Origin of the sequence: Streptomyces sp. NRRL F-5135 (assembly GCF_000719775.1) — a bacterium.
GTDB classification, from domain to species: Bacteria; Actinomycetota; Actinomycetes; order Streptomycetales; family Streptomycetaceae; genus Streptomyces; species Streptomyces hebeiensis.
Genome location: NZ_JOHR01000010.1, coordinates 1 through 55,885, shown reverse-complemented (window position 1 = coordinate 55,885; position 55,885 = coordinate 1). Strand labels below are relative to the sequence as shown.

The following is a 55,885-nucleotide window of genomic DNA, read 5'->3' as shown; positions in this document are numbered from 1 at the left end:
GCGCGGCGGCCAGGACCAGTCCGTAGAGGTTGGTCGCGGCCTGTGACGTGGACAGGCCGCCGTCGGAGAAGGAGATGCCGAGGAACACGACACCGAGGAACACGGTGAGCAGCAGATTGGTGGACCGCTCGCCGACCCGGTCCATCGTGAGCCCGGCCCACGTGCCGACACCGAGAGCGATCAGGGCCACGCCCGCCCAGCCGTAGCGGGCGGCGCCGGTGCTGTGGACCGCGATGACCGCGGCCATCGCCATCACGAAGAACGACAGCGCCAGCCGGGCGAGGCGCCGGTCGAGCTGGCCCTCGGGACGCCGGGACGAGGCGGGCCGCCGCCTGCGCCCGTCCATGGGCCGTACGGAGACGTCGCCGCGGGCGGCCGCGCCGCCCGGGAGATCCGCGCGGGCCAGCCGCAACGCCTCCAGCGGGGCGCCGGAGACCATCGTGCCCGTGTCGTACGCGCCCGTCCGGGCGGCCCAGCGTCCGAGCCGGCGCCTCACACGGGTGACGAGCCGGCCCCTGGCGGGCGAGCCCGGGGGGCGCGCGGTGCGCCGGGGCGCCGAGTGGGCCAGCCACTCCGGCAGCAGGTCGACGTCGCGCTCCAGCCGGTCGGCCCGCCGCACGTACATCTCCAGCTGCGCGGCGCGCGCGGCGCGGCGCACGTGCCAGGCGGCCCCCCGCTCGGCGCGGCGGGCCGAGCCGTACAGCCGTACCTCGACGCGGTAGAGCCGGGCGGCGGGGTCCGGGCGCAGGGCCGCGCCGGGACCGCTCGCGCCGCCGGGCGGGGAGTGGTCGAGGACGAGCCAGCCGTGGGCCTCGAAGACCTGCTCGGCCTCGGCCCAGTCGCGGTCCCCGCCCCGCACCTCGACCAGCGCCAGCACCCGCTGGTCGTAGCGTGCCCGTGCGATACGCCCTGCCATACGCCCCCCCGTTCCCCCGGCTCCTGGTACCTGGCCCCGGTCGTCACCTCTCGTCGCACCCTCGTCGCGGGCGCGTCATCATCTGGCCAGTCGGCCCGGCAACGCCGAAGCCGCCACAATGCCCGCGACCGCCGCCGCCGGCAACGCGCCGTGGTCCAGCAGCAGATGGGACGGCGTGCCGAGCAACAGCCCGCGCAGGGCGTCCACCTGGTAGCTCAGCGGGTTCGCCCTGCTGACCGCCTGGAGCCAGGCCGGCATGATCGCCACCGGATAGAGGGCGTTGGAGGCGAAGAACAGCGGCATGGTGATGGCCTGGCCGATCCCCATCAGCCGGTCGCGGGTGAGCACGATCCCCGCGATGGTCATCGAGAGGCAGGAGAAGGAACGCCGAGCCGAGGACGACGACGACCGCCACGCCGTACCCGCCCGGGCAGGCCCGTCAGCCCAGCAGCGCGAGCAGTCGCCCCAGCGCATCCATGACGGGCCTGCCCACCTCGCCCACGGTCGCCGCGATCTGCGAGACGGACGCCAGGGTCATGCCGCGCTCCCGCAGGGCGGCCCGGTCGGGGGTGAGCGCGGGCAGCGCGTTCTCCACGGTCTGGGCCTGTTCCGGGGTGAGCTCCGGGCGCAAATCCTTGAGGAGGCCCCTGAGGTCCGTCACGGCGGCTTGGAGCTCGGCGTCCTGAGCGGTGCCGTCGTTGTGGACGACGGTGCCGTGGTTGATGCCGATGACCTTTTCGCCGTTGTTCACGTTGACGACGTCGCTGTAGTAGTGCGATATGTCGCTCATAGTGTGATCCCCGTGTTTCCTCTGCCGCCGTTCATGTTGACGACGGAACCGAAGTTGTTCGTGGTGTTGTGCTGCTCGAGGACGGCGGAGAACTCGTATTCCGGGTGGTCGATCGCGTACACGATCTGCCCGGCGATCACCCGCAGTTCGTCCATGGTCGGCAGGGTCAGGACCACCCTGGAACCGCTGTTCATCTCGACGACCAGCACCGGCTTCCTCGACCAGAGCAGGACGATGCAGACAAAGACCAGGATGAACAGGGTCAGGACGCCCGCGGCATAGCCGCCGCCCCCGCCGCCCCCGCCGCCCCCGTCCGTGAAGTCGAGCTGGGCGGAGACCACGGAGGCGAAGACCACCAACAGCAGGAAGTAGGCGCCGGCCTTGCCCCAGGCGGGCTTCAGCCTGAACGCTTCGACCCAGCTGACATTGCGCAACGGAACCGCCGCCGACCCCACCCACAGGATCTGCCGCTGGACCCGGAGTTCCAGCGGCTTTCCCCTGCGGGGAGGCGGCGGCATCGGCGGTATCCGAGGAGGCGGCTGCGGCGGCTCGGGGGGCCGGGGCGGAAGCTGTGACGGAGGCCCGGGAGGAGGTACGGGAGGAGGTACGCCAATGCCGCCTGTGTGATCCATGAGCCCCCCGTACTGCCGTCACAACCATCCGCGCGGCGCGCAATGCGCGGCGCGGGAGCCTCATTAAGCCTGTGTGGGGTCGTGGGACGGCAGACGAGATACGGCCAATTTGCCTGGCTCCCGCACGGGTTGGCTGGGGTTCGTCGTCAAGCACAAGGGACTCGGCGCAAGCAACTTCGGTGCGCGCTGACCGGACGCACGGCCAGGAGCCGCTCGGTGACGTCCAGCTCGTGGATCTTCCGGTCGGTGCCGGCGCCGACGTGTCCGCCCGCGAGGTGGCTGTGCCACCGTCGATGGCACAGCACGCGTCGTGGATGTCCATCCTCCGGTCGACGGCAAGGTTCTCGCGGTGAACCAGGCGCTCGTCGATGACCCGAACCTTTTGACATCCTCCCCTCCCTGAAGGGAGGGGATTCCTGGCTCAGGCTGCCTCCGGGAGCAGCGCCCCCGGAGGTCTTGCGCCCTCGGCACCAGCCGGGTTGAGACCAGCCCGGACCAGCATCACGTGCGCGGAGTTCTTGTCCCGGGGCGAGTCGGCTCCGCACGCGGTGCAGGTGTAGATACGCTCTGAAAGAGGTAGTGCGTGCTTGGTTCTCGCTCCGCACGACGCGCAGTCCATGGTGGTGTGCGCGGGATGCACGAGACGCACATCGCGTCCGTGCTTGCGGCCCATCTCGATCAGGGCCGTCTTGGTGGCGCCGATCGCCGCGTCAGCGGCTTTACGGGCCATGGTCGTCTTCGTCAGGAACTTCGGCCGGAAGTCCTCAACGGCGATGGCGTCGTGGTCGGTCACGACGCGCTTGGCCCACTTGCGGGCGGTGTCCTGGCGTTGCCGGGCCACCTTCTTGTGCAGCTTCGCCGTCTGCGCCTGGGCCTCCCGGTAGCCCTTCGAGGCGGCTTGCCCGCGCGCGGGGCGGCGGCGGGCCGTCATCCGCTGGTAGTGGGCGAGTCGCCGCGCCGCGCGCTTGCCGTGCTCGGCGTGCGGGAGGTCGTGGGCGTCGGATGTGGTGGTGGCGGTCTCCTTGACGCCCCAGTCCACGCCGAGCATACGGCCGGTGGCCGGGAGAGGCTGGGCTTCGGTGGCGACGACGAACGACGCGTACCAGTGCCCCACGGAGTCGCGGTGGACGCGCACCGAGGAGGGAGCGGCAGGCAGTTCGCGCGACCACACCACGGTCAGGACGATGCCGCCCGCCAGGCGCAGGCGTCCGTCCTTCAGCCGGAATCCGCGCCGCGTGTAGTTCAGCGTGGGCAGCGCGTCCCGTTTCCGCTTGATGCGGGGCATTCCGGCGCGCTGCCCGACCGGCAGCTTCGCCTTGATGTCCTTGAGCGCCTTGGCCCGGGACGTGGCGAAGTCCCGGATGGTCTGCTGCTGCGGAACCGAGGCGCCTTCACGCAGCCAGGCCATGGCGTTGCGGGCATCGGTCAGCATCTTGTCGAGCTGCGCCGGACCGCACGTCGCCTTCTCAGCCACGTCGCGGTTCGCGGCGTGGACCTTGCGGGACATGGCCACGCACTCGTTCCACACCCACCGGCAGCGCGCCCACTCCGCGAGGAGGCCCGTGCGGGCGGTCGACGACACGCGGAGCCGGAAGGTGTACCGGGCGTGCCCGGTACACCTTCCGGCATCTGCGGTGTCGTCATGCCACCATTCTACCACTACAGTTGAGGCATGGATCATGAAGTGCGCATCACACTCAGACTGCCCGCCGACCTGCACGAGTGGCTGGTCTCTGAGGCCAAGTCCGCCCGCAGGTCCCTCAACTCCGAAATCCTGCACCGGCTCGAGGCCGGGCGCGGCAACGCCTCGGCAGAAGACCAATCGCCCTGAAGGCGATCCGGCCTGAAGGCCGGGGCATCCTCGGAGGTGTCAGGTGAACGAGGACCCGTATGACGCGCGGTTCCGCAAGATCGAACCCTCCGACGAGTCCCAGTACGACAAGCTCCTCGACGCCGACGCCGACGTCAAGGCGCACATCGGCTGACCGGGAAGCGGGGATCTGCTCCGGCTAGAACCCGGGCGGTTCCGTGTACGTTCCCCACTCGTCGCGCAGCGCGCCGCAGATCTCGCCCAGGGTCGCCTCCGCCCGTACGGCCTCCAGCATCGGCCCGATCATGTTCGAGCCGTCCCGGGCCGCCTTCAGCATGGCGGCGAGTCCCGCCCGCACCCGGGCGTCGTCCCGCGCGCCCCTGCGGGCCGCCAGGACGCCCACCTGCTCGCGCTCGACCTCGTGGCTGACCCGGAGGATCTCCAGGTCGCCGGTGACCGAGCCCTGGTGGACGTTGACGCCGACGACCCGCTTGTCGCCCTTCTCCAGTGAGCGCTGGTACCGGAAGGCCGACTCGGCGATCTCACCGGTGAACCAGCCATCCTCGATCCCGCGCAGGATGCCGGAGGTGACTGGGCCGATCGGGTGCCTGCCGTCGGGGTGGGCCCGCAGGCCGCGCTCCTTGATCCGCTCGAAGATCTTCTCTGCGTCCGCCTCGATCCGGTCCGTCAGCTGCTCCACGTACCAGGAGCCGCCGAGCGGGTCCGCCACATTGGCCACGCCGGTCTCCTCCATGAGCACCTGCTGGGTGCGGAGCGCGATCTCGGCGGCCCGCTCGCTCGGCAGGGCGAGCGTCTCGTCCAGCGCGTTGGTGTGCAGGGAGTTCGTCCCGCCGAGGACCGCGGCCAGCGCCTCGACCGCCGTCCGCACGACGTTGTTGTACGGCTGCTGCGCGGTGAGCGAGACGCCGGCGGTCTGGGTGTGGAAACGCAGCCACTGCGCCTTGTCCGTGCGCGCCCCGTACACCTCCTTCATCCAGCGCGCCCAGATCCGGCGCGCGGCGCGGAACTTCGCGATCTCCTCGAAGAAATCGAGGTGGGCGTCGAAGAAGAAGGACAGGCCGGGCGCGAAGGTGTCCACGTCCAGGCCGCGGCTGAGCCCGAGCTCCACGTAGCCGAAGCCGTCCGCCAGCGTGTACGCCAGCTCCTGCGCGGCCGTCGAGCCGGCCTCGCGGATGTGGTAGCCGGAGACGGAGAGCGGCTTGTATGCGGGGATCTCGCGCGCGCAGTGCTCCATCAGGTCGCCGATCAGGCGCAGATGCGGCTCGGGCTGGAAGAGCCACTCCTTCTGCGCGATGTACTCCTTGAAGATGTCGGTCTGGAGCGTGCCGTTGAGGACGGCCGGGTCGACCCCCTGGCGCTCCGCCGCGACCAGGTACATGCAGAAGACGGGGACCGCGGGACCGCTGATCGTCATGGAGGTCGTGACGTCACCGAGCGGGATGTCCCCGAAGAGGATCTCCATGTCGGCCGCCGAGTCGATGGCGACACCGCAGTGGCCGACCTCGCCGAGCGAGCGCGGATCGTCGGAGTCCCGGCCCATCAGCGTCGGCATGTCGAACGCGACGGACAGGCCGCCACCGCCCGCGGCGAGGATCATCTTGTAGCGCTCGTTCGTCTGCCGGGCGTTGCCGAAGCCCGCGAACTGCCGGATGGTCCAGGAGCGGCCGCGGTAGCCGGTCGGGTGGAGGCCCCGGGTGAAGGGGTACTCACCGGGCCAGCCGATGCGCTCGAATCCCTCGTACGTGTCACCGGGCCGGGGCCCGTAGACGGGCTCGACGGAATCACCCGAAAGTGTGGTGAAATCCGCGTCGCGCTTGCGGGCCTTGTCGTACCGCGCCTGCCAGCGACGGCGCCCCTCTTCGATGGCGTCAGCGTCCATGCGCCAAATTTACTTGGACGTCCTACTATCTGTCGACAGCGGACAGCAGACCGCCCGCACGACTGTGCGGGCGGAGGGGGACGGCCGTCAGGCCTTGGCGGTCTCCGGGTCGGCGTCGGCGTCCGCGATCAGCGCGCGCGTCTCCCGGGTGATCTTCGGTTCGACGAAGAACGAGGCGGCCGGGATACAGCCGGCGGCCAGCACCCAGAGCAGCTTCCCGAACGGCCACTTCGCCTTGGAGCCCAGATCGAAGGCGAAGATCACGTAGATGATGAAGAGCACCCCGTGGATCTGGGAGATCAGCATCGTGTCGCCGGTGTCGAACCCGTACTTCAGGATGATCGCCACGGTGAAGACGAGCAGCCAGACGGCGGTGACGTAGGCCATCACCCGATAACGGGACAGCACGGTTTGTTTCATGGCTACGAGCGTAACCGTCCGGAATTCGCGGCAGGACGCCGGGGAGCGTGCCGTCGGCCGGTCGGGCGGGTGCGGTTGACGGCACGGCGACGCGGAGAAAAGCGCCCCGAGCCACCCGGGACCGGCACCCCGTCCGCCGACCGGTCCAGGGTCCCCTCCAGGCCCCGGGTCCTGGTCCAGGTCCAGGTCCCGGTCGGTCCGCGCTCCCTCAGTCCGCGTCCTCGAAGTCCTGGGCCGCCACCCGCAGGGGCCGCAGCATCGAGAAGATCTCCGCGCACTGGTCCGTGTCGTACACGCCGAGCCCGAAGTCCATCTTCATCAGGTCCTCGGTGGCCGCCTCCACCACTTCACGGCCCTTGGCCGTGATGGAGGCGAGGATGCCCCGGCCGTCGTTGGGGTTGGGCCGCTTGTCGACCAGACCGGAGGTGACGAGCCGGTCGACGGTGTTGGTGACGGACGTGGGGTGGACCATCAGCCGCTCACCGATCTTGGACATCGGCAGCTCGCCCTCCTTGGAGAAGGTGAGCAGCACGAGCGCCTCGTACCGCGCGAAGGTCAGCCCGTACGGTTTGACCACCGCGTCGACCTCGGCGAGCAGGATCTGGTGCGCGCGCATGATCGAGGTGATCGCGCCCATGGACGGTGTGGACCCCCAGCGCCGCGTCCAGAGTTCGTCGGCGCGGGCGATGGGGTCGAAGGGAAGGCTGAGCGGCTTGGACACGGCATCGACCTTACCCACTGGTCACATCGGGGTCAGCACCGTCTCGCACTCCGGTCCGGCTCGCGGCCGGCACCCGGTTCCCAGGCAGTCGGGCCGCCGGGCAATCAGGCAGTCCCCGACCCCGCGCCGGGACACGGCACGGGGTCGGGGACGGACGTGTGACGGTCAGGCCGACAGATGCCGCTCCACCGTCTCGACCTTCGAGGTGAGGCCGTCCGTCACACCCGGCCGGACATCGGCCTTGAGGACGAGCGAGACGCGCGGCGCCCGGGCCTCCACGGCGGCGACGGCCCGCTTGACCACGTCCATCACCTCGTCCCAGTCACCTTCGACGGAGGTGAACATGGCGTCGGTACGGTTCGGCAGCCCGGACTCGCGGACCACGCGGACGGCGTCGGCGACGTACTCGCCGACGTCCTCCCCCACACCGAGGGGAGTCACGGAGAAGGCGACGATCACGCGTTGACCGTCCCCTCACGACGGGCGCGGGCCGCGATGATCTCGGCCTCGGCCTCGCGCTTGAGCTTGCGCTCGGCGAAGAAACCGCCGGCCGGCAGGACGGAGAGGACGAAGTAGAGCGCGGCGGTGCCGAAGGACCACTTCGTGCGGTTCCAGGCGTCCAGCCAGAAGACCACGTAGAGGATGAAGAGCACGCCGTGGATCGCACCCATCACCGGAACCGCGTTGAAGTCCGTCGTGCGCTTGAGCACCGAGCAGACGAGGAGCAGCAGGAACGAGACGGCCTCCGGCGCGGAGACCAGGCGGAGGCGGTGGAGGGAGGAGGCGGTCTTGATGTCCACGAGGCAACACCTTCGTCATCGGGGGGACGCGATCTTGTGAATGCGCGCACAAGCGTTGCCCCATTGTGACAGCCGGACTTTGCCGGACCGTGATCCGGGGTCCTCGATTCGCCGGACGGACGCCCGAGCACCCCGGGCACGACGCCCCGGGCACCCCGGGCACGACGGCCGGGACGGCCGGGACGAACCGGCGGAACGCGGAACGCGGCCCGGTACGGCCGGTACGCGCGCCCGGCCCTGTTCGCTGTCAGTGGTGCCGGTTACCTTCGATCCGTGGCTCAGTTCCGACTGCAAGGCAGCAAGGTGCTCGCCGTCGACATGTCCGGCGACGCCGTCAAGGCGAAGAACGGCTCGATGGTCGCGTACGACGGCCGGATGACCTTCAAGAAGATGTCCGGCGGCGGTGAGGGCCTGCGCGGGATGGTGACCCGCCGCCTCACGGGCGAACAGATGGAGGTCATGGAGGTGAAGGGGGAGGGCACCTGCTATTTCGCCGACCGCGCGAGCGAGATCAACCTGGTCTCGCTGCACGGCGACAAGCTCTGGGTCGAGGCGAGCAATCTGCTCTGCGCGGACGCGGGTCTGCGGACGGGCACGAGCTTCACCGGCCTGCGCGGCGGGGCGAGCGGGAACGGCCTGTTCACGACCACGGTCGAGGGCACCGGCCAGGCCGCCCTCATGTCGGACGGCCCGGCGGTGGTGCTGCGCGTGTCGCCCCAGTACCCGCTGCACGTGGACCCCGGCGCCTACATCGCGCACCAGGGCCAGGTGCGGCAGCACTTCCAGGCGGGGGTGAACTTCCGCACGCTCATGGGCGAGGGCTCGGGCGAGGCGTTCCAGATCCGGTTCGAGGGTGATGGGCTCGTCTACGTACAGCCGAGCGAGCGGAACACGATCGGGGGCGATGTCTGATGCCGTTCCGGGAGATCAACTCGAAGATGGTCGAGGCGACGGTGGCGCCCGGCCAGAAGATGTTCAGCCAGCGGGGAGCGATGCTCGCCTACCGGGGCGACGTCACCTTCACGCCGAACATCCAGGGCGGCCGGGGCGGGCTGATGTCGATGATCGGCCGGCGCGTGGCGAACGAGGCGACGCCGCTGATGACCGTGGAGGGCAGCGGCACGGTGATGTTCGGCCACGGCGGCCACCACATCCAGGTCGTCAACCTCTCCGGGGACACCCTGTACGTGGAGGCGGACCGGCTGCTCGCCTTCGACGGGACGCTCCGGCAGGGGACGATGTTCATGGGCTCGCAGGGCGGGGTGATGGGGATGGTGCGGGGCCAGGCCACCGGCCAGGGCCTGTTCACCACGACGCTGACGGGCCACGGCTCGGTCGCGGTGATGGCGCACGGCGGGGTGATCGAACTGCCGGTCACCCCGGGGCGGGCGGTCCATGTGGACCCGCAGGCGTATGTCGCCCACCACGGTGACGTGCGCAACAAGCTCTCCACGGCGCTGGGCTGGCGCGACATGGTGGGCCGGGGCTCGGGCGAGGCGTTCCAGCTGGAGCTGAGCGGCAGCGGTGCGGTGTACGTCCAGGCGTCGGAGGAGAAGCTTTGAGCACGCCCGTCATTCATGACCCGTTGACGCTGCCGAGCGACGACAACGTCAACCCGTACACCTTCTGCGTGGAGCTGGCGGGGAGCCAGTGGTTCCTCCAGAAGGGGAAGATGATCGCCTATTACGGGCAGATCGAGTTCGACGGGATAGGCCACGGCCGGTTCGAGCGGCTGCTGCGCACCAGCTTCCACTCGCCGCTGCACGCGGCGGACTGGGTGGTGGCGGAGGGCAGCGGCAAGATGCTGCTCGCCGACCGGGCCTTCGACGTCAACTCCTACGACCTTCAGGACGGAAATCTGACGATCCGCTCGGGGAACCTGCTCGCGTACCAGCCTTCCCTGGCGCTCAAGCAGTCGATCGTGCCGGGCTTCCTGACCTTGATCGGTACCGGGAAGTTCGTGGCGGCGTCCAACGGGCCCGTGGTGTTCATGGAACCACCGATCCGGGTGGATCCTCAGGCGCTGGTGGGCTGGGCGGACTGCCCGTCACCCTGCCACCACTACGATCACGGCTATATGACCGGCGTACTGGGCGGCGTCCGTTCGCTGACGGGTCTCGGGGGCACCTCGGGCGAGGAGCATCAGTTCGAGTTCGTGGGGGCCGGGACGGTGCTGTTGCAGTCCACGGAGATGCTCATGGCCGAGCAGCCGACAGGAGCGGTGACACCGGAGCCGGGGGTGCCCGGCGGCGGATCGGCACCGGGGGGCGCGGGGCCGGGCCAGCAGGGGTCGCTGCCCCGGATGCCCGGTCAGTTCGGGGACCTCCAGCGTCGCTTCGGTCTGTGAGCGGTACCCTGCGGAGTGTGACGTCGAACGCTTGCGCCCGCGCGAGCGGCCGGGTGCGGCGGGCTTCACACCCCTACTTCGTCCAGAATTCAACATCTTAGGTAGAATCCATACATGGAGACCGAGACGGCCACGCGCTGGCTGAGCGACGCGGAGCAGTGCGCCTGGCGCACCCACCTGGATGTCAACAAGCTGTTGACGCATCAACTGGAGAAGGACCTCCAGCCGTTCGGGCTGACCATGAACGACTACGAGATCCTGGTGAACCTCTCCGAGTCCGCGGAGCGGCGCATGCGGATGAGCGACCTGGCGGCCACCACGCTCCAGTCCAAGAGCCGTCTCTCCCACCAGATCACGCGGATGGAAACGGCGGGCCTGGTGCGCCGGGAGAACTGCGAGTCCGACCGGCGCGGGCTGTACGCGGTGCTCACGGACCAGGGGATGGAGACGATGCAGAAGGTGGCACCGCACCATGTCGAGTCGGTGCGCAAGCACTTCATCAGCCTCCTCACTCCGCAGGCGCTGGCGGACCTGCGGGCCTCGCTGACCCCGGTGGCGGAGCACCTGCGCGGGCGGCGCGGCAAGGGCTGAGACACCCCGGCCGGGTCACACCCGGCCTGGTGTCGTGGAGCGGATCAGCCCGTGGCCGCGCCCGCCGGCGGCAGGCGCAGTTCGAACAGGGCGCCGCCGGCCGGGGACGTGCCCACCGTCAGCGTGCCGCCGTGCCGTTCGGCCACGTCGCGGGCGATGGCCAGGCCCAGGCCGGCGCCGCCGTCGTCCCGGCTGCGGGCGTCGTCCAGTCGCACGAACCGCGCGAAGATCCGCTCCCGTTCCGCCTCCGGCACCCCGGAGCCGTCGTCCGCGACGCCCAGCACCACCCGGCCGTCCGCCCCACGCGTCACGGACACCCGTACCGACGCGTGGGCATGGCGCTGGGCGTTGTCCAGCAGATTGCCCAGCACACGCGCCAACTGCCCGCGTGAGCCGGCGACTTCGGCTGCCGCGTCCGCCGGGTCCGGCAGCTCCGATGCCACGGGCACCCGGTCCGTGGCCCGCTGGGAGACCTCCTCGCGGACCAGCGCCGCGAGATCCAGCCGGCCGGCCCCGGGGGTCTCCCCCGCGTCCAGCCGGGCCAGCAGCAGCAGATCGGCGGCCAGCCGCTGGAGCCGTACGGTGTCCGCGACCGCGCCCGGGACGTCCAGCAGCTCCGGATGCGCGTCGCCGACCTCGAGCTGGGTGCGCAGGGAGGCGATGGGGCTGCGCAGTTCGTGCGAGGCGTCCGCGACGAACCGGCGCTGGCGCTCGACGGCGGCCTCCAGCGCGGCGAGCGTCTCATTGGTCGTACGGGCCAGCCGGGCCACCTCGTCGTGCGTCGCGGGCTCCGGCACCCGCCGGGACAGGTCGGCCGAGGCGGTGATCGCCGCCATCTCGCTCCGGATCCCCTCCACCGGCCGCAGCGCGCGCCGGGTCACCAGCCAGGTCACCCCGCCGACCACCACCAGCAGCACGGGCAGGCCGGTCAGCATCGCGACGGCGGCCGTGCCGACCGCGTCGTCCCGGGCCGTCAGCGACGCGCCGGCGTGGACGACGACCGTACGGCCCGAGCGGTCGGTCACCTCCAGGGCGGCGAAGCGGTAGTCCCCTGCCGCACCGTCCACCGTCGCGGTACCGGTCGTGTGCCCGAGGACGTCCCCGATCTCCCCGACACCGGGTTCATCGTCGTCCCCGTCACCCCCTTTGTCATCCTCCCCGTCGTCGTCCTCGCGGTCTTCTCCGCCCCGCACGGCACCCGGCCGCCCCGGAGTGACGGCACTCACTCCCGTACCGCTGATGCGCTCCAGCTTCTCGCTGGCCGCGAGGAGCCGCCCGTCCTCGTCGGCCACCTGCACCGGGTGGTCCTCCTCGTCCGGCAGGTCCAGACCGGCATACGCGGCCGGGCCCCGGACCCCGGCGGCGATGTCCAGCGCCACCTCACGCGCGACGGAGTCGGCCTGCCGGTCCGCCTGGTCGGTGAGGTTCGCGCGCAGCGACAGCAGGACGGCGGTCCCGGCGGCCACCAGCGCCACCGCCACCACGGCCGTCGCGCCGAGCGCCGCCTTCGCCCGTACGGACGACAGCCACCGCCTCACGACGCCACCAGCCGGTAGCCCGCGCCCCGCACGGTCTGGATGAGCCCGGCGCCGAGCTTGCGCCGCAGGGTGGAGACGTAGACCTCGATGATGTTGGGGTCGCCGTCGTACGCGAAGTCCCAGACGTGCTCCATGATCTCCAGCTTCCCGACCACCTCGCCCGCGCGCACCGCCAGTTGCTCCAGCACCGCGAACTCCTTCGTGGTCAGGGCCACTTCGGTGCCGTCCCGGAAGACCCGGCGGGCCGCCGTGTCCACGCTGAGCCCGCCCACCCGCAGCACGGGCGAGGCACCGGCGGAACCACGGCGGCGCAGCAGCGCCTTGACGCGCGCGACGAGCACGACGTACGAGAACGGCTTGGTCAGGTAGTCGTCCGCCCCGGTGTCGAGCCCTTCCGCCTCGTCGTACTCGCCGTCCTTGGCGGTGAGCATCAGGATCGGCACCTCGTTGCCGGCGGCGCGCAACGCCGCGCAGACCCGGTAGCCGTTCATGCCGGGGAGCATGATGTCGAGAACGACCAGGTCGTAGACGCCCTCCCCCGCCCGGTGCAGCCCCTCCAGGCCGTCGTGGACGACGTCCACGGCGAAGCCCTCGGCCGTCAGCCCCTTGGCGAGCGACACCGCGAGCCGCTTCTCGTCCTCCACGATCAACAGGCGCATGTCCCCCACCCTCCCAAACGGAACCTGAAAGTCTCTTCAGGTGGCTTCAGGCCGGCTTCAGCTCCCGGCGGCCACAGTGAGGGCGTTGGCAAGGAAGAGGCTCGACCGACTCGGGAGGACCCCACATGAAGCGCAACCTCGTCATCGCGGCCGTCACTTCGGCGGCGCTGATCGGCGGCGGCACGTACACCGCGGTCTCGATGGACCGGGGCTCGGCGGGGAACGGCGTGGCGGCGCCGCCGGTGGCGACCCTGACGGCGACACCCACGCAGACCGCGTCCGCGACCCCGTCCGACGACCCGTCCGACGACTCCGGGGACGACTCCCGGGACCGGAGCACGCCCGGAGAGCGCGGTACGAAGCTCACCGCGAGCGACGCCGCCGCCGCGGCGCTCCGGCAGCACCCGGGTGCCGTGACGTCCGTCGACCTGGACGACGACGATGCCGGGAACGGCCGCTGGGAGGTCGACCTCCTCGGCAAGGACAACCGCTGGTACGAACTGGACGTGAACGCCACCACCGGCTCCGTCCGCACACACTCCGACGACGACGGCGGCGACGACTCCGATGACGACGACCGCGCCGCCCTGCGGTCCGCCACGGTGACCGCCCGGGAAGCGGCGTCCGCGGCCCTGGGCTCCGTACCCGGGACGGTGACGTCCGCGGAACTGGACGACGACGGCGGGAACCGGTGGGAGGTCGACGTACGCGGCAAGGACGGCCGGTCGCACGAGCTGCACGTGGACGCCAGGACGGCGAAGGTGAGCGCGGACCGCGACGACGACGGTGACGACGACTGAGCGGTGCGCGAACGCCCCGCGCCGGCGGGGCCACCGTGGGCCCGTGGGTGACCACCGGCGGGAGCGGGCCGGGGCCGTAGGAGGTGCGTGTCCGGACACGCACCTCCGGAGACCGCGGCCCCCGCACCCCCACCGGCCCAGCGGACCCCACCGCGCAGCGGATTCCGCCTACCCGCCCCGTCGCGAGACGCCCGTCACCCCCGCCACCAGCGAGTCCGCCGCCGCGTACACGTCCAGTTCCCCCGCCACCACCCGCTCCGCCAGCGCCCCAAGCCGCCGGTCCCCGTGCAGGTCCCCGATCCGCTCGCGCAGGGCCGTGACCGCGATCGTCTCGACCTCACGGGCCGCCCGCCGGGTCCGGCGGGCCGTCAGCTCGTCGTGTTCCTCCAGCCAGGCCCTGTGCTTGTCCAGCGCCGCCACGACCTCGTCCACGCCCTCGCCCCGCGCCGCGACCGTCCTGACGATGGGGGGCCGCCAGTCGCCCGGCGCACGGGCCTCGCCCAGGCCCAGCATGTGGTTCAGCTCCCGGGCCGTCGCGTCGGCGCCCTCCCGGTCCGCCTTGTTGACCACGTAGACGTCGCCGATCTCCAGGATCCCCGCCTTCGCCGCCTGGATGCCGTCGCCCATGCCGGGCGCCAGCAGCACCACGCAGGTGTCGGCCTGGGCCGCGATCTCGACCTCCGACTGGCCGACGCCGACCGTCTCCACGAGGACGACGTCGCAGCCCGCCGCGTCCAGCACCCGGATCGCCTGGGGCGCCGCCCAGGCGAGGCCGCCGAGGTGGCCGCGGGAGGCCATCGAACGGATGTAGACGCCCGGGTCGGAGGCGTGTTCGGACATCCGGACGCGGTCGCCCAGCAGCGCGCCGCCCGAGAAGGGGGACGAGGGGTCGACGGCGAGGACGCCGACCCGTTTGCCCGCCTTCCGGTACGCGGTGACCAGCGCCGACGTCGCCGTCGACTTGCCGACGCCGGGCGATCCGGTGAGCCCGACCACGTACGCCCGGCCCGCGAGCGGGGCCAGCGCCGCCATCACCTCGCGCAGTTGCGGGGACGCCCCCTCGACCAGGGAGATCAGCCGGGCCACGGCGCGCGGCCGGCCGGCCCGTGCCTGGGCCACGAGCTGGGGGACGTCCTGCATAGACACTCCTGTAGCCATCCAGTTCACCGGGCGACCCGACCGCCGGGCCACCCCGCCGGCCAGGGAACCCCGTCGGCCGGGCAACCCCGCCGGCCGGGCCACCCGCTCCGACCCGTTACCCCGCCACCCGCAGGATCAGCGCGTCCCCCTGCCCGCCGCCCCCGCACAGCGCCGCCACGCCCGTCCCGCCCCCGCGCCGGCCCAGCTCCAGCGCCAAGTGCAGGACGAGCCGGGCGCCCGACATGCCGATCGGGTGGCCGAGGGCGATGGCCCCGCCGTTCACGTTCACCTTTTCGGGGGTGACCCCGAGGTCCTTCATTGACTGGACGGCGACGGCCGCGAACGCCTCGTTGATCTCGATCAGGTCGAGGTCCTCGACCTCGATCCCCTCCTTCTTCAGCGCGTGCCGGATCGCGTTGGACGGCTGGGACTGGAGCGAGTTGTCCGGGCCCGCCACATTGCCGTGCGCGCCGATCTCCGCGATCCAGGTGAGGCCCAGTTCCTCGGCCTTGGCCCGGCTCATCACGACGACCGCCGCCGCGCCGTCCGAGATCTGCGAGGACGTGCCCGCCGTGATCGTGCCGTCCCGGTCGAAGGCGGGGCGCAGCCGGCTCAGGGACTCGACCGTCGTCTCCGGGCGGATGCCCTCGTCCTGGGCGAAGAGCACGGGGTCGCCCTTGCGCTGCGGGATCTCGACGGGGGTGATCTCGGCCTCGAAGACACCGTTCTTCCGGGCGGCGGCGGCCCGCTGGTGGGAGAGCGCGGCGAACTCGTCCTGCGGCGCACGGGCGATCTTCAGCCGTGTGTTGTGCTTCTCGGTGGACGCGCCCATCGCGATGTGCTCGAAGGAGTCGGTGAGGCCGTCGTACGCCATGGAGTCGAGCATCTCGATCGCGCCGTACTTGTTCCCCTCGCGGGACTTGGGGAGCAGGTGCGGGGCGTTGGTCATCGATTCCTGGCCACCGGCGACGATCACGTCGAACTCGCCCGCGCGGATGAGCTGGTCGGCCAGCGCGATGGCGTCGAGGCCGGAGAGACAGACCTTGTTGACGGTCAGCGCGGGCACGTTCATCGGGACGCCCGCCAGGACCGCGGCCTGGCGCGCCGGGATCTGGCCGGCCCCGGCCTGGAGCACCTGGCCCATGATCACGTACTGCGCCTGTTCCCCGGCGATGCCCGCCCGCTCCAGCGCCGCCTTGATGGCGAAGCCGCCGAGCTCAGCGCCGGAGAAGGACTTGAGCGAGCCGAGGAGCCGTCCCATGGGGGTGCGGGCCCCGGCGACGATGACGGATGTGGTGGTGTTCGGGTCCGGCATGAGACGCGATCCCCTTTGCGAGCGGCGTGCGGAGTGAACGACGGTTTACTTTTCAGCGTACTGAGCAGTATCGCGGGGGTCACCAGGCAGTGCGTGTGACGGCGCGCACGTTGCGTAACCGATCCGGGAGCGCTGCACTGTCCTCATGCTGACGCGAATCGACCACATCGGAATCGCCTGTTTCGACCTCGACGCGACGGTCGAGTTCTACCGGGCCACGTACGGCTTCGAGGTGTTCCACGTCGAGGTCAACGAGGAGCAGGGCGTCCGCGAGGCCATGCTCAAGATCAACGAGACGTCCGACGGCGGTGCTTCGTACCTCCAGCTCCTGGAGCCCGTCCGGGACGACTCACCCGTGGGCAAATGGCTGGCCAGGCACGGTGAGGGCGTCCATCACATCGCTTTCGGGACGCCGGACGTCGACGGTGCCGCGCGGGCGGTACGGGACAAGGGCGTCCGGGTGCTCTACGACGAGCCGCGCACCGGTTCCATGGGGTCCCGCATCACCTTCCTCCACCCGAAGGACTGCCACGGCGTCCTCACGGAACTGGTCACCACCGCCCCCGAGCAGTGACTGAAGGTTTCCGCCCGAAGGATTCCCGGCCCGGTAGAGTGGGGCGCTCCGGGCCGGGGCCGGGCCGGGGCCGCGCCCCCGTCGTCGATCTGTCACCATTCCCCGGGGGGCCGTTCGCCAGGAACGGTGCTCAGTTGGGCAGTTGCGACCAGGGGACGGATGGGACCGCGCAGTGCGGGGCTACGAACGCCAGGAGAGCCACCGAGCTGACGACGACCACCTCTCGCGGTTCGAAGCCGAGATGGACCGGCTGAAGACCGCTCGGGAGAAGGCCGTCCAGCACGCCGAGGACCTCGGTTACCAGGTCGAGGTCTTGCGTGCCAAGCTGCACGAGGCACGCCGCGCCCTGGCCAGCCGGCCGTCGTCGTACGACGCCGGCGATCTCGGATACCAGGCCGAACAGCACCTCCGTAACGCCCAGATGCAGGCCGAGCAGATGCGCGCGGACGCCGAGCGCGAGCTGCGCGAGGCCCGGGCGCAGACGCAGCGCATCCTCCAGGAGCACGCCGAGCACCAGGCCAGGCTCCAGGCGGAGCTGCACGCCGAGGCCGTACAGCGGCGCCAGCGGCTGGACCAGGAGCTGGCGGAGCGCCGGCAGACCGTCGAGTCGCACGTCAACGAGAACGTCGCCTGGGCCGAGCAGCTCAGGGCCCGTACGGAGGCCCAGGCCAGGCGGCTGCTGGACGAGTCGCGCGCCGAGGCGGAACAGGCCCTGGCCGCCGCCCGCGCGGAGGCCGCGCGGGTCGCCGAGGAGGCACGCCGACGGCTCGGCTCGGAGGCGGAGACGGCCCGTTCCGAGGCCGAGGCGATCCTGCTGCGGGCCCGCCGGGACGCCGAGCGCATGCTGAACGCGGCCTCCACGCAGGCCCGCGAGGCCACCGACCACGCCGAACAGCTCCGTACGTCCACGGCCGCCGAGGCCGACCAGTCCCGCCAGCAGGCCGCGGAGCTCGGCCGCGCCGCCGAGCAGCGGATGCAGGAGGCGGACGAGCGGCTGCGCGAGGCGCGCGCCGAGGCCGAGAAGGTCGTCACCGAGGCCAAGGAGACCGCCGCCAAGCGGCTGGCCGGGGTGGAGTCGCAGACCGAACAGCGCACGCGGACCGCCAAGTCGGAGATCGCCCGGCTGGTGGGCGAGGCGACCAAGGAGGCGGAGGCCGCCAAGGCCGAGGCCGAGCAGGTGCTGGCGGACGCCCGCGCGGAGGGCGAGAAGCTGGTCGCGGAGGCCGCGGAGCGGGCCCGTACGGTCGCGGCCGAGGACTCGGCCGCCCAGCTGGCCAAGGCGGCCCGTACCGCCGAGGAGGTGCTGACCAAGGCGTCCGACGACGCCAAGGACACCATCAAGGCGGCGAGCGAGGAGGCCGAGCGGATCCGCCGCGAGGCGGAGGCGGAGGCGGACCGGCTGCGCGGCGAGGCCGCCGAGCAGGCCGACCAGCTCAAGGGCGCGGCCAAGGACGACACCAAGGAGTACCGCGCCAAGACGGTCGAGCTCCAGGAGGAGGCGCGCCGGCTGCGCGGCGAGGCCGAGCAGCTGCGCGCCGACGCGGTCGCCGAGGGCGAGCGGATCCGGGGCGAGGCGCGCCGGGAGGCCGTCCAGCAGATCGAGGAGGCGGCCAGGTCCGCCGAGGAGCTGCTGACGAAGGCCAAGGCGGACGCCGACGAGCTGCGCTCGGGGGCGACCACCGAGAGCGAGCGGGTACGGACCGACGCCATCGAGCGGGCCACGACGCTGCGCCGGCAGGCCGAGGAGACCCTGGAGCGCACCCGCGCCGAGGCCGAGCGGCTGCGGGCGGAGAGCGAGGAGCAGGCGGAGGCCACCAAGGCCGCCGCCGAGCAGGCCGCGGCCGAGCTGCGCGAGGAGACCGAACGCGGCGTCGCGGCCCGCAAGTCGGAGGCGGCCGAGGAGCTGACCCGTCTCCACACGGAGGCCGAGCAGCGTCTCGCGAGCGCCGAGGAGGCGCTGACCGACGCGCGCGCCGAGGGGGAGCGGATCCGCCGCGAGGCGGCGGAGGAGGGCGACCGGCTCCGTACGGAGGCGGCGGAGCGGGTCCGTACGCTCCAGCAGCAGGCCGCGGAGGAGGCCGAACGGCTGCGCACGGAGGCCGCGGCGGACGCCTCGCAGTATCGCGCCGAGGCGGAGAACGTGGCCGTACGGCTGCGCTCGGACGCCGCCAACGAGGCCGAGCGGCTCAAGACCGAGGCGCAGGAGACCGCCGACCGGGTCCGCGCGGAGGCCGCGTCCGCCGCCGAGCGCGTGGCCGCGGAGGCCGCCGAGGCGCTGACCGCCGCGCAGGAGGAGGCGACCCGCCGCCGCCGCGAGGCCGAGGAGACGCTGAGGTCCGCCCGTACGGAGGCGGACCAGGAGCGCGAGCGCGCCCGCGAGCAGAGCGAGGAGCTGCTGGCCTCCGCCCGCAAGCGGGTCGAGGAGGCGCAGGCCGAGGCGGTACGGCTGGTCGAGGAGGCCGACCGGCGGGCCACGGAGCTGGTCGCCGCGGCCGAGCAGACGGCGCAGCAGGTACGGGACGCCGTCGCCGGGCTGCACGAGCAGGCCGAGCAGGAGATCGCCGAGCGGCGCGCCGCGGCCGAGGCCGCCGCCGACCGCACGACGTCGCAGGCGCGGGAGGAGGCGGAGCGGCTCCGCGCGGACGCCTACGCGGAGCGGGAGCGCGCCGCGCAGGACGCCAGTCGCGTGCTGGCCAGGTCCCGCGAGGAGGCCGAGGCCGCGCGCGAGCTGGCCGAACGGACCGTGGCCGACGCGCTGGCGGAGGCGGAGCGGCTGCGCGCGGACACCTCCGAGTACGCGCAGCGGGTGCGGACCGAGGCCTCGGAGGCGCTCGCGGCGGCGGAGCGGGACGCGTCCCGGGCCCGGGGCGAGGCCCGCGAGGACGCCAACCGTATGCGCGGGGACGCGGCGGCCCAGGCGGACCGGCTGATCGCGGAGGCCGCCGGCGAGTCCGAGCGGATGCGCGCCGAGGCCGCCGAGACGGTGGGTGCCGCGCAGCAGGCCGCGGAGCGGCTGCGGGCCGAGTCGGAGCAGTTCAAGCGTGACACCGAGGCCGCGGCGGAGCGGTTGCGGGCCGAGGCCCAGGAGGAGACGGACTGGCTCCTGGACGAGGCGCGCAAGGACGCGGCCAAGCGCCGTGCCGACGCCGCCGAGCAGGCCGACCAGCTCATCAACAAGGCGCGGGAGGAAGCGCTGAGGGTCGCCACCGAGTCCGAGAAGCGGGCCGATACGATGGTGGCGGCGGCCCGCAAGGAGGCCGGCCGGATCACTTCCGAGGCGACCGTGGAGGGCAACTCCCTCGTGGAGAAGGCCCGTACGGACGCGGACGAGCTGCTGGTGGGCGCTCGACGCGACGCGACGGCCACCCGGAGCCGGGCGGAGGAGCTGCGGGAGCGTGCCGAGCGGGAGATCGAGCAACTGCACGAGCGGGCCCGCCGGGAGACGTCCGAGCAGCTGAGGACGGCCGGCGAGCGCGTGGACAAGCTGATGAAGGCCGCCGACGAGCAGCGCGCCGAGGCCGAGGCGAAGGCCAAGGAGCTGCTGGCGGAGGCCAATTCGGAGGCGAGCAAGGTCCGTATCGCCGCGGTGAAGAAGGCCGAGGGGCTGCTCAAGGAAGCCGAGCAGAAGAAGGCCGAGCTGATCCGGGAGGGCGAGAAGCTGCGCTCCGACGCCGACCGGGAGGCGAAACGGACGGTGGACGAGGGGCAGCGCGAACTCGACGTCCTGGTCCGCAGGCGTGAGGACATCCAGGCCGAGATCTCCCGTGTCCAGGACGTACTCGAAGCCTTGGAGTCATTTGAGACACCCGGAGCCTCCACGAAGGAGAACCCCGTCAAGGCGGGCGCGGCGGCGGGCAACGCCCGTCCGAGTGGCAAGAGTTCGGGGAACTAGAACCCGTCCGGTCGACTTCGCATCGACTCCGGATCCCCTCCGGGAGCCCTTCCGGTCTCTGTCCGGTCGGTCTCCGGCGATCCGGCGGTGTGGTCCGCAGCGAGGCGGCCGGATGACATCTGTTCACCCGAAAGAGTGAGGGTATTTCCTCTGAGCGTCACCCAGTTGACGCGTGGTCGGCGCAGATCGACGCTCCCTCGACTGCATATCAACTACAGAACAGCCTCAGATCAAACCCGCATCCGCTCGATTACACGCCGCTCAGGCCCCTAGGATTCCCCCTATCACCTCACCGGTCTCATTCGACAGGAACCCCATGAGCGACACTTCCTCCCCATTCGGCTTCGAGCTCGTGCGGCGTGGGTACGACCGCGGTCAGGTGGACGACCGCATTACCAAACTCGTCGCCGACCGTGACAGCGCTCTGACCCGTATCACCGCTCTTGAGAAGCGCATCGAGGAACTCCACCTCGAAACGCAGAACGCCCAGGCACAGGTGGCCGACGCGGAGCCGTCGTACGCCGGCCTCGGTGCCCGTGTCGAGAAGATCCTCCGCCTCGCCGAGGAGGAGGCCAAGGAGCTCCGCGACGAAGCCCGCCACGCCGCCGAACAGCACCGTGAGCTGGCCGAGTCGGCCGCCCAGCAGGTGCGGCACGACGCGGAGGAGTTCGCCTCGGAGCGCAAGGCCAAGGCCGAGGACGAGGGCCTTCGCATCGTCGAGAAGGCGAAGGGCGACGCCCAGAACCTGCGGTCGGAGGCGCAGAAGGACGCGCAGTCCAAGCGCGAGGAAGCGGACGCGCTGTTCGAGGAGACCCGCGCCAAGGCCGCCCAGGCAGCCGCGGACTTCGAGACGAACCTCGCGAAGCGGCGTGAGCAGTCCGAGCGCGACCTGGCGGCGCGTCAGGCGAAGGCGGAGAAGCGGCTGGCGGAGATCGAGCACCGCGCCGAGCAGCTGCGCCTGGAGGCCGAGAAGCTGCGGACGGACGCGGAGCGCCGCGCCCGGCAGACGGTGGAGACGGCACAGCGCCAGGCCGAGGACATCGTGGCCGACGCCAACGCCAAGGCCGACCGGATCCGCAGCGAGTCGGAGCGCGAGCTGGCGGCGCTCACCAACCGCCGCGACTCGATCAACGCGCAGCTGACCAACGTCCGCGAGATGCTGGCCACGCTGACGGGTGCCGCGGTGGCCGCCGCCGGCTCCCCCGAGGACGAGCCGATCTCGCGCGGCGTGCCGGCGCAGCAGTCCCGCTGAGCCGGTTGTCCGGCCGGGAATCGCCGAGCGGGTTGTCCGTGTTCGGAAACCGCTGAGCGGATCCGGCCGGAGCTGAACGGTTCCAGCCGGAAAAGTTCGATTGAATAACGATCGTACGGGCCCCCCGTCACTCCGGTGGCGGGGGGCTTTGTGCCGCTTTAGGTTGGCGGCATGATCGAGATAGAGAGGCTGACCAAGCGCTACGGCCGCAAGCTGGCGGTGGACGATCTTTCGTTCCAGGTCAGACCGGGGGTGGTGACCGGCTTCCTCGGCCCCAACGGGGCGGGCAAGTCGACCACGATGCGGATGATGCTCGATCTCGACAATCCGACGGGCGGCTCGGTACGCATCGACGGCAGGCACTACCGCGAGCTCGCCGAGCCGCTGAAACACATCGGTGCCCTGCTGGAGGCCAAGTCCATGCACGGCGGGCGCACCGCGTACAACAACCTCCTCTGCCTGGCCCAGAGCAACCGCATCCCGGCGAGCCGGGTCTCCGAGGTCCTGGAGATGGTCGGGCTGACCGCGGTGGCGAAGAAGAAGACGAAGGGCTTCTCGCTCGGTATGGGCCAGCGGCTCGGAATCGCGTCCGCGCTGCTCGGTGATCCCGAGATCCTGATGTTCGACGAGCCGGTGAACGGGCTGGACCCCGAGGGAATTCACTGGATCCGCAATCTTATGAAGGCGCTCGCACACGAGGGCCGCACGGTCTTCGTCTCCAGTCATCTGATGAGTGAAATGGCGCTGACCGCGGACCATTTGATCGTGATCGGTCAGGGCCGGCTGCTGGCGGACACCTCGATGGCGGAGTTCATCCACGAGAACTCCCGCAGCTTCGCGCGGCTGCGCTCGCCGGACCGGGAACGGCTGAGGGACGTCCTGCACGCGGCGGGATTCACCGCGGTCGAGGCGGCCGACGGGGTGCTGGAGATCGACGGAGCGACCACGGAGGAGCTGGGGGAACTGGCGGCGCGCGAAGGGCTCGTGCTGCACGAGCTGAGCGCGCAGCGCGCGTCCCTCGAAGAGGCGTTCATGCGGATGACGGCGCAGTCGGTCGAGTACCACGCGCATTCGAACGGGGCCCACGGGCCGGGTCCGGGACCGGTACAGGGCTGGGGACAGCCTCAGCGGCCGGCCCCCGGGCACCTACCGGGAGCGGGACCGGGGCCGGAACCAGGATCAGGACCGGCGTCGGGGCCGGGGCCCGGTCCGGCTCCGGGGACCGGCGGGGGACTGCCGGCGGCCGGCCCCCGGTGGGGCGAGCGGCGACCGGACGAGGGGGCCTGACATGGCATCGATACCCGCGGTCCTCCGCTCGGAATGGACCAAGATCCGTACCGTCTCCTCCACCACCTGGACCCTGATCAGCGCCCTGGTGGTGACCGTGGCCCTGGGCGCGGCGCTCTCGGCACTGCTGAGTTCGACCTTCGACGAGCTGCCGCCCACCCAGCAGGCGACCTTCGACCCCACGTTCACCAGCTTCTCCGGGATGGCCCTCGGACAGCTGGCCATGGTGGTCTTCGGCGTCCTGGTGATCGGCTCCGAGTACGGCTCGGGCATGATCCGCAACTCGCTGGCCGCCGTCCCGCAACGCGCCACCTTCCTCTTCTCCAAGGTCCTGGTGGCGGGCGTGCTGGCCCTGGTCGTCGGGCTGGTCACCGGGTTCCTGGCGTTCTTCCTCGGCCAGGCGCTGCTCGGCGACCACGGCACGACCCTCGGCGAGCCGAACGTGCTGCGCGCGGTCGTGGGCAGCGGGCTCTACATGGCGCTGATCGCCGTCTTCTCGATGGGCGTCGCGGCGATGCTGCGCAGCTCCATGCTCTCGCTCGGCATCCTCATGCCGTTCTTCTTCCTGGTCTCGCAGATCCTGTCGGCGGTCCCGGTCGCGAAGAAGGTGGCGCGGTACTTCCCCGACCAGGCCGGATCCAAGATCATGCAGGTGCTGCCCGACGCCATGGACTCGGCCAAGGCGCCGTACGGGCCGTGGGGCGGCCTGGGCATCATGGCGCTGTGGGTGGTCGCGGCCCTGGTGGGCGGCTACGTGGTGCTGAAGAAGCGCGACGCCTGAGCGGGTCCGGACGGCGACGGCCCGGCCGGAACGCCCCGGCAGGACGGGAACGGCCCGGCCGGATCGGAGCGACGTGGCCGGAACCGTCGGCGCGTGGATATCCTCGTAACTCTTACGGGGGCCCGCCCGGCCGGTTCCGGCCACGGTCCCAAACGACCTGACCTGTCGATGGGGCTGGAGAATGATCGAGGCAGTCGGCCTGACGAAGCGCTACGGCGCCCAGACGGCCGTGGACAACCTTTCCTTCCAGGTGCGGCCCGGGCATGTGACCGGGTTCCTCGGCCCCAACGGCTCCGGCAAGTCCACCACGATGCGGATGATCGTCGGACTCGACAATCCGACGGCCGGCCGGGTGACGGTCGGCGGGCACCCCTTCCGCCTGCTGCCCAACGCGCCGCGCCAGGTCGGCGCCCTGCTCGACGCCAAGGCCGTGCACGGCGGACGCAGCGCGCGCAACCACCTGCTCTCGCTGGCCCAGCTCTCCGGCATCCCCGCCACCAGGGTCGACGAGGTGCTCGGGGTGGTCGGTCTGAGGGACGTCGCCAAGAAGCGTACGAAGGGTTTCTCGCTGGGCATGGGCCAGCGGCTCGGCATCGCCGCCGCACTGCTGGGCGACCCGCAGGTGCTGCTGTTCGACGAACCGGTCAACGGCCTCGACCCCGAGGGCATCCTCTGGGTCCGCAACCTGATGAAGCAGCTGGCCGCCGAGGGCCGTACGGTCCTCGTCTCCTCGCACCTGATGAGCGAGATGGCGCTCACCGCCGACCATCTGATCGTGATCGGACGGGGGCGGCTGCTGGCCGACATGAGCGTCAAGGACTTCATATCGGCCAACTCCGCGGACTTCGCGCGGGTGCGCACGCCGGGGACCGACCCGCGGGAGCGGGAGAAGCTGACGTCGTCGCTCACGGAGGCGGGCGGCCAGGTGCTGTCCGAGCCGGACGGGGCGTTGCGCGTCACGGGGCTGCCGCTGCCCCGGATCAGCGATCTCGCGCACGCGGCGGACGTACGGCTGTGGGAGCTCTCCCCGCACCAGGCGTCCCTGGAGGAGGCGTACATGCGGCTGACGCAGAGCGCCGTGGACTACCGCTCGACGGCCGACGAACTGGCGGGGTTCGAACCGCCGGACCTCGGCCCGTACGGCGGGGTGCCCCAGGGGTACGGTCCCGCCCCCGTGCCCGACGTACCGCACGAGGCCTTCTTCGCCCCGCCGCCGCCCGGAGCGGTCGTGCCGCGGCGGTACCCAGACGGTACGACCGGCACGACCGGCACGAGCGCGCCCGCCGCCGCCCCCGCCGGCCCGACCGCCGACGGAGACCCGACGCGACACGACGGCCGCGACAGCAACGAGGACGCCCGATGACCACCCCGCCGATCCCGTCCACCCCGTCGACCCCGTCCATCCCGTACCAGCAGCGGGCGGAGGGCGCTCCCGCCGACGGCTACACCTCGCCGATCCCCGTCCGCCGGGCCCATTTCGGCGATGCGCTGCTCGCCGAGTGGACCAAGATCCGTTCCGTCCGGTCCACCCTCTGGACCCTGGGCGTCATGGTCGCACTGATGCTCGGCCTCGGCTTGTTCATCGCGCTGTCGCTCGCCTGGACGGACAGCGGGTATCCGGAGCAGACGGTGCTCCCCCTGGGGTTCTTCGGGGTGATGCTGAGCTCGATCTGTGTGATCACGCTCGGTGTGATCACCATGACGTCGGAGTTCGGCACGGGCCTGGTCCGCACGACCCTGACCGCGTGCCCCAGCCGGACCAGGGTGCTGGGCGCCAAATCGGTGGTCTACTTCGCGCTCGTGTTCGTGATCTCGCTGATGACCACCACGCTGGTGGGCGCGCTCCAGACCTCGATCCTCAACGGGCCGCCGCCCACCGGGAACGAATGGCTCCAGGCGACGGTCGGTGTCAGCCTTTTCCTGGCCACCCTCGGCCTGTTCGCCCTGGCGATCGGTACGCTGATCCGGCACTCCGCGGGGGCCGTCACGATCATGATCGGCCTCGTCCTGCTGCCGCCCGTGCTGGGCCTGTTCATGGCCGGCAGTCCCTGGCTCGGCCCGGTGCGCGACTTTCTGTACCAGTACTCGATCCCGATGCTGCTCGTGTCCTTGTACGAGAACCCCACCGGGCTGCCGGGCCCGTCCGGCTGGTGGTCGCTGTGGCTCATGATCGCGGCGACGGCGGCCGCCATGGCGGGCGCGCTGTGGTCGCTCCACCGACGCGACGCGTGAGGGCGAGGGGTCCTCTGACCGCGTGAGCGTCTGACACGGCCACGGCTCCCGTAAGGGGTCCTCAGCGGCCGCCGCTCAGTACCGGGGCGCGTTCCTGGACCGCCGCACCCGGGTGGTGCGGCGGTCCTTCGCGTTCCAGCACGCCTGGTGCCAGTGGCGCCGGTCGTCCACGCCGCCGTACTCCGGCCACGCCACCACGTGCGGTACGGCGGACAGGATCTCCTGGTCGCATCCGGGGCAGCGGTAGCGCTTGCCCGCCGCGCTCGCGCCGGCGACATGGCGAACGGCCCACTCCTCGCCCTGCCAGGACTCCGTCCGCTGGAACCCCCCGTACCGGTCCCCCGGCTCCGGGGCTCGGCCGGGCGTCTTCTCGCCGCCTCGGGGGCGGTTGCGGCGCGGGGACACAGGACACCTCACGGGGCAGACGGCACGGTTCCACTCCAGCGTACGGCGCGATCGCGGGGGCAGGCGCCGCCCGGAAGGGGGGATACCGCAGCACGCAGAAGGCACTTACCGGACAATCGCAAGAACTTCAGGGCCCGGCCGTGCCTTTGGCACGTGTCAGACGTTGTTGCCCGTAGGGGGAGCCGCGTCGGCCGCGAGGAGGCAAGAGGCGATGCGCGTTGGAGCTTTTGTACTGGCCGCCCAGTTCCCGGGCCAGGGACAGGGGGAGGCGCTGCACCGGGCGGTGCGCACCACGGAGGTCGCCGAGGCGTCCGGGCTGGACTCGGTCTGGCTGGCGGAGCACCACTTCGTGCCGTACGGCGTCTGCCCGTCGGCCGTGACCCTGGCCGGGGTGCTCCTCGGCCGTACGCACCGGATCCGGGTCGGCACGGCGGTCAGCGTGCTGCCCAACGTGCACCCGGTGGCACTCGGCGAGCAGGCGGCGCTGCTGCACCTCCTGTCCGGCGGACGGTTCACGCTCGGCGTGGGCCGGGGCGGCCCCTGGGTCGATCTGGAGGTGTTCGGCACGGGCCTGCGGGCGTACGAACACGACTTCCCCGAATCGCTCGATCTATTGATCCGCTGGCTGCGGGAGCCGCGCGTGTCGGCTTCGGGAGAACGATTCAGCTTCCGTGAGGTACCGGTCGTACCGCGCCCGGACGAGTTGGACGCGCTGTGGGCGGTCGGGGCGGGAGCGCGCCCGGCCGTCGCCCGCGCCGGCGGCGCCCCGGGGCGGGTCCCGGGCCCCGGACCCGGCCCTGACCCCGGCGCTCGGTCCGGCACCGGCGCGCGGCCAGGCGCCGACGCTCGGTCAGACGCCGGTTCCGGCCCCGAGACCTTGATCGCCTGCACCTCGCCGAGGACGGTGAAGCTGGCCGCCGAGCGCGGCCTGCCGATGCTGCTCGGAATGCACTGTGGCGACGAGGAGAAGGCGGACATGGTCGCACTGTGGCGCAGGCACGCCCGTGCCGCGGGCCGCTCGCCGGGGGAGATCGCGGACGCGCCGCACGTCTCGGCCGGTGTCGCGCAGATCGCGGACTGCCGGGGCGCGGCGGTGGAGGCACTCGCCAAGTCGATGCCCGGCTGGCTGCGGCAGGGCCTCGGCGCCCATGTCACGGTCGACGGCCGGGCGCGGAGCATGCGGGACCCGATGGCCTACACGGAGTTGCTGTGCCGCCTGCATCCGGTGGGGACGCCCCGGCTGGCCGCCGACCGCCTCACGACGACGGCCGAACGCACCGGCATCCGGCGCTTCGCGCTGCTCGTGGAGGGCTCGGGGGACCTGGCGGTCACGGAGGAGAACGTACGGCGGCTGGGAGCCGAGGTCCTGCCCCTGCTCGGCTGAGCGGCGGCCGTCCCTGGACCGGCGCGCGGAGGGCGTCGCGAAAGGCCTCCCGGCCGACGGGCGGCGCGGTGCCGGAGTCCCGCTCCGGGCCCGGCCCCGAGTTCCCTGCCGAAGTGTCCCGGCCAAGAGTGCCGGCCGAAGTGTGTCCCGCCCGGATGTCCGTCTCCGGGACGCTGCCGCTCCAGCACCCGGGTGCCTCGGCGATGCGGAGCGGCAGCACGATACGTCACACGCGCCGGCGATCCCGCGCGTCAGCAGTCCCGCAGTTCCGGCGACTGGTTGAGCAGCTGGGCCCGGACGGAAGTGAAGCGGCCCAGCCGCTCGTCGACCGAGGTGTCCAGTGGGAACACCGCGACACGGTGGCAGTTCTGGAACGCCAGACGCACTCCAAAGTGCCGTTGCAGCGCGCCGCGGATCGCGTCGCTGGCGAGCGCGCGCAGCAGTTGACCACGTGCCTGCTCGTCCGGCGGGGGCGTCTGGTTGTCGGCGAACTGTCCACCGTCCACCTTCAGCTGTGCCACCAGAGAACTGATCATCTCCCATGCATAGGGCAGGGAGGTCCGGACGCAGTCGACGAAGTCCGCTTCGTCGACCTCGCCTCGCTCGGCCTGCTCCAACAGTGCCGGTGAGACGTCGAGCGACATGGGTTCTCCTCTCGCGACCCCGGGGGCGGGGCCTTACGGGCAGGGAAGAAGGCACCGACACGCAGCGTGCACGGGCGGCGACCTGCAGCTGCCACGTTATGCGCGCTGTCCGGACCGCACCAGGAGATTGGGAACACAACCGGCCATTAACGAACGGGGCTTCCGGGGCGAATCGCGCGCCGGGGCGGAGGTCGAGTAGCGTGCCGCCCATGCGCCTCGTCATTGCCCGCTGCTCCGTCGACTACGCGGGTCGTCTCACCGCCCACCTGCCCTCCGCCCCCCGCCTCATCCTGGTCAAGGCCGACGGCAGTGTGTCCATCCACGCCGATGACCGGGCGTACAAACCCCTCAACTGGATGTCACCGCCGTGCACGCTCAAAGAAGGTGCGGGCGAGAACGAGGGCGTCTGGACGGTCGTGAACAAAGCGGGCGAGAAATTGATCATCACGATGGAGGAAGTTCTCCACGATTCCTCGCACGAGTTGGGCGTCGATCCGGGTCTCATCAAGGACGGCGTAGAAGCGCACCTTCAGGAGCTTCTGGCGGACCGGATCGAGACACTCGGGGACGGCTACAGCCTCATCCGCCGCGAGTACCCCACGGCCATCGGCCCGGTGGACATCCTGTGCCGGGACGCCGCCGGCGCGACGGTCGCCGTGGAGATCAAGCGACGCGGCGAGATCGACGGTGTCGAGCAGCTCACACGCTATCTGGAGCTGCTGAACCGGGATCCCCATCTGGCCCCGGTGAGGGGGGTGTTCGCGGCCCAGGAGATCAAGCCACAGGCCCGGGTACTGGCCACGGACCGGGGAATCGGGTGTGTGGTGCTGGACTATGACGGGCTGCGGGGCATCGAGGACGACAAGCTGAAGCTCTTCTAGAGTTCCGGGCGGTCCTTCCCGTTGTAGTCCTCCGGGAGCGAGAGGGCGACAGGCCCCCTGCCGGTGTTTCCACCATCGGCAGGGGGCCTGTCCCCGTGTCGTGCCGCTCCGGGGCCGTCGCTCGGACGACCCGGCTCGGACGACCCGCTCAGACGACCTGCTCGGACGGTGCCGTCTCCGTCGCCGTCTCCATCGCCCCCGCGGTGAGGCTCGGGGACGTACCGCTCGCCGTGGTCTCCGGGGAGGACGGGGGCGGTTCCTCGGACTGGGTGGGCTCCGGGTCCGACGGCTCCTCCGACGGCGGCGGGTCCTCCGAGGTCGGCTTCGGGTCCGAGGGCTCCGCCGGGCCGGACGGCGACGAGGGTTCCTCGGGCGGGTCCGCCGGGGCGTCCGGTGTCGTCGGGTCGTCGTCCTCGGAGGAACCGCTCGGCGAGGGGCTGTCCGACGGCGACGGCGAGCCGGAGGGGGTGCCACCGCTCGGGCTCGCCACACCGGTGGCGCCCGGCTCGGGCAGGAGGTCGCCGGGGCCCGACGTCGTGTCGTCCACGGGCTGTTCGGCCGGCACGCCGCCCTCGCCCTCGTCGGTGCCGGTGGACTGTTCCGTACGGACCTTGTCGTTCTTCGCGTTGTCGTTGCCGGAGGTCGCGCCCAGGGTGACGACCGTGCCCAGGACGGCCGCGAGGACCGCTCCCGCGCCGGCCGCCACCAGGTTGCGGCGGGCTCCGGTGAACGCCGCGCCGCGCCGGGACGCACCGGGCCGCCGCCCGGCCGGGGTGTGCGGCACCGGGCCGGACCTCATGGCGGAGGTCGCGGCGGCAGCCGGAGCGACCACCGGGATGTCGCGCCTGGTCACCAGGGTCACGTCCGCGCCGGAACCGGTGTCGTCCGGCCCGGTCGCTCCCGTCCCCGGCGCGCCGGCCGGGCCGAGCGAGGCGGGCGGCCCCGGCAGGGCCGCCACGGCCGGTGCGGCCCGCTCGTCGAGCCGTACGGCCGGCGACCGGCCGCCCGTACCGGCCGCCGCGTTCTCGTGGTCCGTGACCAGGGCCAGCGCCCGCCGGCCGGCGACCGTACCGCTCTTGTCGGCGACGGCACCGCGCATGCCGATGGACGCCTCCAGCTCCGCGCGCGCCCGCTCGGGGTTGCCCACGCACAGTGCCAGGACACCCAGTTCATGGTGGAGGTACGCCTCCTCGGCCACCTCCCCGGCCAGCCGCGCCGCCTCGCAGCCGGAACGCAGCGCCCGCTCCCAGGCGCCCCAGTGCAGCCCGGCGAGGAACGCGGGCGCGGCGCTGCGGACCAGCAGTACGGCCGCGCTCGCCCGCCCCGGCTCCTGCCCGGCGATCAGCGGGGCCAGCGTGGCGAGCACCGCGTCCGCCTCCGCGCACACCCGCTCGGGCGTGACCGAGGGGTGCCCGGCCCACCAGGCGTAGTGCTGCGCGGCGGTCAGCGCGTGCGCCACGGCGTCGTCGCCGTACCCCTCCCGCTCCAGCTGTCCCGCGACCCCGGGGGCGAGCCGGTAGCGCGGGCCGACCGGCGTCAGCAGCCCACAGCTCATCAGTTCGCCGACGGCGGCGTCCGCGTGGGTGTCGCCTGTCAGGGCCGGCAGGTGCGCCTGGTGCGGGACCTCGCCGCCGAGCGCGACGGCGAAACGCAGGGTGGCCCGGGCGGACTCGCTCAGCCGGGACGCGAGCAGAGCGGCGGGCGCGGCGCCCTCGCCGACACTCGGCAGCGGTGTGTCGTAGGACTCGGGAGCGCCGAACTTCGCGTCGTCGGCGGGGCGTTCGAACGGTTCGAACTCGTCCGCCGCGTCGGCCGCGCCGCGCAGCCGGTCGCGCTGGCGCAGCAGCGCGCCCGCCTGGACGAAGCGCAGCGGCAGCCCCTCGGACTCGAACCAGAGGTCACCCGCCCAGTTCGCCTCCTCGTCGGTGAGCGGCCGGTCCACGGCGCGCTCCAGCAGTTCCAGCGAGGCCCCGCGGCCCAGCCCGCCGAGGGCGACCTCGTCGAGGCCCGCGTCGGCGGAGGGCGGATCGGCGTCGGGAGCGGGCGCCAGCAGGTAGGCGCACTCGGGCGTGGCAGCGAGCAGTTCGTCCAGCGCCTCGCCGCCCAGCTCCAGGTCGTCGAGGACGACCACCGCGCCGATCCCGCCGACCAGTTCGAGCAGTACGGCCCGGTCGGGCCGGCGCAGCGCCGAGTCGAAGACGGCCGCGTACAGCTCGTACAGCAGCTCGGTGGCGGTGCGGTGGTGGCCGGAGAGGCGTACGACCCCGTCGGGGGCGAGATCCGCGCAGTCCGCGGCGACGGCGTCGAGCAGCGCGGTACGTCCGGAACCGGCGGGGCCGACCAGCCGGACGGAACGGCCGCGCGAGACCAGGCCGACCAGCCGCTCCCGCTCCTCGGCGCGCTCCAGCAGGGGCAGCGGCGGGGCGACGGGCCCCGCGGGCACCGGCGGCCGGCCGGCCCGCTGGTGATCGACGCGCTCCTCCGCGGTGCGCCGGACGGGCGCGCCGGGCCGGCGGCCGGGCGGGCAGAGTTCGATCTCGCTGCCGTCGACGGGATTGACGGTCAGCAGGAAGTCGCCGGAGACCAGTTGGCGGGTGCGGACGGGCGGGGGCACGGCTCCCGCGAGGTGGGTCAGTCCGCTCCCGGCGGGGACGGCGGGCGTGGCGGGCGGCGCCAGGGGCGTCACACCGGGGATGATCAGCGCGCGCGGCGGTCGCTCCGGTTCGGTGTCCTCGTCGGCCTCCGCGCCCGAACCGCCCTCGCCGAGACCGCCGTTCGGGACGCCCGTACCGTGCGAGCCGCCCGCGTCGAACGCGGAGCCCGTACCGTACGAGGCGTCCTTGCCGTCCGCGCCGTGCGGAGCGTTCGTGCCGTACGGGTCGCTCGCGCCGTGCCGCTCCCGCGCCGCGGAGTCGTCGTGCCCGGCGGCGTCCGCACGTGAACCCGCCGCCGGGCCGGTGCCGGTGTCCGCGGCCGATGTCCCGCTCTCGCTCCCCACGAGGCGTTCGCCATCGCGACGTTCGCCCCCGGGGCGCTCGTCGCCGTGACCGCCGTCATGGCCGTACTCTTCAGGTCCCCGGTTTATCGGGTCCATGGTGAAAGCCCCCCAGATCGTGGCATGCGGTCGCCCCCGGCCGCGCACGCCCATCTGTCGCTTCTGGTCCGGTGCCTGCTCTGTCGGTCGGTCCGTCGGTCTGCGGACACGCCGAACTCCAGTGCCCAGTATCCATGAACAGCGGGGGCCCGCGGGGTCCTGAAGGTCACGGTCCCGTGAGGATCGTGCCGAGCGGCCCGGTCACAGGCCGTCCTTCCCTGAGCGGTCCGGTCAGACCCACGGCAGGGACTCCGCGGCGATCCCGCCCTCGATGGCGAGGATGCGGTGCAGCCGGGTGGCCACCAGCAAACGCTGCATCTGCGGCGGAACGCCGCGCAGCACAAGCCTCCGGCCGCACCGCCCCGCTCGTCGGTGGGCTCCCATGATGACGCCGAGTCCCGTGGCGTCCCAGGAGTCCAGTTCGGTCAGGTCGAGCACCAGGTCGCCGGCGCCGTCGTCGACGGCCGAGTGCAGGACCGTACGGGCGTCCGCCGCGCTGCGTACGTCGAGGCGGCCCCCGACGACCAGCTCGGCGTGGTCGCCCCTGATGTGCATATGCGCTCCCCGAGAGTGCTGCTGTTCTCCGTAGTCTGTTCTGTCTTTCAACAACTGACTGTCACGCGACCGAAGAAGTTGCCGTCCGTGAGCGAACCGATACCGAATTCACCCAGAGGGGCGAAGGGCGGCGCGGCAGCGCGGCCGGGCCGGCGCGTGACGGGTCAGCGGGTGTTCCGCGCGGGCTCAGTGCGTGTAGAACCCCTGTCCGCTCTTGCGCCCGATGTCACCGGCGTCCACCATGCGCCGCATCAGCTCCGGCGGCGCAAACTTCTCGTCCTGGGTCTCCGTGTAGATGTTGCCGATGGCGTGCAGCAGGATGTCGACACCGGTCAGATCGGCGGTGGCGAGCGGGCCCATCGCGTGGCCGAACCCCAGTCGGCAGGCGGTGTCGATGTCCTCGGCGGACGCGACCCCCGACTCGTGGAGTTTGACGGCCTCGACCACCAGCGCCGAGATCAGCCGGGTGGTCACGAAGCCCGCCACGTCGCGGTTGACGACGACGCAGGTCTTGCCCAGGGACTCGGCGAACTCCCGTGCGGTGGCGAGCGTTTCGTCGCTCGTCTTGTAGCCGCGCACGAGTTCGCACAGCCGCATCATGGGCACGGGCGAGAAGAAGTGCGTACCGACGACCCGCTCCGGGCGCCCGGTCACCGCCGCGATCTTGGTGATCGGGATGGCGGAGGTGTTCGAGGCGAGCACGGTCCGCTCCCCCACGATCTTGTCGAGCGTACGGAAGATCTCGTGTTTCACGTCGAGCTGTTCGAAGACCGCCTCGACCACGATGTCCACGTCCGCGGCGGCGTCCAGGTCGGTGGTCCTGCTGATGCGGGCGAGCGCGGCATCGGCGTCGGCCTCCTCCAGCCTGCCCTTGCCCACGAACCGGGCGAGCGAGTCCCGGATGGCGTCCGTCCCCTTGGTCAGGGCCGCGTCGGTGACATCGCGCAGGACGACTTCCCAGCCTGCCACCGCGGCGACCTGGGCGATCCCGGATCCCATCAGTCCGGCCCCGATGACGGCGAGTTTCCTGGCCACGACGCACCCCACGTTTCGTTTTCGGTTCTTCTCGGACTGCGGCTGAGCGAGCGATCGAGCGGGAGGGGAAGCGGAGCCCGGTCGGCGCGGAGGCCGCGTGGCGCGAACGGCCCCCGCGCGCGGGTCACTCGGCGGGGAGCCGCGCGACGGAGGTCACGCCACGCGCGGGCCGCGTGCGGGCGCACACGGTCCGGCACAGGTCGTAACGCCTGTTCACTTCTGCCCTCCAGAGCGGAGATTAGCGTCAGCAAGTGCTTGCTGTAACGGTGTAGAGATGCGCGTCACGTCTCACATGACGGACGTCACACCGGTCCGGCCGCCGGGACACCGGTCAACGGCGCCGGTCGACGACGCCGGTCAACCCTCGCGCACTCCGTACGTACGGACCGGCTCGCCCAGGATCTCCTCGATGTCGTCGAGCAGTACGAGGGCTTCCCGCGACACCGCCTCGGGCTCGCGTCCCCGCACCATCTGCCCGCCGATCCACCCCATCAGCGTGCCGTGCGCCCAGGCCAGCTGCCCCGCCACGAGTGTGGGCAGCATCTCGTCCTCGGCGGCGCCCATCTCCTCCTTGAGCGCCGTCTCCAGCCGGGTCAGGACCTCCTGCTGGATGAACCAGAGGCGGGATCTGAGGGCGTGCGAGTCCTGGACGACCCGCATGAAGCGCGCGTACCCGTCGAAGAGACCGACCTTCGGTGAGACCGCCTCGACCTCCTCCCGCAGCCCGCGCAGGATCGCGTCGGCCGCCGACTCGCCCACCTCACGGCCCCGCACGAGGCGGGGCAGCCGGTCGACGATGCCCTTGCTGCGGTCGAGGAAGAGGTCTTCCTTCGCCTCGAAGTAGTTGTAGACCGTGTTGACCGAGACGTCGGCGGCCTCCGCGATCTCGGCGATGGTGACCGCGTCGAAGCCGCGCTCCAGGAAAAGCCCCGTGGCGACATCCGAGATGTACTGCCTGGTCTGCCGCTTCTTGCGCTCTCTGAGGCCCTCGGACATGCCTCCCATCCTAGGCTTCGGCGCAGCGGATGAAACTTTGGGGTCATTGCATTTTTGGGGTGACTCTGTTTTCCTGGAGTCATGGCAATCATCAGCACCGCCGGGCTCGCCCGGACCTTCCACACCAAGACCGGCCCCGTGGAGGCCGTGCGCGGGATCGATCTGACCGTGGAGCCCGGCGAGATCCTCGGCTTCCTCGGGCCGAACGGCGCGGGCAAGACCACGACGCTGCGGATGCTGACCACACTGCTGTCGCCGACCGGCGGTGCCGCGACCGTCGCGGGCCACGACCTGGTGCGCGAGCCGGAGGCGGTGCGGCGCGAGATCGGTTATGTCGCGCAGTCCAGCGGGACGGACCCGCAGGTCTCGGTGCGGGAGGAGCTGATCACCCAGGGCCGGCTGTACCGCCTCGGCAAGGAGGCCGCCGAGGAGCGCGCCGCCGAGCTGGCGCACGACCTCGGCCTCACCGACCTGCTGGACCGGTCCTGCGGAGCGCTCTCCGGGGGCCAGAAGCGGCGCCTGGACATCGCGATGGGTCTGGTGCACCGGCCCGCGCTGCTGTTCCTCGACGAACCGACCACCGGACTCGACCCGGGCAGCCGGGCCGACCTGTGGGACCTGGTCCGCCGGATCCGGGACGAGCAGGGCATGACGGTCTTCCTCACCACGCACTACCTGGACGAGGCGGACGAGCTGTCCGACCGGCTGGTGGTCGTGGACCGGGGCGTGGTGGCGGCGGAAGGGACACCGGAGGCGCTGAAGCGGCGGTACGGAGGCTCGGCCGACGCCTCGCTCCAGGACACCTTCCTGGCGATCACCGGCCGGGGACCGGCGCCGGTGGACACGACGCCGGTGGCCGTCTGACGCGCGACGTCGGCCCGGGCCCCGGCTCCTGACGTCGAGCGGGTCGCTCCCGCCCTCCCGCCCTCTGCCCCCTCATCACCCAGGAGTTCCGCCTTGTCCTCGCTGTTGTCCGACACCGCGCTGATCTTCGGGCGCTATGTCCGCCAGACCCTGCGTTCCAAGTTCCAGATCTTCTTCGGCGTGCTGATGCCACTGCTCTACCTGCTCTTCTTCGGCCCCCTGCTGACCGGTCTGCCGCTCGGCGGCGACGGCGACTCCTGGCAGGTCCTGGTGCCCGGACTGCTGCTCCAGCTCGGCCTGTTCGGCGCGCTGTTCTGCGGCTTCGCGATCATCATCGAGAAGCAGCACGGCGTGGTCGAGCGCATGCGCGTGACCCCCGTCAGCCGGCTCGCGCTGCTGCTGGGCCGGGTGCTGCGGGACGCCGCGCTCTTCGTCTTCCAGGCGGTCCTGCTGGTCGTGGCCGCGCTGGTGATGGGGTTGCGCGCACCGGTGGGCGGCCTGCTCATAGGGTTCGCGTTCGTGGGCGTCCTGACGGTGGCACTGGCATCGCTCTCGTACGCCCTGGCCATGAAGGTCAGCGCGCCGCAGGCGTTCGGCCCCGTGATCAACGCGGTGAGCATGCCGTCGATGCTGCTCTCCGGGCTGATGCTGCCCATGACGCTCGCTCCGGCCTGGCTGGACGTGCTGTCGCACTTCATACCGTTCCGGTACCTGGTGGACGCGGTGCGGGCCGGATACGTGGGCGAGTACACGGGCACGGCGATGCTGTACGGCGTCGTGGTGGCCCTCGCCTTCGCCGCGCTCTCGCTCGCGCTGGGTACGAAGGTCTTCCAACGGGCGGGCGCCTGACCGGCGCTCCTCGCCGGACTAGGCTGGCCCCATGGTCAACCTGACGCGCATCTACACCCGGACCGGGGACAAGGGCACGACGGCGCTCGGCGACATGAGCCGTACGGCCAAGACCGACCCGCGCATCGCCGCGTACGCCGACGCGAACGAGGCCAACGCGGTGATCGGCACGGCGATCGCCCTCGGGAACCTCCCGGAGGACATCGTGAAGGTGCTGGTCCGCGTCCAGAACGACCTCTTCGACGTGGGCGCGGACCTGTCCACGCCGGTCGCCGAGAACCCCGAGTTCCCTCCGCTGCGCGTCGAGCAGTCGTACATCGACAAGCTGGAGGCGGACTGCGACCGCTATCTGGCGGACCTGGACAAGCTGCGCAGCTTCATCCTCCCCGGTGGCACGCCGGGTGCCGCCCTGCTGCACCAGGCGTGCACGGTCGTTCGCCGCGCCGAGCGCTCCACCTGGGCGGCGCTGGAGTCGCACGGCGCGACCATGAACGAGCTGACGGCGACGTATCTCAACCGGCTCTCCGACCTGCTGTTCATTCTGGCGCGCGCGGCGAACAAGGAGCTCGGGGACGTCCTCTGGGTCCCGGGCGGCGAACGCTGACACCGCGTCGAGCGCCGCGACCGCCGCTCAGCGCTTCGTCTCCGACGGCGGCCGTTCCACCCGTACCGGCTCCCCGGGCTCCTTCGGGGCCTTCTTCGGGGCCTTCTTCGGGAAGACGGCGTACGTCAGGGCGATCAGGCCGTGGATCCCGGCCGCGCGGGCCGCGGTGAGCTGCCAGCTCGTCAGCGAACCCGTCCGGCCCGCGTCACCCACGTACCACGCCGCGAGCTGGAGCAGGGCGATCGCGACGGCCGCGGCCAGGACCGTGCGCAGCCACAGCTTGCCCTCGTGCACGGCGCGGGCCCTGCCGTACGCCGGGGCCGGCACCGGTGGCGGTCCGCCGAAGAAGCGGTGGGCGACCCGGGCGTCGGCCCAGCTGATGGTGTAGTGGCCGTAGGCGACGGTGAAGCCGATGTAGAGCGCCGCGAGACCGTGCTTCATGTCGGGCTCCGCGCCGTTCTTCAGGTCGATCGCCGTCACGATCAGCAGGACGACCTCCAGCAGCGGCTCCAGCAGGAGCACCCCCGCGCCGAGCCGGGGCATCCGCGCGACGTAGCGCAGGGCCAGCCCCAACGCCAGCAGCACCCAGAAGCCGACCTCGCAGATCACGATCAGCGTGACGATCACGGCTGTGCTCCTTCCCTCTCCCCCGTCTCCCCGTACAACGCCTCCAGGCTCCCGCCCGCCCGGCCGCCTGTCGTCGTCGGCGGTGCCGAAACGTGACGGCGCGGGACTGCACCCTTCGATGTAGCGCGCCCTCACCCCCACTGAGGAGGTCCCCGCGCGGCGGGACGTGTTTGATGGACGGGTGATCGCCTTCTTCCGGCCGCTCCGACCGGTCAGGCCGCACCGCGACGACATCGCCATCGCCGTGCTCGGGCTGCTCGGCGGCCTCGCCCTGTGGGCCCTCGGCCTGCACACCCAGGGGGGCATGCTGTTCCCCGGGCCCTGGGTCCTGGTGCCGCTCGTCGTCGTCGCCGGTCTGGAGCTGCTGCGCCGGAGCATGCCGTCGCCCGCGCTGCTCGTGGGCACGGTCGCGCTCGTCGCGGATCTGTTCACGACCGGCAGCGTGGCGACCGTACTGATGTTCACGGATCTGATGTACGCGGCGGTGGTGTACGGGACACCCGCCGCCGCCCGCCGTATCCCGTGGACCACGGGCCTGATCACGATCGCGATGACGATCGGCTTCTTCGGCTGGCTCCAGAAGCCGGAGAGCCTGCTGATCGGCGTGGCCACCGGCGTGGTGAGCTTTCTGCCCGCCATCACCGGCTCCGCCGTCCGCGGCCACCGGGACGCCGCCGAGACCGCGCGGCTGCGGGCCGAGCAGACCGCGCTGCTGGCGGAGATGGACCGGGTCCAGGCGGTGACGGCGGAGCGCGCCCGGATGGCCCGGGAGCTGCACGACATGGTCGCCAACCACCTCTCGGCGATCGCCATCCACGCCACGGCCGCGCTGTCCCTGGACGACGAGCGGACCACGCGGGACGCGCTCGGGGTGATCCGGACGAACAGTGTGGAGGGGCTGGCGGAGATGCGCCGGCTGATCGGGCTGCTGCGGGACCCCGGAGACGAGGCGGAGCCGTCGGCCGCCCCGACCCTGGCGGCGGTGGACTCGTTGCTGGAGCAGGCCGGTACCAACGGCGCGTCCAGCGGGCTCAGCTTCACCCTGGACGACCGGCGCGACACGGCCGCCCCCCTGCCCGCGCCGGTCGAGCTCGCCGCGTACCGGATCGTTCAGGAGTCCCTGACCAACGCGCTCAAGCACGCGGCGCCGGGCGCGGTGACCGTCGCGCTGGCACGGTCCCGGCGGGCCCTGACCGTACGCGTCGACAGCCCGTTCGGCGACCGGCCAGGACCGCGCGCACCCGGCTCCGGGTCCGGGATGGTGGGGATGCGCGAACGGGTCGAGCTGCTGCACGGGGCGTTCGAGGCGGGTGTCGTCACCGGGGACGACGGCGGGAAGATCTGGCGGGTGCGGGCCGAACTGCCCGTCGACGAGGCGTGGGAGACGGCATGACGATCCGGGTGCTGGTCGCGGAGGACCAGTCGGCGGTACGGGCGGGGCTGGTGCTCATCCTGCGCAGCGCGCGGGACATCGAGGTCGTCGGGGAGGCGGCGGACGGTGAGGAGGCGGTCGCGCTGGCCCGCGCGCTGCGGCCCGATCTGGTGCTGATGGACGTGCAGATGCCCCGTCTCGACGGGGTGTCGGCGACACGGCGGGTGGTCGAGGAGGGGCTGGCGGACGTGCTGGTTCTGACGACGTTCGACCTGGACGAGTACGTCTTCGGCGCGCTGCGGGCGGGGGCGGCGGGCTTCCTGCTGAAGAACGCCGAGGCCGCGGACCTGCTCACGGCGGTACGGACGGTGGCGCGCGGCGAGGGCCTGATCGCGCCCGCCGTCACGCGCCGGCTGATCGCGGAGTTCGCCGCTCCGGCCCGGCCCGCGCGCGACGAGGACGCGCCGGACCTGTCGGTGCTGGACCCGCTGACCCGCCGGGAGCGCGAGGTGCTGGCCTGCCTGGGCGAGGGACTGTCGAACGCGCAGACGGCGGTGCGGCTGGAGATGGCCGAGGCGACCGTGAAGACGCATGTGAGCCGGCTGCTCGGCAAGCTGAACCTGCGCAGCCGTGTCCAGGCGGCGGTGCTGGCCCAGGAGTTGGGCCTCCCAGGGGCCCGGCGCCAGGCGCCCGACTGACGGCGGACGGCGGACGGCCGACGGCCGACGGCCGTCACCGGCCCCCGGACGGTGCGGCCACGGCCCGCCCGGCACGCTCCGGCCCGGTCCGAACCCACCCCGGCCTGGTCTGGACCTATTGACGAGTGGTCCAGACCTCTTTACTCTCGCGGCACACACCGGCGTACGCCGACCCCGGTGTGAGCAGTGCACGGACCATCCCCGTTCTCCTGTCCTGTACTCATGTCACGAGGAGCACACCCGTGAACACCCGATCAGTCCCCCACGGACGCCGTCTCAGATCCCGAACCGTCGCGGGCCTCACCGCGCTGCTGCTGCCGTTGGCCGCCCTCGTGGGGCTGGCCACGCCCGCACAGGCCGCCGCCTCCGCGACCGCCACGTACACCAAGGTCTCCGACTGGGGCACCGGTTTCGAGGGCAAGTGGACGGTGAAGAACACCGGCACCACCTCCCTGGCCTCCTGGACCGTCGAGTGGGACTTCCCGTCCGGTACCGCCGTCACCTCCGGCTGGGACGCCGACATCACCGGCTCCGGCACCCACTGGACCGCCAAGAACAAGTCCTGGAACGGCACCCTCGCCCCCGGCGCCTCCATCAGCTTCGGCTTCAACGGCACCGGCACGGGCTCCCCCGCGTCCTGCAAGCTCAACGGCGCCTCCTGCGACGGCGGCCCGAGCGTGCCCGGTGACGCCCCGCCCTCCGCGCCCGGCACCCCCACCGCGAGCGCCGTCACCAACACCTCGGTGACCCTGGGCTGGAGCGCCGCCACCGACGACAAGGGCGTCAAGAACTACGACGTGCTGCGTGACGGCGCGAAGGTCGCCACGGTCACCGGCACGACCTACACCGACACCGGCCTGCGGGCCGGTACGGACTACTCGTACACCGTCCAGGCGCGCGACACCGCCGACCAGACCGGCCCCGCCAGCGGCGCCCGCGCGGTGCGCACCACCGGGAACACCGACCCCGGTACCGGAAGCAAGGTCAAGCTCGGCTACTTCACCGAGTGGGGCATCTACAACCGGAACTACCACGTCAAGAACGTGGCGAGCTCCGGTTCGGCCGGAAAGATCACGCACATCAACTACTCGTTCGGCAATGTCACCGGCGGCAAGTGCGCGATGGGCGACTCCTTCGCCGCGATCGAGAAGGCGTACACCGCCGACCAGAGCGTCGACGGTGTCGCCGACACCTGGGACCAGCCGCTGAAGGGCAACTTCAACCAGCTCCGCAAGCTCAAGGCCAAGTACCCGCACATCAAGGTGTTGTGGTCCTTCGGCGGCTGGACCTGGTCCGGCGGCTTCGGCCAGGCGGTGCAGAACCCGGCGGCCTTCGCGCAGTCCTGCTACGACCTGGTGGAGGACCCGCGCTGGGCGGACGTCTTCGACGGCATCGACCTGGACTGGGAGTACCCCAACGCCTGCGGCCTGTCCTGCGACTCCAGCGGCCCGGCCGCGTTCAAGAACATGATGCAGGCCATGCGCGCCAAGTTCGGCTCGAACAACCTCGTCACGGCCGCCGTCACCGCCGACGCCTCGGCCGGCGGCAAGATAGAGAAGTCCGACTACGCGGGCGCGGCCCCGTACATGGACTGGTTCAACGTGATGACGTACGACTTCTTCGGCGCGTTCGCCGCCCAGGGCCCGACGGCCCCGCACTCCCCGCTCACCTCGTACGCGGGCATCCCGCAGGCGGGCTTCAACTCGGCGGAGGCGATCGCCAAGTTCAAGGCCCAGGGCGTGCCGGCGAGCAAGCTGCTGCTCGGCATCGGCTTCTACGGGCGCGGCTGGACCGGCGTCAGCCAGGCGGCCCCGGGCGGCACCGCGACCGGCCCGGCCCCGGGCACGTACGAGCCGGGCATCGAGGACTACAAGGTCCTGAAGAACACCTGTCCGCCCACCGGCACCGTCGCCGGCACGTCGTACGCCAAGTGCGGCAGCAACTGGTGGAGCTACGACACGCCCGCCACGGTCACCTCGAAGATGGCCTGGGCGAAACAGCAGGGCCTGGGCGGCGCGTTCTTCTGGGACTTCACCGGTGACACGGCGAACGGCGAGCTGGTGAGCGCGATCAACGGCGGCCTCGGATAACCGCGCGGCACGACACAGCACCCGTGTGACACCAAGGGGGCGGCGCCGGCACCATCGGCGCCGCCCTCCGCCGCGCACGCCCCGGGTTCGGCCCGGGTCAGGCCACGTTCACCCGCTGGCCCGGGGGCGCCGCCTCCAGCCAGGCCAGGAAGCCCGTCAGCGCGTCCTCGCTCATCGCCAGCTCCAGCCGTACCTCACCGTGCGCGCAGCTGAGGACGACCGCGTCGGAGAGCAGCGCCAGTTCCTCCTCGCCCTGCGGCGCGCGGCGGGCCAGGACCTCGATCGCGGAGCGCTCCAGGGTGCGGCGCGGGCGGGGGGCGTAGGAGAAGACGCGGAACCAGTTGATCCGGTCGGAGTTGTAGCGGGCCACGCCGTACACCCAGCCCTTGCCCGAGAGGTCGGGCTCCTCGGGCACGTCCCAGCGCAGGCTGCAGTCGAAGGTGCCGCCGGAGCGCTGGATGAGGCGCCGTCGCAGTCCGAAGACGAACAGACCCCCCGCCACAGCCACGACGACCAGTCCGCAGACAAGCAGAGCGAGGACCATCACCACCGACCTCCTCGCCTCGTCCACGTACCGAACAGGAACCGCACCTCCATCGCCTCAGCCGCGACCCGGTCCGGACGAGTCCGGAACGAGCCGCGGCTGAGGACGCCGCACGTCCCGGGCGGACCCGGGCCGTACGGCGGTAACGCTATCGGCGCCGTGCGCTAACGCACCGCCACCGCACGCAGCCGGACGTCGGCGCGCCGCTCCGCGGCGTCGTCGTCACCCGACTTGGCGCGCTCCAGCGCACGCTCGGCGCGCTGGGTGTCGATCTCATCCGCCAGCTCGGCGATCTCCGCGAGCAGCGACAGCTTGTTGTCCGCGAACGAGAGGAAACCGCCGTGCACCGCGGCCACGACCGTCCCACCGTCGCTCGTACGAATGGTCACCGGGCCCGACTCCAGCACACCGAGCAGCGGCTGGTGACCGGGCATGACGCCGATGTCGCCGGACGTGGTGCGCGCGACGACCAGGGTGGCCTCGCCGGACCACACACTGCGGTCCGCGGCGACCAGCTCGACATGCAGCTCAGCAGCCAAGGGTGGCTCCTCGGGTCACCACCCGGCCGTTTCGCCGGGTGTTGGGATTGATTCTATGGGGTGTCGTCGGGTGCGTCGGAGGGGGGCGGGTTGCGACCCGCCCCCCTCCTCGGAACGCGACGGAACGCGGCGGTCAGGAGACGCCGAGCTCCTTGGCGTTGGCCTTGAGGTCCTCAATGCCACCGCACATGAAGAACGCCTGCTCGGGGAAGTGGTCGTACTCGCCGTCGCAGATCGCGTTGAACGCGGCGATCGACTCGTCGAGCGGCACGTCCGAGCCGTCCACGCCGGTGAACTGCTTGGCGACGTGGGTGTTCTGCGACAGGAAGCGCTCCACGCGACGGGCCCGGTGGACGACGAGCTTGTCCTCCTCGCCGAGCTCGTCGATACCGAGGATCGCGATGATGTCCTGGAGGTCCTTGTACTTCTGGAGGATCCCCTTGACGCGGGTGGCCGCGTCGTAGTGGTCCTGCGCGATGTACCGCGGGTCCAGGATCCGGGACGTGGAGTCCAGCGGGTCCACGGCCGGGTAGATGCCCTTCTCCGAGATCGGACGGGAGAGCACCGTCGTCGCGTCGAGGTGGGCGAAGGTGGTGGCCGGGGCCGGGTCGGTCAGGTCGTCCGCGGGGACATAGATCGCCTGCATCGAGGTGATCGAGTGACCGCGGGTCGAGGTGATGCGCTCCTGGAGCAGACCCATCTCGTCGGCCAGGTTCGGCTGGTAGCCCACCGCGGACGGCATGCGGCCGAGCAGCGTGGACACCTCGGAGCCGGCCTGGGTGTACCGGAAGATGTTGTCGATGAAGAAGAGCACGTCCTGCTTCTGCACATCGCGGAAGTACTCCGCCATGGTCAGACCGGCCAGGGCGACGCGGAGACGGGTCCCCGGCGGCTCGTCCATCTGGCCGAAGACGAGCGCCGTCTTGTCGATGACGCCGGACTCGGTCATCTCCTCGATGAGGTCGTTGCCCTCACGGGTACGCTCACCGACGCCCGCGAACACCGACACACCGTCGTGGTTGTTGGCGACGCGGTAGATCATTTCCTGGATCAGCACGGTCTTGCCGACACCGGCACCACCGAACAGACCGATCTTGCCGCCCTTGACGTACGGGGTCAGCAGGTCGATGACCTTGACGCCGGTCTCGAACATCTCGGTCTTCGACTCGAGCTGGTCGAAGGTCGGGGCGGAGCGGTGGATCGCCCAGCGCTCGGTGACCTCGGCCGTCGCCTCGGGCTTGTTCAGGATCTCACCGAGGGTGTTGAACACCTTGCCCTTGGTGATGTCGCCGACGGGAACGGTGATGCCGTTGCCCGTGTTCGTCACCGTGGCCTGGCGGACCAGACCGTCGGTGGGCTGCATGGAGATGGCGCGGACCAGGCCGTCACCCAGGTGCTGGGCGACCTCCAGGGTCAGCGTCTTGAGCTTGCCGTCCTCGGCCGGGTCGGCCACCTCGACGGTCAGCGCGTTGTAGATGTCGGGCATCGCGTCGACGGGGAACTCCACGTCGACGACCGGGCCGATGACCCGGGCGACGCGGCCCGTGGCTACGGCCGTCTCAACTGTCGTCGTCATTACCTGTCACTCCCCGCGGTCGCGTCGGCCAGGGCGCTGGCGCCACCGACGATCTCGCTGATTTCCTGGGTGATTTCGGCCTGGCGGGCCGCGTTGGCGAGCCGGGAGAGCGTCTTGATGAGCTCTCCGGCGTTGTCGGTCGCCGACTTCATCGCGCGGCGGGTGGCCGCGTGCTTGGAGGCGGCGGCCTGGAGCAGCGCGTTGTAGACCCGGCTCTCGACGTAGCGCGGCAGCAGGGCGTCGAGGACGTCCTCCGCCGACGGCTCGAAGTCGAACAGCGGAAGGATCTCGCCCTTCGTGCCACTCTCCTCCGCCGCCTCGTCGAGGCTGAGGGGCAGCAGCCGGTTCTGGACCGGCGTCTGCGTCATCATCGAGATGAACTCGGTGAAGACGATGTGGAGCTCGTCCACGCCGCCCTCGGCCGTCTCCCGCTCGATCGCCGCGATCAGCGGCTCCGCGACCCGCTTGGCGTCCGCGTACGTCGGGTTGTCGGTGAACCCGCCCCACGAGTCCGCGACCGCGCGCTCACGGAAGCTGTAGTACGCGACACCCTTGCGGCCGACGATGTACGTGTCGACCTCCTTGCCCTCGCCGCGCAGCCGCTCGGTGAGCTGCTCCGCGGACTTGATGGCGTTCGAGGAGTAGCCGCCGGCCAGACCGCGGTCGCTCGTGATGAGCAGGACCGCGGCCCGGGACGGGGACGCCGCCTCGGTGGTGAGCGGGTGCTTGGTCGCCGATCCCGTCGCCACCGCGGTGACCGCGCGGGTCAGCTCGGTGGCGTACGGGGTGGAGGCCGCCACCTGGCGCTGCGCCTTGACGATGCGCGAGGCGGCGATCATCTCCATCGCCTTGGTGATCTTCTTGGTCGCGGTGACGGATTTGATGCGACGCTTGTAGACCCGGAGCTGGGCTCCCATGAGTCAGGTCCCTTCCGTCGTCACTTCGAGGCGTTGGCGGCCGGCGCGTCGTCGCCCAGGAGCTTGCCGTCCGACGTCTCGAACTGACGCTTGAAGGCGGCGACGGCGTCGCCGATGGCCTGGATCGTGTCGTCCGACATCTTGGCGCCCTCGGCGATGCTGGTGAGCAGTTCCTTGCGCTCGCGGCGCAGGTTCTCCAGCAGCTCGCTCTCGAAGCGGCGGATGTCCTCGACGGGGACGTCGTCCATCTTGCCGGTGGTGCCGGCCCAGATGGAGACGACCTGCTCCTCCACCGGGTACGGCGTGTACTGCGGCTGCTTCAGCAGCTCGACCATGCGCTTGCCGCGCTCCAGCGACGCCTTGGAGGCCGCGTCCAGGTCGGAACCGAAGGACGCGAACGCCTCCAGCTCGCGGTACTGGGCGAGGTCCACGCGCAGTCGGCCGGAGACCTGCCGCATGGCCTTGTGCTGGGCGGAACCACCGACGCGGGAGACCGAGATACCGACGTTCAGCGCGGGCCGCTGGCCGGCGTTGAACAGGTCGGACTCCAGGAAGCACTGGCCGTCGGTGATGGAGATGACGTTGGTCGGGATGAACGCCGACACGTCGTTGGCCTTCGTCTCGACGATCGGCAGACCCGTCATCGAACCGGCGCCCATGTCGTCGGAGAGCTTGGCGCAGCGCTCCAGCAGACGCGAGTGCAGGTAGAAGACGTCACCCGGGTAGGCCTCACGGCCCGGCGGGCGGCGCAGCAGCAGGGACACGGCGCGGTAGGCGTCGGCCTGCTTCGAGAGGTCGTCGAAGATGATGAGGACGTGCTTGCCCTGGTACATCCAGTGCTGGCCGATGGCCGAACCGGTGTACGGGGCGAGGTACTTGAAGCCGGCCGGGTCGGACGCGGGGGCGGCGACGATCGTCGTGTACTCCAGCGCGCCGGACTCCTCCAGGGCGCCGCGTACGGACGCGATGGTCGAGCCCTTCTGGCCGATGGCGACGTAGATGCAGCGAACCTGCTTCTTGGGGTCGCCCGAGCGCCAGTTCTCGCGCTGGTTGATGATCGTGTCGACGGCCAGGGCGGTCTTGCCGGTCTGGCGGTCACCGATGATCAGCTGACGCTGGCCACGGCCGATCGGCACCATGGAGTCGACGGCCTTGTAGCCGGTCTGCATCGGCTCGTGCACGGACTTACGGATCATGACGCCCGGAGCCTGGAGCTCGAGGGCGCGGCGGCCTTCGGTCTCGATCTCGCCGAGACCGTCGATCGGGTTGCCGAGCGGGTCGACGACGCGACCCAGGTATCCCTCGCCGACAGCGACGGAGAGGACCTCGCCGGTACGGGTGACCGGCTGCCCCTCCTCGATGCCGTTGAACTCACCGAGGACGATCGCACCGATCTCGCGCTCCTCGAGGTTGAGGGCGAGACCCAGGGTGCCGTCCTCGAACTTCAGCAGCTCGTTCGCCATGGCCGAGGGCAGTCCCTCGACCTTCGCGATGCCGTCGCCGGCCACGCTGACCGTACCGACCTCCTCGCGCGAGGCCGCGTCCGGCTTGTACGACTGGACGAAGGTGTCCAGCGCGTCCCGGATCTCCTCCGGCCGGATCGTGAGCTCCGCCATCTGGGTTCCCTGCTCTCCTTGTTGGGCCCGAAGTTTCTTTGGGGGTCTGGGGGTGACCCCAGGAATCTTCTGCAATCTCTGCACGGCCCAACCGGGCCGCTGTCTTGCCGTATTTCTGTTGCCTGCCGGTGTCCGCCGGTCCGGGCCCGCTCGCGATCCCGTGCCGTCGGCCGGTCCGTTCCGTGCGCCGTCGGCGCGCGTCACGTCCGTGTGCCGTCAGCCCGCCAGCCGCCGGGTCGCCTCGTCGAGGCGCTCCGCGACCGTGCCGTTGATGACCTCGTCACCGACGCGGACCGAGATCCCGCCGAGGACCTCGGGGTCCACGTCCAGGTTCAGGTGCATCGGGTGGCCGTACAGCTTCGACAGGGCGGCGCCGAGGCGCTGCTTCTGCCGGTCGGTGAGCGGCACCGCCGACGTGACGACGGCGACCAGCCGGTTCCGGCGCGCCGCGGCGAGCCGGGACAGGGCCTGCAGGCCCGCTTCCAGGCTACGTCCCCGCGGCCGCGTCACAAGACGCTCGACCAGGCGTTCGGTGGCCGGGTTGGCGCGCCCGCCGAGGAGGTCCCTCAGCAGGCCGGTCTTGGCGGCCGACGTCGCCGACCGGTCGGTCAGCGCGGAGCGCAGCTCGGGGCTGGACTCGACGATCCGGCCGAACCGGAAGAGCTCGTCCTCCACGTCGTCCAGCGCGCCGACCCGCTCGGCCTGCGTCAGCTCGGCGGTGGCGGACAGCTCCTCCGTCGAGTCGACCAGGTCGCGCGCCTGCGACCAGCGGGAGCGGACCATGCCGGCGACCAGGTCGACGGCCGCGCCGCCGACCTGTCCGGTCAGCAGCTGCCGCACCAGTTCGGCCTTGCGCTCGGCGGCCTGCGCCGGGTCGGTCAGGACCCGGCGCAGCGACACCTCGCGGTCGAGCAGCGCGGTGACGGCGGCCAGGTCCTCGGCGAGCCTCGCGGCGTCGGCCGAGGTGCTGTCGGTCAGCGCGTCGAGACGCTCACGCGCGGCGGCCAGTGCCTCGCGGCTCGCTCCGTTCATCGCGTGGCCTCGGCCTTCGATGCGCCGTCCTCGAGCTCGTCGAGGAAGCGGTCGATGGTGCGGCTCTGCCGGGCGTGGTCCTCCAGGGACTCACCGACCAGCTTGCCCGCCAGTTCGGTGGCGAGCCTGCCCACGTCCTGACGCAGCGCGCTGGCCGCGGCCTTGCGGTCGGCCTCGATCTGGGCGTGCGCGGCGGCGATGATCTCTTCCCGCTGCCGCTGCCCTTCCGCCTTCATCTCCTGGATGATGACGGTGCCCTGCTCGGTCGCCTCCTGGCGGAGCCGCGCGGCCTCGTGGCGGGCCTCGGCGAGCTGGGCCTTGTACTGCTCCAGGACGCTCTGCGCCTCGGTGCGGGCCTCCTCCGCCTTCTCGATGCCGCCCTCGATGGCCTCGCGGCGCTCGTCCAGAACCTTGCTGATGTTCGGGATGAGCTTCTTGGCGAGGAAGAAGAAGACGATGGCGAAGGCGATCAGCCCGACGAGGAGCTCCGGTCCGGGCGGGACGAGCGGGTTCTGCTGCTCCTCCGCCGCCAGGGTTACCAGCGCGTTCACATCAGTGCCTTTCGTCGTAATGGGCTATGAGTCCCAGAACGTCAGCTGCCGTAGACGAACGGCATGACGATGCCGATCAGCGCCAGCGCCTCACAGAAGGCGAAGCCGAGGATCTGGTTGGTACGGATCAGACCGGCGGCCTCGGGCTGACGGGCCAGGGCCTGGGTGCCGTTACCGAAGATGATGCCGACGCCGACGCCGGGGCCGATGGCCGAGAGGCCGTAACCGATGGAGCCGAGGGCCTTGAGGTCTCCGGAGACGGCGGCCAGGTTCGAGAGAGCGGACATGCCGGTTCTTCCTTCTCTTTCACGGACCGGTGGGGGTTGGCCACCGGACGACTGGAGGTGTGTGGGAGGGGGCTCAGTGGTGCTCGGCGAGCGCGCCCTGGAGGTAGGTGCAGGCCAGGAGGACGAACACGTACGCCTGGATGGCCTGGACGAAGAGCTCGAAGCCGATCATCCCCATGGTCATCACGAACGAGATGCCGGCGGCCGGGATCAGCCAGCTGTTCAGCAGGTACCAGCTCGCGACGGTGAACATCACGAGCAGCAGGTGACCGGCGAACATGTTGGCGAAGAGCCGGACCATGTGCGTGAACGGCCGGACGAGGACGTTCGAGAAGAACTCGATGACCACGACGAGCGGCAGCACCGGGCCGAGCGACTTGTCGTAGCCGGTGACGTTCTTCAGGCCGCCGACGAAGCCGTGGCGCTTGAAGGTCACCGACATCCACATCAGGTAGACGATGATCGCGAGGCCGGCGGGGTAGGCGATGACGGACGCGACCGGGAACTGCGTCAGCGGCACGACCGACCAGATGTTCATGACCCAGACGAAGAAGAACAGGGAGACCATGAACGGGACGTACTTCTCGCCCTCGCGCTTGCCCATCGTCTCGTAGACGATGCCCTTGCGGACGAAGTCGAAGCCGGCCTCGCCGATCATCTGGATCTTGCCGGGCACCAGCTTCGGCTTACTGAAGGCCATCCAGAAGAAGCCCACCACGACCAGCGAGGTCAGCAGCGCCAGCAGCATCGTCTTGTTGAAGTAGAAGCCGCCGGCCTCGAAGATCGGCTTGAATAGGAAGGAGTGCAGGCCCGGAGCCGGAAAGCCGCAGCCGTTATCGGCCATGATGCGGCAACTCCAGTCGAAGGCGAGCGTCGTCTGGTCAGCACTCACCGCGGGCTCCTTCAGCGTGGCGCATAGGTACGGCAACCTCGTTGTGTCGGTGCGGCGCACGGCCGCGGGTCGGCACCGGACAGGTCTTACAGGTGTGGGGGCGGCGGCTCTCGGGCTCCAAGCCTCGCGTGAGTACAGGCGTCAGCTCGGATGCCCGCGCCCGCAATGCCGCAGTTGGCACCGGACGATAGCAGTTTCCCGAACAGGCACTTATCCCGGCCCTACCTCTCACGCCGACGTTCCGGTCTTCTCGGCGTTCTTGGCCGTCGAGGACTCGGGTTCGACGTAAGCGATCTTGGCCGTCATGTGGGCGCGCGCCTGTGCGGCGACCCAGGCGACGGTGGCCGCGATCAGGGTGAAGGCGAAGGCCTTCGGGTGGAACAGCGTGGTGTCCTTGAACAGCGCCACGAAGATGAAGAGCAGCAGCAGCTGGGCGGTGTAGAGCATCAGCCCCATCGCCTGGAAGAGCTGCGGCAGCGACTTCGCCGTCCGCTGGAGCACCACCATCCCGATACCCATGAACACGATGCACACCAGCGCGCCGACGACCGCGCCCAGTGCTCCCTTGCCGCCCGCCACGACCCCGCTGATCACGGCGGCGACGGCGCCGACGGCGGCAGTGGGCACGGCGGTGTGGAGGAGGTTCCGGGCGTCGTTGGACGGCATGGCGGCAGCTCCGCTGAATGGGTGGGGCAGATGGTGTCGTCATGGACGAGCGTAGGCCCGGTCCGGGAGGAAGTTTCCCGGGCCAACGAACCGTCGTACACAAGTTCTTCGGCGTCGGTGCCGGGCTTCGTGAACAGTATCACAAACTATTTGATGCGGACTTTACCATCGAGGTGTGCCAACTGTCACACATGAGGGTGATCCTGCGCGCGTGAGCACCATGCAACGGTGAGTTGTGTGGTAAGGGGGCCTGCTGAGGCGTGTGGCCGGTCGCTCACGGGCGGGAGCCGGCCTTCCTGCGGTCGGGAAAACGCGAATGGGCGCTCAGGGCGGTCGCTCCGTTGACGCCCGCTGGAACGTGTGTGTGCTCCCCGTGCGGCGCCCGCGGGGCTCCCGTTGCCACCTCGCCCGCGGCGACGGCCGCACCCGGCTCACCGGCCTCACCGGGCTCCTGGCCCTCCTGGGCTTCCTGGCCCTCCGGCACCCGCGCCCGGCGCCGGTAGCGCGGCGGTACGAAGGGCTGCGCCCAGAGCGGCACCCGCGGTGTGAAGCGCGGCAGCAGCAGGAGCACCAGACCCACCGCGCTCAGCATGACGACGATCAGCAGGATCCACATCGACGCCGAGTGCACCGAGTACGCGACCACACCGAAGGCGATCAGCGCCGACCAGAAGTACATGATCAGCACGGACCTGCTGTGCGAGTGGCCGATCTCCAGCAGCCGGTGGTGCAGGTGGCCGCGGTCGGCGGCGAACGGCGACTTGCCGTTCCAGGTACGGCGCACAACGGCCAGCACCAGGTCCGCGAACGGGATCGCGATGATCGTCAGCGGCAGCAGCAGCGGGATGAACACCGGCAGCGCGGCGTGCGTGGCCTCCCGGCTCGACCCCTCGAAGATCTTCAGCGCGTCCAGGTCGACCTGGCCCGTCACCGAGATCGCGCCGGCGGCGAGCACCAGACCGATCAGCATCGACCCCGAGTCGCCCATGAAGATCCGCCCGGGGTGCATGTTGTGCGGCAGGAAGCCCACGCACATGCCGATCAGAATGGCCGAGAACAGGGTGGCGGGGGCGGCCGCCTCGATCCCGTAGCCGTACCAGATCCGGTACGTGTACAGGAAGAACGCGGCGGCGGCGATGCACACCATCCCGGCGGCGAGGCCGTCGAGACCGTCCACGAAGTTCACCGCGTTGATGGTGATCACCACCAGCGCGACCGTGAGCAGGGTGCCCTGCCAGTCGGTCAGCGAGACCATCCCGACGCCGGGCACCGGGATCCACAGGATCGTCAGACCCTGCATCACCATCACACCGGCGGCGATCATCTGCGCGCCCAGCTTGATCAGGGCGTCGATCTCGAACTTGTCGTCCAGGACACCGACCAGCCAGATCAGCGCGGCACCGGAGAGCAGCGCGCGGGGCTCGTTGGAGAGCTCGAAGACCCCGTTGAGGTTCTGCAGGTGGTCCGCGACCAGCAGTCCGGCGCACAGCCCGAAGAACATGGCGATGCCGCCGAGCCGCGGTGTCGGTTCATGGTGCACGTCTCGGGCGCGGATCTCCGGCATCGCTCCGGTCGCGATGGCGAACTTACGCACCGGGCCGGTCAGCAGATAGGTCACCGCAGCCGTCACGCAGAGCGTCAGCAGGTAATCACGCACGGGCTGCCCCACAGGAATCGCTGGCCATCTCAGCCCCACACCCTAGCCCGCGCGGGAGCCCCGGTCGGATTCGGAGTCACCATATGAACGAGATATCAACGAGGACGAGTGGCCGAAGAGCTTGGTTGCACGTCTTCCCGGCCACGCCCTTGGCATACGGGAACATCCGGCCGGAAGGGTCACAACGGGCGGGGCCGGCCGTCCCGGCCCCTCAGGGAACCCTTCCATACGGCGGGAAAAGCCCCACCAGCTCACGCACCTCGGCACGGACGCCGTACGCGTCCTCACCGTCCGCACGCAGCGCCGCGACGAAGAGGGCCGCGATTCGCGCCATTTCCGTCTCCGTCATGCCCTGGGTGGTCACGGCGGCGGTGCCGAGCCGGACGCCCCGGCCGGCCGCGCCGCTCGCCTCCGGCAGCGCACAGGTGTCCAGCACCAGCCCGGCGGCGGCGAGCCGGCCACGGGCCGCCCGCGCGTCCACTCCCAGGGGTGACGGGTCGGCGGTGATCAGATGGGTGTCCGTACCGCCGGTGGTGATGCGTACGCCCTCCGCCGCCAGCGCGGCGGCGAGCGCGCGGGCGTTGGCCACGACCTGGTGCGCGTACGCCGTGAACGCCGGTGTGGCCGCCTCGCCGAAGCCGACGGCCTTGGCGGCGATCGTGTGCATCTGCGCGCCGCCCTGGGTGAACGGGAACACCGCGCGGTCCACCCGGGCCGCGTACTGCTCCGCGCACAGGATCATCCCGCCCCGCGGCCCGCGCAGCACCTTGTGCGTCGTCGCGCACACCAGGTCCGCGTACGGCACGGGGTTGGGCGCCGCTCCCCCGGCGACCAGGCCGATCGGGTGCGCGGCGTCCGCGATCAGGTACGCGCCCACGTCGTCCGCGATCGTCCGGAACGCCGCGTAGTCGATGTGGCGCGGGTACGAGATGGAGCCGCAGACGAGCGCCTTGGGCCGGTGGGCGCGCGCCAGGGCGTGGACCCGGTCGTAGTCGATGAGGCCGCTGACCGGGTCGACGCCGTACCCGACGAAGTCGAACCACCGCCCGGAGAAGTTCACCGGCGCCCCGTGCGTGAGGTGCCCGCCGTAGGCCAGCCCCATGGCCAGCACGGTGTCCCCGGGCCGCAGCAGCGCCGCGTAGGCGGCCAGTACGGCGGAGGAGCCGGAGTGCGGCTGCACATTGGCGTGCTCGGCCCCGAACAGCGCGCTCGCCCGGCGCACGGCGACGCGCTCGGCCGCGTCGACGAGCTCGCAGCCGCCATGGTGGCGGGCGCCGGGATAGCCCTCGGCGTACTTGTTGGCGAGAGGTGAACCGAGGGCCGCGAGGACGGCGGGCGAGGTGAAGTTCTCGGCGGCGATGAGCTGGAGGCCCTCCGCCTGCCGGTGTGCCTCCCCGAGGATGATTTCGGCCATCTCGGGATCCGCCCGCAGCAACAGGTCCGCACCGGCCCCGCCGCCCGGTGCACGGGGGCCGGCGGGGGCGTCGGGAGGGGCGCTGGCGGGGCTGACGACCGGCATGGCGAACTCCGGACCTGGGAGGTACTTGCCATCCAATGTAGGCGCGCCGGAGCCGCGGCGCGCGGCCGTACGCCGCGGGAGGCGGCAGGCGCGCGCCTGCCCGGCGGGAGACCCCTTACGACGCCGGGACGCCCGTCAGCGCCGTCACCACCGGGTCCAGCGCCTGGTGGATCTCGTCGCCGATGGACCGGAAGAACGTGATCGGTGCCCCGTACGGGTCGTACACCTCGTCCGCCTCCGCCGTCGGTGCCAGCAGCCACCCGCGCAGCGCCGCCGCCGCGCGTACCAGGGCGCGGGCGCGTTCGACCACGCCGTCGTCCAGCGGGTCCGGCAGCGTCGCCGGGTCTATGGCCCGTACCAGGCGCGTGAACTCCTTCAGCGTGAACGTGCGCAGCCCCGCCGAGTGCCCCATCGAGATCACCTGCGCGCGGTGGTCCCGGGTCGCGGTCAGGACCAGGTCCGCGCGGATCACGTGCTCGTCGAGCAGTTCGCGGCCGACGAAGCCGGAGGCGTCCGCCCCGAAGTCGCCGAGGACGGTCTCCGCGTTGGCCTCCATGGGCGCGCCCTCGTGCCCCCAGGTGCCCGCGCTCTCCACGATCAGGCCGCCCGTGAGCCGTTCGCCGAGGCGCGCGCTCAGGGCATGCCGGTTCAGCCGCTCGGTGATCGGCGAGCGGCAGACGTTGCCGGTGCTGACGTGGAGGATGCGGAAGGTGTTTCCGGCGCCGGCGCCGGCGCCGGTACCGGTGGCGGTCCGGGTGGAGGCGTCGGCCTCGGCGCCGTGGTGCCCGGCGCCCGTGTGTGCGGTCTCCGCTATGCCACGCCCCTCAGGGGCGGTCAATTGGCCACCTCGAGGTCGGGTACCACCTTGCGCAGCTCCTCCGCGTCGATGGCCCCCGCGCGCAGCAGCACCGGCACCCGGCCGGTCACGTCCACGATGGAGGAGGGCACGTTGCCGGGCGTCGGGCCGCCGTCGAGGTAGACGGAGACGGCGTCGCCGAGCATGTCCTGGGCGGCGTCGCAGTTCTCCGGCGCCGGGTGACCGGTGAGGTTGGCGCTGGAGACGGCCATCGGGCCGAACTCGGTGAGCAGTTCGATGGCGACGGGGTGCAGCGGCATCCGGATCGCGACCGTGCCCCGGGTGTCGCCGAGGTCCCACTGGAGCGACGGCTGGTGCTTGGCGACCAGCGTCAGGGCGCCCGGCCAGAACGCGTCGACGAGTTCCCACGCCTGCTCCGAGAAGTCCGTGACCAGGCCGTGCAGGGTGTTCGGGGAGCCGATCAGGACGGGCGTGGGCATGTTGCGGCCCCGGCCCTTCGCGTCCAGCAGGTCGGCGACCGCCTCCGAGCTGAAGGCGTCCGCGCCGATCCCGTACACGGTGTCGGTGGGCAGGACGACCAGCTCGCCACGGCGTACGGCCGACACCGCCTCGCGCAGACCCGTGGAACGGTCGGTCGCGTCGTTGCAGTCGTATCGCCGTGCCATTTAACGGGCCTCCTCGTGCGTGTACACGGTGTAGGTGGTCGGGGTCGGGGTGCTCAAGGCGGAAGAAGGAACGGAAGGGGCGGGGGTGGACAGGGGGCGGCGGGGGAAGGGC

56 protein-coding genes and 1 pseudogene (1 of these 57 cut by a window edge) are annotated in these 55,885 nt (G+C 71.4%); 22 read left to right on the top strand and 35 right to left on the bottom strand.

Annotated elements, in window-relative coordinates; translation table 11 throughout:
* From IG02_RS0119265 to IG02_RS0119250, 4 genes and pseudogenes are all read right to left on the bottom strand, one after another.
* Positions 1–916 carry the 5' portion of a hypothetical protein gene (locus IG02_RS0119265; RefSeq protein WP_051765319.1) on the bottom strand. The gene continues 743 nt to the left of window position 1, outside the view, so 916 of the gene's 1,659 nt are visible here — the first part of the coding sequence; it begins with the start codon at positions 914–916; its stop codon lies beyond the left edge, outside the window.
* 78 nt (positions 917–994) lie between these two features.
* Positions 995–1,334 (bottom strand): annotated as a pseudogene (locus tag IG02_RS36625) (ABC transporter permease); the annotation flags it as partial.
* 21 nt (positions 1,335–1,355) lie between these two features.
* Positions 1,356–1,706 carry a hypothetical protein gene (locus IG02_RS0119255; RefSeq protein ID WP_030749296.1) on the bottom strand — a complete coding sequence of 117 codons (351 nt, stop codon included), beginning with the start codon at positions 1,704–1,706 and terminating at the stop codon, positions 1,356–1,358.
* A complete protein-coding gene (locus tag IG02_RS0119250) occupies positions 1,703–2,224 on the bottom strand; it encodes a DUF6232 family protein (protein ID WP_030749294.1) in 522 nt (173 codons plus the stop codon). Before IG02_RS0119250 ends, IG02_RS0119255 begins: the two co-directional genes overlap by 4 nt.
* 424 nt (positions 2,225–2,648) lie before the next feature.
* Between IG02_RS0119250 and IG02_RS43925 the strand changes: the two genes are divergently transcribed.
* A complete protein-coding gene (locus IG02_RS43925; RefSeq protein ID WP_107055637.1) occupies positions 2,649–2,741 on the top strand; it encodes a hypothetical protein in 93 nt (30 codons plus the stop codon).
* A gap of 18 nt (positions 2,742–2,759) precedes the next feature.
* Here the strand turns inward: IG02_RS43925 and IG02_RS0119240 are convergent, their stop codons facing one another.
* Entirely contained in the window at positions 2,760–4,019 is a 1,260-nt protein-coding gene (locus tag IG02_RS0119240; protein ID WP_420707770.1) for an RNA-guided endonuclease InsQ/TnpB family protein, read from the bottom strand.
* Between IG02_RS0119240 and IG02_RS39510 the strand changes: the two genes are divergently transcribed.
* Positions 4,011–4,169, top strand: coding sequence for an Arc family DNA-binding protein (locus IG02_RS39510; protein ID WP_030749290.1), 159 nt, complete (start codon positions 4,011–4,013; stop codon positions 4,167–4,169). The genes IG02_RS0119240 and IG02_RS39510 overlap by 9 nt on opposite strands.
* 178 nt (positions 4,170–4,347) lie before the next feature.
* Here the strand turns inward: IG02_RS39510 and IG02_RS0119225 are convergent, their stop codons facing one another.
* The 5 genes from IG02_RS0119225 to IG02_RS0119205 all read right to left on the bottom strand — a co-directional run bounded on the left by IG02_RS0119225 (position 4,348) and on the right by IG02_RS0119205 (position 7,989).
* On the bottom strand, positions 4,348–6,048 hold the full coding sequence (locus tag IG02_RS0119225) for an acyl-CoA mutase large subunit family protein (RefSeq protein ID WP_030749287.1): 1,701 nt from the start codon (positions 6,046–6,048) through the stop codon (positions 4,348–4,350).
* A gap of 87 nt (positions 6,049–6,135) precedes the next feature.
* Positions 6,136–6,468: a DUF3817 domain-containing protein gene (locus IG02_RS0119220; RefSeq protein ID WP_030749284.1), complete on the bottom strand. Its 333-nt coding sequence runs from the start codon at positions 6,466–6,468 to the stop codon at positions 6,136–6,138.
* Between the two features lie 208 nt (positions 6,469–6,676).
* Entirely contained in the window at positions 6,677–7,189 is a 513-nt protein-coding gene (locus IG02_RS0119215) for a MarR family winged helix-turn-helix transcriptional regulator (protein ID WP_030749280.1), read from the bottom strand.
* A gap of 165 nt (positions 7,190–7,354) precedes the next feature.
* A complete protein-coding gene (locus IG02_RS0119210) occupies positions 7,355–7,648 on the bottom strand; it encodes an MTH1187 family thiamine-binding protein (protein WP_030749277.1) in 294 nt (97 codons plus the stop codon).
* Complete coding sequence (locus tag IG02_RS0119205) at positions 7,645–7,989, bottom strand: DUF3817 domain-containing protein (protein ID WP_030749274.1); 345 nt, start codon at positions 7,987–7,989, stop codon at positions 7,645–7,647. The genes IG02_RS0119210 and IG02_RS0119205 overlap by 4 nt, the downstream gene beginning before the upstream one ends.
* A 318-nt stretch (positions 7,990–8,307) precedes the next feature.
* Between IG02_RS0119205 and IG02_RS0119200 the strand changes: the two genes are divergently transcribed.
* The 4 genes from IG02_RS0119200 (at position 8,308) to IG02_RS0119185 (ending at position 10,927) form a co-directional block, all read left to right on the top strand.
* Positions 8,308–8,901 carry an AIM24 family protein gene (locus IG02_RS0119200; protein ID WP_234314825.1) on the top strand — a complete coding sequence of 198 codons (594 nt, stop codon included), beginning with the start codon at positions 8,308–8,310 and terminating at the stop codon, positions 8,899–8,901.
* The gene (locus tag IG02_RS0119195; protein WP_030749268.1) at positions 8,901–9,551 is read left to right on the top strand and encodes an AIM24 family protein; all 651 of its coding nucleotides are present in this window, start codon (positions 8,901–8,903) and stop codon (positions 9,549–9,551) included. The genes IG02_RS0119200 and IG02_RS0119195 overlap by 1 nt, the downstream gene beginning before the upstream one ends.
* Positions 9,548–10,336, top strand: a complete 789-nt coding sequence (locus IG02_RS0119190) for an AIM24 family protein (protein WP_030749265.1) — start codon at positions 9,548–9,550, stop codon at positions 10,334–10,336. The genes IG02_RS0119195 and IG02_RS0119190 overlap by 4 nt, the downstream gene beginning before the upstream one ends.
* Before the next feature lie 114 nt (positions 10,337–10,450).
* Positions 10,451–10,927 carry a MarR family winged helix-turn-helix transcriptional regulator gene (locus IG02_RS0119185; RefSeq protein WP_030749262.1) on the top strand — a complete coding sequence of 159 codons (477 nt, stop codon included), beginning with the start codon at positions 10,451–10,453 and terminating at the stop codon, positions 10,925–10,927.
* A gap of 44 nt (positions 10,928–10,971) precedes the next feature.
* Here the strand turns inward: IG02_RS0119185 and IG02_RS0119180 are convergent, their stop codons facing one another.
* Positions 10,972–12,453 (bottom strand): sensor histidine kinase, encoded by a 1,482-nt coding sequence (locus IG02_RS0119180; protein WP_030749250.1) that lies wholly within the window; start codon positions 12,451–12,453, stop codon positions 10,972–10,974.
* Positions 12,454–12,461: 8 nt separating this feature from the next.
* Positions 12,462–13,124 carry a response regulator transcription factor gene (locus tag IG02_RS0119175; protein ID WP_030749247.1) on the bottom strand — a complete coding sequence of 221 codons (663 nt, stop codon included), beginning with the start codon at positions 13,122–13,124 and terminating at the stop codon, positions 12,462–12,464.
* Between the two features lie 125 nt (positions 13,125–13,249).
* Between IG02_RS0119175 and IG02_RS0119170 the strand changes: the two genes are divergently transcribed.
* Positions 13,250–13,924: a PepSY domain-containing protein gene (locus IG02_RS0119170; RefSeq protein ID WP_030749244.1), complete on the top strand. Its 675-nt coding sequence runs from the start codon at positions 13,250–13,252 to the stop codon at positions 13,922–13,924.
* A gap of 168 nt (positions 13,925–14,092) precedes the next feature.
* Here IG02_RS0119170 and meaB read toward each other — a convergent pair whose 3' ends face one another.
* On the bottom strand, positions 14,093–15,064 hold the full coding sequence (meaB, locus tag IG02_RS0119165; protein ID WP_030749241.1) for a methylmalonyl Co-A mutase-associated GTPase MeaB: 972 nt from the start codon (positions 15,062–15,064) through the stop codon (positions 14,093–14,095).
* A 115-nt stretch (positions 15,065–15,179) separates the two neighbouring features.
* Positions 15,180–16,379 carry an acetyl-CoA C-acetyltransferase gene (locus tag IG02_RS0119160; protein WP_030749238.1) on the bottom strand — a complete coding sequence of 400 codons (1,200 nt, stop codon included), beginning with the start codon at positions 16,377–16,379 and terminating at the stop codon, positions 15,180–15,182.
* A gap of 145 nt (positions 16,380–16,524) precedes the next feature.
* On the opposite strand from IG02_RS0119160, the gene mce reads away from it, so the two are divergent.
* The 7 genes from mce to IG02_RS0119125 all read left to right on the top strand — a co-directional run bounded on the left by mce (position 16,525) and on the right by IG02_RS0119125 (position 26,397).
* Positions 16,525–16,953, top strand: coding sequence for a methylmalonyl-CoA epimerase (gene mce, locus IG02_RS0119155; RefSeq protein WP_030749236.1), 429 nt, complete (start codon positions 16,525–16,527; stop codon positions 16,951–16,953).
* A 172-nt stretch (positions 16,954–17,125) separates the two neighbouring features.
* The gene (scy, locus tag IG02_RS0119150; RefSeq protein ID WP_030749234.1) at positions 17,126–20,845 is read left to right on the top strand and encodes a polarized growth protein Scy; all 3,720 of its coding nucleotides are present in this window, start codon (positions 17,126–17,128) and stop codon (positions 20,843–20,845) included.
* 316 nt (positions 20,846–21,161) lie between these two features.
* Entirely contained in the window at positions 21,162–22,097 is a 936-nt protein-coding gene (locus IG02_RS0119145) for a cellulose-binding protein (protein WP_030749233.1), read from the top strand.
* A gap of 171 nt (positions 22,098–22,268) precedes the next feature.
* A complete protein-coding gene (locus IG02_RS0119140; RefSeq protein ID WP_078854612.1) occupies positions 22,269–23,384 on the top strand; it encodes an ABC transporter ATP-binding protein in 1,116 nt (371 codons plus the stop codon).
* A 1-nt stretch (position 23,385) separates the two neighbouring features.
* Positions 23,386–24,165: an ABC transporter permease gene (locus tag IG02_RS0119135; RefSeq protein WP_030749229.1), complete on the top strand. Its 780-nt coding sequence runs from the start codon at positions 23,386–23,388 to the stop codon at positions 24,163–24,165.
* A 181-nt stretch (positions 24,166–24,346) separates the two neighbouring features.
* Positions 24,347–25,528: an ABC transporter ATP-binding protein gene (locus tag IG02_RS0119130; protein ID WP_030749226.1), complete on the top strand. Its 1,182-nt coding sequence runs from the start codon at positions 24,347–24,349 to the stop codon at positions 25,526–25,528.
* Entirely contained in the window at positions 25,525–26,397 is an 873-nt protein-coding gene (locus tag IG02_RS0119125) for an ABC transporter permease (protein ID WP_030749224.1), read from the top strand. Before IG02_RS0119130 ends, IG02_RS0119125 begins: the two co-directional genes overlap by 4 nt.
* A 75-nt stretch (positions 26,398–26,472) precedes the next feature.
* Here IG02_RS0119125 and IG02_RS0119120 read toward each other — a convergent pair whose 3' ends face one another.
* The gene (locus IG02_RS0119120; protein WP_030749223.1) at positions 26,473–26,802 is read right to left on the bottom strand and encodes a hypothetical protein; all 330 of its coding nucleotides are present in this window, start codon (positions 26,800–26,802) and stop codon (positions 26,473–26,475) included.
* 211 nt (positions 26,803–27,013) lie between these two features.
* Between IG02_RS0119120 and IG02_RS39505 the strand changes: the two genes are divergently transcribed.
* Entirely contained in the window at positions 27,014–28,186 is a 1,173-nt protein-coding gene (locus IG02_RS39505; protein WP_030749222.1) for an LLM class flavin-dependent oxidoreductase, read from the top strand.
* 251 nt (positions 28,187–28,437) lie between these two features.
* Here IG02_RS39505 and IG02_RS0119110 read toward each other — a convergent pair whose 3' ends face one another.
* Positions 28,438–28,830, bottom strand: a complete 393-nt coding sequence (locus IG02_RS0119110) for an SCO5389 family protein (RefSeq protein ID WP_030749221.1) — start codon at positions 28,828–28,830, stop codon at positions 28,438–28,440.
* Between the two features lie 209 nt (positions 28,831–29,039).
* Here IG02_RS0119110 and nucS point away from each other — a divergent pair, with 209 nt between their 5' ends.
* A complete protein-coding gene (gene nucS, locus IG02_RS0119105; protein WP_030749219.1) occupies positions 29,040–29,711 on the top strand; it encodes an endonuclease NucS in 672 nt (223 codons plus the stop codon).
* 148 nt (positions 29,712–29,859) lie between these two features.
* Here nucS and IG02_RS0119100 read toward each other — a convergent pair whose 3' ends face one another.
* From IG02_RS0119100 to IG02_RS0119085, 4 genes are all read right to left on the bottom strand, one after another.
* Positions 29,860–32,709: an ATP-binding protein gene (locus IG02_RS0119100; RefSeq protein ID WP_051765315.1), complete on the bottom strand. Its 2,850-nt coding sequence runs from the start codon at positions 32,707–32,709 to the stop codon at positions 29,860–29,862.
* A gap of 327 nt (positions 32,710–33,036) precedes the next feature.
* The gene (locus IG02_RS0119095; RefSeq protein WP_030749213.1) at positions 33,037–33,360 is read right to left on the bottom strand and encodes an STAS domain-containing protein; all 324 of its coding nucleotides are present in this window, start codon (positions 33,358–33,360) and stop codon (positions 33,037–33,039) included.
* A 186-nt stretch (positions 33,361–33,546) separates the two neighbouring features.
* A complete protein-coding gene (locus IG02_RS0119090) occupies positions 33,547–34,395 on the bottom strand; it encodes a 3-hydroxyacyl-CoA dehydrogenase family protein (RefSeq protein WP_030749210.1) in 849 nt (282 codons plus the stop codon).
* Between the two features lie 357 nt (positions 34,396–34,752).
* The gene (locus IG02_RS0119085; protein WP_030749208.1) at positions 34,753–35,391 is read right to left on the bottom strand and encodes a TetR/AcrR family transcriptional regulator; all 639 of its coding nucleotides are present in this window, start codon (positions 35,389–35,391) and stop codon (positions 34,753–34,755) included.
* A gap of 81 nt (positions 35,392–35,472) precedes the next feature.
* Between IG02_RS0119085 and IG02_RS0119080 the strand changes: the two genes are divergently transcribed.
* From IG02_RS0119080 to IG02_RS0119070, 3 genes are all read left to right on the top strand, one after another.
* Entirely contained in the window at positions 35,473–36,255 is a 783-nt protein-coding gene (locus tag IG02_RS0119080; RefSeq protein ID WP_030749205.1) for an ABC transporter ATP-binding protein, read from the top strand.
* Positions 36,256–36,348: 93 nt separating this feature from the next.
* The gene (locus tag IG02_RS0119075) at positions 36,349–37,104 is read left to right on the top strand and encodes an ABC transporter permease (protein ID WP_030749201.1); all 756 of its coding nucleotides are present in this window, start codon (positions 36,349–36,351) and stop codon (positions 37,102–37,104) included.
* A 31-nt stretch (positions 37,105–37,135) separates the two neighbouring features.
* Positions 37,136–37,708 carry a cob(I)yrinic acid a,c-diamide adenosyltransferase gene (locus IG02_RS0119070; protein WP_030749197.1) on the top strand — a complete coding sequence of 191 codons (573 nt, stop codon included), beginning with the start codon at positions 37,136–37,138 and terminating at the stop codon, positions 37,706–37,708.
* A gap of 27 nt (positions 37,709–37,735) precedes the next feature.
* On the opposite strand, the gene IG02_RS0119065 is transcribed toward IG02_RS0119070, so the two are convergent.
* Positions 37,736–38,335, bottom strand: coding sequence for a hypothetical protein (locus tag IG02_RS0119065; protein WP_030749194.1), 600 nt, complete (start codon positions 38,333–38,335; stop codon positions 37,736–37,738).
* Positions 38,336–38,516: 181 nt separating this feature from the next.
* On the opposite strand from IG02_RS0119065, the gene IG02_RS0119060 reads away from it, so the two are divergent.
* From IG02_RS0119060 to IG02_RS0119050, 3 genes are all read left to right on the top strand, one after another.
* Positions 38,517–39,728, top strand: coding sequence for a sensor histidine kinase (locus IG02_RS0119060; protein WP_234314817.1), 1,212 nt, complete (start codon positions 38,517–38,519; stop codon positions 39,726–39,728).
* Positions 39,725–40,405 (top strand): response regulator, encoded by a 681-nt coding sequence (locus IG02_RS0119055; RefSeq protein ID WP_030749187.1) that lies wholly within the window; start codon positions 39,725–39,727, stop codon positions 40,403–40,405. Before IG02_RS0119060 ends, IG02_RS0119055 begins: the two co-directional genes overlap by 4 nt.
* A 242-nt stretch (positions 40,406–40,647) precedes the next feature.
* The gene (locus IG02_RS0119050) at positions 40,648–42,495 is read left to right on the top strand and encodes a glycoside hydrolase family 18 chitinase (RefSeq protein WP_030749186.1); all 1,848 of its coding nucleotides are present in this window, start codon (positions 40,648–40,650) and stop codon (positions 42,493–42,495) included.
* A gap of 97 nt (positions 42,496–42,592) precedes the next feature.
* Here the strand turns inward: IG02_RS0119050 and IG02_RS0119045 are convergent, their stop codons facing one another.
* From IG02_RS0119045 to IG02_RS0118980, 14 genes are all read right to left on the bottom strand, one after another.
* Entirely contained in the window at positions 42,593–43,039 is a 447-nt protein-coding gene (locus IG02_RS0119045) for a DUF2550 domain-containing protein (RefSeq protein ID WP_030749184.1), read from the bottom strand.
* 164 nt (positions 43,040–43,203) lie between these two features.
* The gene (locus tag IG02_RS0119040; RefSeq protein ID WP_030749181.1) at positions 43,204–43,578 is read right to left on the bottom strand and encodes a F0F1 ATP synthase subunit epsilon; all 375 of its coding nucleotides are present in this window, start codon (positions 43,576–43,578) and stop codon (positions 43,204–43,206) included.
* A gap of 133 nt (positions 43,579–43,711) precedes the next feature.
* The gene (atpD, locus tag IG02_RS0119035; RefSeq protein WP_030749177.1) at positions 43,712–45,154 is read right to left on the bottom strand and encodes a F0F1 ATP synthase subunit beta; all 1,443 of its coding nucleotides are present in this window, start codon (positions 45,152–45,154) and stop codon (positions 43,712–43,714) included.
* Positions 45,154–46,071: a F0F1 ATP synthase subunit gamma gene (locus tag IG02_RS0119030; RefSeq protein ID WP_030749174.1), complete on the bottom strand. Its 918-nt coding sequence runs from the start codon at positions 46,069–46,071 to the stop codon at positions 45,154–45,156. The genes atpD and IG02_RS0119030 overlap by 1 nt, the downstream gene beginning before the upstream one ends.
* Positions 46,072–46,091: 20 nt before the next feature.
* The gene (gene atpA / locus IG02_RS0119025; RefSeq protein ID WP_030749172.1) at positions 46,092–47,687 is read right to left on the bottom strand and encodes a F0F1 ATP synthase subunit alpha; all 1,596 of its coding nucleotides are present in this window, start codon (positions 47,685–47,687) and stop codon (positions 46,092–46,094) included.
* 216 nt (positions 47,688–47,903) lie between these two features.
* Entirely contained in the window at positions 47,904–48,719 is an 816-nt protein-coding gene (locus tag IG02_RS0119020; RefSeq protein ID WP_030749170.1) for a F0F1 ATP synthase subunit delta, read from the bottom strand.
* On the bottom strand, positions 48,716–49,270 hold the full coding sequence (locus tag IG02_RS0119015; RefSeq protein WP_030749167.1) for a F0F1 ATP synthase subunit B: 555 nt from the start codon (positions 49,268–49,270) through the stop codon (positions 48,716–48,718). Before IG02_RS0119015 ends, IG02_RS0119020 begins: the two co-directional genes overlap by 4 nt.
* 41 nt (positions 49,271–49,311) lie before the next feature.
* Complete coding sequence (atpE, locus tag IG02_RS0119010; RefSeq protein WP_030749165.1) at positions 49,312–49,557, bottom strand: ATP synthase F0 subunit C; 246 nt, start codon at positions 49,555–49,557, stop codon at positions 49,312–49,314.
* Between the two features lie 73 nt (positions 49,558–49,630).
* A complete protein-coding gene (atpB, locus tag IG02_RS0119005) occupies positions 49,631–50,401 on the bottom strand; it encodes a F0F1 ATP synthase subunit A (protein WP_030749163.1) in 771 nt (256 codons plus the stop codon).
* A gap of 276 nt (positions 50,402–50,677) precedes the next feature.
* Positions 50,678–51,115 (bottom strand): hypothetical protein, encoded by a 438-nt coding sequence (locus IG02_RS0119000; protein ID WP_030749160.1) that lies wholly within the window; start codon positions 51,113–51,115, stop codon positions 50,678–50,680.
* A 274-nt stretch (positions 51,116–51,389) separates the two neighbouring features.
* Positions 51,390–52,772: an MraY family glycosyltransferase gene (locus tag IG02_RS0118995; RefSeq protein ID WP_030749157.1), complete on the bottom strand. Its 1,383-nt coding sequence runs from the start codon at positions 52,770–52,772 to the stop codon at positions 51,390–51,392.
* A gap of 211 nt (positions 52,773–52,983) precedes the next feature.
* Positions 52,984–54,291: a serine hydroxymethyltransferase gene (gene glyA / locus IG02_RS0118990; RefSeq protein WP_030749154.1), complete on the bottom strand. Its 1,308-nt coding sequence runs from the start codon at positions 54,289–54,291 to the stop codon at positions 52,984–52,986.
* 115 nt (positions 54,292–54,406) lie between these two features.
* Entirely contained in the window at positions 54,407–55,129 is a 723-nt protein-coding gene (locus IG02_RS0118985; RefSeq protein WP_420707768.1) for a protein-tyrosine-phosphatase, read from the bottom strand.
* A complete protein-coding gene (locus IG02_RS0118980; protein ID WP_030749148.1) occupies positions 55,126–55,773 on the bottom strand; it encodes an L-threonylcarbamoyladenylate synthase in 648 nt (215 codons plus the stop codon). The genes IG02_RS0118985 and IG02_RS0118980 overlap by 4 nt, the downstream gene beginning before the upstream one ends.
* Positions 55,774–55,885: the final 112 nt, after the last annotated feature.

Coding starts and splice junctions, on each gene's coding strand:
- IG02_RS0119255 (WP_030749296.1), bottom strand. CDS start 1,706: ATGAGCGACATATCGCACTACTACAGCGACGTCGTCAACGTGAACAAC.
- IG02_RS0119250 (WP_030749294.1), bottom strand. CDS start 2,224: ATGCCGCCGCCTCCCCGCAGGGGAAAGCCGCTGGAACTCCGGGTCCAG.
- IG02_RS39510 (WP_030749290.1), top strand. CDS start 4,011: ATGGATCATGAAGTGCGCATCACACTCAGACTGCCCGCCGACCTGCAC.
- IG02_RS0119240 (WP_420707770.1), bottom strand. CDS start 4,019: ATGATCCATGCCTCAACTGTAGTGGTAGAATGGTGGCATGACGACACC.
- IG02_RS0119225 (WP_030749287.1), bottom strand. CDS start 6,048: ATGGACGCTGACGCCATCGAAGAGGGGCGCCGTCGCTGGCAGGCGCGG.
- IG02_RS0119220 (WP_030749284.1), bottom strand. CDS start 6,468: ATGAAACAAACCGTGCTGTCCCGTTATCGGGTGATGGCCTACGTCACC.
- IG02_RS0119200 (WP_234314825.1), top strand. CDS start 8,308: ATGTCCGGCGACGCCGTCAAGGCGAAGAACGGCTCGATGGTCGCGTAC.
- IG02_RS0119195 (WP_030749268.1), top strand. CDS start 8,901: ATGCCGTTCCGGGAGATCAACTCGAAGATGGTCGAGGCGACGGTGGCG.
- IG02_RS0119185 (WP_030749262.1), top strand. CDS start 10,451: ATGGAGACCGAGACGGCCACGCGCTGGCTGAGCGACGCGGAGCAGTGC.
- IG02_RS0119175 (WP_030749247.1), bottom strand. CDS start 13,124: ATGCGCCTGTTGATCGTGGAGGACGAGAAGCGGCTCGCGGTGTCGCTC.
- IG02_RS0119170 (WP_030749244.1), top strand. CDS start 13,250: ATGAAGCGCAACCTCGTCATCGCGGCCGTCACTTCGGCGGCGCTGATC.
- meaB (WP_030749241.1), bottom strand. CDS start 15,064: ATGCAGGACGTCCCCCAGCTCGTGGCCCAGGCACGGGCCGGCCGGCCG.
- IG02_RS0119160 (WP_030749238.1), bottom strand. CDS start 16,379: ATGCCGGACCCGAACACCACCACATCCGTCATCGTCGCCGGGGCCCGC.
- mce (WP_030749236.1), top strand. CDS start 16,525: ATGCTGACGCGAATCGACCACATCGGAATCGCCTGTTTCGACCTCGAC.
- IG02_RS0119145 (WP_030749233.1), top strand. CDS start 21,162: ATGAGCGACACTTCCTCCCCATTCGGCTTCGAGCTCGTGCGGCGTGGG.
- IG02_RS0119140 (WP_078854612.1), top strand. CDS start 22,269: ATGATCGAGATAGAGAGGCTGACCAAGCGCTACGGCCGCAAGCTGGCG.
- IG02_RS0119135 (WP_030749229.1), top strand. CDS start 23,386: ATGGCATCGATACCCGCGGTCCTCCGCTCGGAATGGACCAAGATCCGT.
- IG02_RS0119130 (WP_030749226.1), top strand. CDS start 24,347: ATGATCGAGGCAGTCGGCCTGACGAAGCGCTACGGCGCCCAGACGGCC.
- IG02_RS0119125 (WP_030749224.1), top strand. CDS start 25,525: ATGACCACCCCGCCGATCCCGTCCACCCCGTCGACCCCGTCCATCCCG.
- IG02_RS39505 (WP_030749222.1), top strand. CDS start 27,014: ATGCGCGTTGGAGCTTTTGTACTGGCCGCCCAGTTCCCGGGCCAGGGA.
- IG02_RS0119110 (WP_030749221.1), bottom strand. CDS start 28,830: ATGTCGCTCGACGTCTCACCGGCACTGTTGGAGCAGGCCGAGCGAGGC.
- nucS (WP_030749219.1), top strand. CDS start 29,040: ATGCGCCTCGTCATTGCCCGCTGCTCCGTCGACTACGCGGGTCGTCTC.
- IG02_RS0119095 (WP_030749213.1), bottom strand. CDS start 33,360: ATGCACATCAGGGGCGACCACGCCGAGCTGGTCGTCGGGGGCCGCCTC.
- IG02_RS0119085 (WP_030749208.1), bottom strand. CDS start 35,391: ATGTCCGAGGGCCTCAGAGAGCGCAAGAAGCGGCAGACCAGGCAGTAC.
- IG02_RS0119080 (WP_030749205.1), top strand. CDS start 35,473: ATGGCAATCATCAGCACCGCCGGGCTCGCCCGGACCTTCCACACCAAG.
- IG02_RS0119070 (WP_030749197.1), top strand. CDS start 37,136: ATGGTCAACCTGACGCGCATCTACACCCGGACCGGGGACAAGGGCACG.
- IG02_RS0119055 (WP_030749187.1), top strand. CDS start 39,725: ATGACGATCCGGGTGCTGGTCGCGGAGGACCAGTCGGCGGTACGGGCG.
- IG02_RS0119045 (WP_030749184.1), bottom strand. CDS start 43,039: ATGGTCCTCGCTCTGCTTGTCTGCGGACTGGTCGTCGTGGCTGTGGCG.
- atpD (WP_030749177.1), bottom strand. CDS start 45,154: ATGACGACGACAGTTGAGACGGCCGTAGCCACGGGCCGCGTCGCCCGG.
- IG02_RS0119030 (WP_030749174.1), bottom strand. CDS start 46,071: ATGGGAGCCCAGCTCCGGGTCTACAAGCGTCGCATCAAATCCGTCACC.
- atpA (WP_030749172.1), bottom strand. CDS start 47,687: ATGGCGGAGCTCACGATCCGGCCGGAGGAGATCCGGGACGCGCTGGAC.
- IG02_RS0119020 (WP_030749170.1), bottom strand. CDS start 48,719: ATGAACGGAGCGAGCCGCGAGGCACTGGCCGCCGCGCGTGAGCGTCTC.
- atpE (WP_030749165.1), bottom strand. CDS start 49,557: ATGTCCGCTCTCTCGAACCTGGCCGCCGTCTCCGGAGACCTCAAGGCC.
- atpB (WP_030749163.1), bottom strand. CDS start 50,401: ATGGCCGATAACGGCTGCGGCTTTCCGGCTCCGGGCCTGCACTCCTTC.
- IG02_RS0119000 (WP_030749160.1), bottom strand. CDS start 51,115: ATGCCGTCCAACGACGCCCGGAACCTCCTCCACACCGCCGTGCCCACT.
- glyA (WP_030749154.1), bottom strand. CDS start 54,291: ATGCCGGTCGTCAGCCCCGCCAGCGCCCCTCCCGACGCCCCCGCCGGC.
- IG02_RS0118980 (WP_030749148.1), bottom strand. CDS start 55,773: ATGGCACGGCGATACGACTGCAACGACGCGACCGACCGTTCCACGGGT.